Annotated in this window: 52 protein-coding genes (1 of these 52 running past the window's edge); 25 read left to right on the plus strand and 27 right to left on the minus strand. The window is 63.8% G+C overall.

Features of this window, described 5'->3' with window-relative positions; genetic code table 11:
• The first annotated feature begins 332 nt into the window (after nt 1-332).
• Nucleotides 333-1,595: an IPT/TIG domain-containing protein gene (locus ACX4ZE_RS14700; RefSeq protein ID WP_480273977.1), complete on the plus strand. Its 1,263-nt coding sequence runs from the start codon at nt 333-335 to the stop codon at nt 1,593-1,595.
• Between the two features lie 371 nt (nt 1,596-1,966).
• Here the strand turns inward: ACX4ZE_RS14700 and thiD are convergent, their stop codons facing one another.
• The 8 genes from thiD to ACX4ZE_RS14740 form a co-directional block, all read right to left on the minus strand.
• Nucleotides 1,967-2,812, minus strand: a complete 846-nt coding sequence (gene thiD / locus ACX4ZE_RS14705; protein ID WP_480273978.1) for a bifunctional hydroxymethylpyrimidine kinase/phosphomethylpyrimidine kinase — start codon at nt 2,810-2,812, stop codon at nt 1,967-1,969.
• A gap of 380 nt (nt 2,813-3,192) precedes the next feature.
• Nucleotides 3,193-3,984, minus strand: a complete 792-nt coding sequence (locus tag ACX4ZE_RS14710) for a thioesterase family protein (protein ID WP_480273979.1) — start codon at nt 3,982-3,984, stop codon at nt 3,193-3,195.
• 209 nt (nt 3,985-4,193) lie between these two features.
• Complete coding sequence (thiC, locus tag ACX4ZE_RS14715) at nt 4,194-5,846, minus strand: phosphomethylpyrimidine synthase ThiC (RefSeq protein ID WP_480273980.1); 1,653 nt, start codon at nt 5,844-5,846, stop codon at nt 4,194-4,196.
• A gap of 208 nt (nt 5,847-6,054) precedes the next feature.
• Nucleotides 6,055-7,233 carry a fumarylacetoacetase gene (gene fahA, locus ACX4ZE_RS14720; protein ID WP_480273981.1) on the minus strand — a complete coding sequence of 393 codons (1,179 nt, stop codon included), beginning with the start codon at nt 7,231-7,233 and terminating at the stop codon, nt 6,055-6,057.
• Nucleotides 7,230-8,426, minus strand: coding sequence for a homogentisate 1,2-dioxygenase domain-containing protein (locus ACX4ZE_RS14725; protein ID WP_480273982.1), 1,197 nt, complete (start codon nt 8,424-8,426; stop codon nt 7,230-7,232). Before ACX4ZE_RS14725 ends, fahA begins: the two co-directional genes overlap by 4 nt.
• 191 nt (nt 8,427-8,617) lie before the next feature.
• Nucleotides 8,618-9,442 (minus strand): exodeoxyribonuclease III, encoded by an 825-nt coding sequence (locus tag ACX4ZE_RS14730; protein WP_480273983.1) that lies wholly within the window; start codon nt 9,440-9,442, stop codon nt 8,618-8,620.
• A gap of 36 nt (nt 9,443-9,478) precedes the next feature.
• Nucleotides 9,479-10,483, minus strand: a complete 1,005-nt coding sequence (locus ACX4ZE_RS14735; protein WP_480273984.1) for an N-acetylglutamate synthase, CG3035 family — start codon at nt 10,481-10,483, stop codon at nt 9,479-9,481.
• The gene (locus tag ACX4ZE_RS14740; protein ID WP_480273985.1) at nt 10,476-11,063 is read right to left on the minus strand and encodes a peptide deformylase; all 588 of its coding nucleotides are present in this window, start codon (nt 11,061-11,063) and stop codon (nt 10,476-10,478) included. Before ACX4ZE_RS14740 ends, ACX4ZE_RS14735 begins: the two co-directional genes overlap by 8 nt.
• Before the next feature lie 228 nt (nt 11,064-11,291).
• On the opposite strand from ACX4ZE_RS14740, the gene ACX4ZE_RS14745 reads away from it, so the two are divergent.
• The 5 genes from ACX4ZE_RS14745 (at nt 11,292) to ACX4ZE_RS14765 (ending at nt 15,654) form a co-directional block, all read left to right on the plus strand.
• On the plus strand, nt 11,292-11,639 hold the full coding sequence (locus ACX4ZE_RS14745; protein WP_480273986.1) for a DUF3263 domain-containing protein: 348 nt from the start codon (nt 11,292-11,294) through the stop codon (nt 11,637-11,639).
• Nucleotides 11,640-11,686: 47 nt separating this feature from the next.
• Nucleotides 11,687-12,238: a LytR C-terminal domain-containing protein gene (locus ACX4ZE_RS14750; protein ID WP_480273987.1), complete on the plus strand. Its 552-nt coding sequence runs from the start codon at nt 11,687-11,689 to the stop codon at nt 12,236-12,238.
• Nucleotides 12,239-12,384: 146 nt separating this feature from the next.
• A complete protein-coding gene (gene sodC / locus ACX4ZE_RS14755; RefSeq protein WP_480273988.1) occupies nt 12,385-13,068 on the plus strand; it encodes a superoxide dismutase[Cu-Zn] in 684 nt (227 codons plus the stop codon).
• 12 nt (nt 13,069-13,080) lie between these two features.
• Nucleotides 13,081-14,226: a glutamate--cysteine ligase gene (locus ACX4ZE_RS14760; RefSeq protein ID WP_480273989.1), complete on the plus strand. Its 1,146-nt coding sequence runs from the start codon at nt 13,081-13,083 to the stop codon at nt 14,224-14,226.
• Between the two features lie 63 nt (nt 14,227-14,289).
• Nucleotides 14,290-15,654 (plus strand): DUF5933 domain-containing protein, encoded by a 1,365-nt coding sequence (locus ACX4ZE_RS14765; RefSeq protein ID WP_480274047.1) that lies wholly within the window; start codon nt 14,290-14,292, stop codon nt 15,652-15,654.
• Here the strand turns inward: ACX4ZE_RS14765 and ACX4ZE_RS14770 are convergent.
• Both ACX4ZE_RS14770 and ACX4ZE_RS14775 read right to left on the minus strand, forming a co-directional pair.
• Nucleotides 15,645-16,940: a hypothetical protein gene (locus tag ACX4ZE_RS14770; protein ID WP_480273990.1), complete on the minus strand. Its 1,296-nt coding sequence runs from the start codon at nt 16,938-16,940 to the stop codon at nt 15,645-15,647. The two genes, ACX4ZE_RS14765 and ACX4ZE_RS14770, sit on opposite strands and share 10 nt — an antisense overlap.
• A gap of 124 nt (nt 16,941-17,064) precedes the next feature.
• Nucleotides 17,065-19,416: an AAA family ATPase gene (locus tag ACX4ZE_RS14775; protein ID WP_480273991.1), complete on the minus strand. Its 2,352-nt coding sequence runs from the start codon at nt 19,414-19,416 to the stop codon at nt 17,065-17,067.
• Nucleotides 19,417-19,807: 391 nt separating this feature from the next.
• On the opposite strand from ACX4ZE_RS14775, the gene ACX4ZE_RS14780 reads away from it, so the two are divergent.
• Nucleotides 19,808-20,317 (plus strand): hypothetical protein, encoded by a 510-nt coding sequence (locus ACX4ZE_RS14780; RefSeq protein ID WP_480273992.1) that lies wholly within the window; start codon nt 19,808-19,810, stop codon nt 20,315-20,317.
• Between the two features lie 116 nt (nt 20,318-20,433).
• Here the strand turns inward: ACX4ZE_RS14780 and ACX4ZE_RS14785 are convergent, their stop codons facing one another.
• Nucleotides 20,434-20,826, minus strand: coding sequence for a hypothetical protein (locus ACX4ZE_RS14785; protein ID WP_480273993.1), 393 nt, complete (start codon nt 20,824-20,826; stop codon nt 20,434-20,436).
• A 66-nt stretch (nt 20,827-20,892) separates the two neighbouring features.
• Between ACX4ZE_RS14785 and ACX4ZE_RS14790 the strand changes: the two genes are divergently transcribed.
• Both ACX4ZE_RS14790 and ACX4ZE_RS14795 read left to right on the plus strand, forming a co-directional pair.
• The gene (locus ACX4ZE_RS14790; protein ID WP_480273994.1) at nt 20,893-21,138 is read left to right on the plus strand and encodes a hypothetical protein; all 246 of its coding nucleotides are present in this window, start codon (nt 20,893-20,895) and stop codon (nt 21,136-21,138) included.
• 471 nt (nt 21,139-21,609) lie between these two features.
• Complete coding sequence (locus ACX4ZE_RS14795; protein WP_480273995.1) at nt 21,610-22,065, plus strand: SRPBCC family protein; 456 nt, start codon at nt 21,610-21,612, stop codon at nt 22,063-22,065.
• Between the two features lie 130 nt (nt 22,066-22,195).
• Here the strand turns inward: ACX4ZE_RS14795 and ACX4ZE_RS14800 are convergent, their stop codons facing one another.
• Entirely contained in the window at nt 22,196-23,224 is a 1,029-nt protein-coding gene (locus tag ACX4ZE_RS14800; RefSeq protein WP_480273996.1) for a beta-ketoacyl-ACP synthase III, read from the minus strand.
• 221 nt (nt 23,225-23,445) lie between these two features.
• On the opposite strand from ACX4ZE_RS14800, the gene ACX4ZE_RS14805 reads away from it, so the two are divergent.
• From ACX4ZE_RS14805 to ACX4ZE_RS14825, 5 genes are all read left to right on the plus strand, one after another.
• A complete protein-coding gene (locus ACX4ZE_RS14805) occupies nt 23,446-23,718 on the plus strand; it encodes a GlsB/YeaQ/YmgE family stress response membrane protein (RefSeq protein WP_480273997.1) in 273 nt (90 codons plus the stop codon).
• Nucleotides 23,719-23,820: 102 nt separating this feature from the next.
• Nucleotides 23,821-24,549, plus strand: coding sequence for a phosphatidylserine decarboxylase (locus tag ACX4ZE_RS14810; protein WP_480273998.1), 729 nt, complete (start codon nt 23,821-23,823; stop codon nt 24,547-24,549).
• A complete protein-coding gene (locus ACX4ZE_RS14815) occupies nt 24,549-25,427 on the plus strand; it encodes a CDP-alcohol phosphatidyltransferase family protein (RefSeq protein ID WP_480274048.1) in 879 nt (292 codons plus the stop codon). Before ACX4ZE_RS14810 ends, ACX4ZE_RS14815 begins: the two co-directional genes overlap by 1 nt.
• Nucleotides 25,428-25,553: 126 nt before the next feature.
• The gene (locus ACX4ZE_RS14820) at nt 25,554-26,483 is read left to right on the plus strand and encodes an RNA polymerase sigma-70 factor (RefSeq protein WP_480273999.1); all 930 of its coding nucleotides are present in this window, start codon (nt 25,554-25,556) and stop codon (nt 26,481-26,483) included.
• An 81-nt stretch (nt 26,484-26,564) separates the two neighbouring features.
• Nucleotides 26,565-27,647, plus strand: a complete 1,083-nt coding sequence (locus tag ACX4ZE_RS14825; protein ID WP_480274000.1) for an NAD(P)/FAD-dependent oxidoreductase — start codon at nt 26,565-26,567, stop codon at nt 27,645-27,647.
• A 122-nt stretch (nt 27,648-27,769) separates the two neighbouring features.
• Here ACX4ZE_RS14825 and ACX4ZE_RS14830 read toward each other — a convergent pair whose 3' ends face one another.
• Entirely contained in the window at nt 27,770-29,866 is a 2,097-nt protein-coding gene (locus tag ACX4ZE_RS14830) for an NAD(+) synthase (protein ID WP_480274049.1), read from the minus strand.
• 168 nt (nt 29,867-30,034) lie between these two features.
• Here ACX4ZE_RS14830 and ACX4ZE_RS14835 point away from each other — a divergent pair, with 168 nt between their 5' ends.
• From ACX4ZE_RS14835 to ACX4ZE_RS14850, 4 genes are all read left to right on the plus strand, one after another.
• Complete coding sequence (locus ACX4ZE_RS14835; protein WP_480274001.1) at nt 30,035-30,328, plus strand: hypothetical protein; 294 nt, start codon at nt 30,035-30,037, stop codon at nt 30,326-30,328.
• 226 nt (nt 30,329-30,554) lie between these two features.
• Nucleotides 30,555-32,180 carry a chaperonin GroEL gene (gene groL / locus ACX4ZE_RS14840; protein WP_480274002.1) on the plus strand — a complete coding sequence of 542 codons (1,626 nt, stop codon included), beginning with the start codon at nt 30,555-30,557 and terminating at the stop codon, nt 32,178-32,180.
• Nucleotides 32,181-32,966: 786 nt separating this feature from the next.
• Entirely contained in the window at nt 32,967-33,599 is a 633-nt protein-coding gene (locus tag ACX4ZE_RS14845; protein WP_480274003.1) for a TetR/AcrR family transcriptional regulator, read from the plus strand.
• 39 nt (nt 33,600-33,638) lie between these two features.
• On the plus strand, nt 33,639-34,496 hold the full coding sequence (locus tag ACX4ZE_RS14850; RefSeq protein ID WP_480274004.1) for an alpha/beta hydrolase family protein: 858 nt from the start codon (nt 33,639-33,641) through the stop codon (nt 34,494-34,496).
• 20 nt (nt 34,497-34,516) lie between these two features.
• Here ACX4ZE_RS14850 and ACX4ZE_RS14855 read toward each other — a convergent pair whose 3' ends face one another.
• Complete coding sequence (locus ACX4ZE_RS14855) at nt 34,517-36,604, minus strand: prolyl oligopeptidase family serine peptidase (RefSeq protein WP_480274005.1); 2,088 nt, start codon at nt 36,602-36,604, stop codon at nt 34,517-34,519.
• A gap of 33 nt (nt 36,605-36,637) precedes the next feature.
• Nucleotides 36,638-37,225, minus strand: a complete 588-nt coding sequence (locus tag ACX4ZE_RS14860) for an AMIN-like domain-containing (lipo)protein (protein ID WP_480274006.1) — start codon at nt 37,223-37,225, stop codon at nt 36,638-36,640.
• 176 nt (nt 37,226-37,401) lie between these two features.
• Here ACX4ZE_RS14860 and ACX4ZE_RS14865 point away from each other — a divergent pair, with 176 nt between their 5' ends.
• From ACX4ZE_RS14865 to ACX4ZE_RS14875, 3 genes are all read left to right on the plus strand, one after another.
• Nucleotides 37,402-38,376, plus strand: coding sequence for a dipeptidase (locus ACX4ZE_RS14865; RefSeq protein ID WP_480274007.1), 975 nt, complete (start codon nt 37,402-37,404; stop codon nt 38,374-38,376).
• 72 nt (nt 38,377-38,448) lie between these two features.
• Nucleotides 38,449-39,849, plus strand: a complete 1,401-nt coding sequence (gene lpdA, locus ACX4ZE_RS14870) for a dihydrolipoyl dehydrogenase (RefSeq protein ID WP_480274008.1) — start codon at nt 38,449-38,451, stop codon at nt 39,847-39,849.
• Nucleotides 39,850-39,970: 121 nt separating this feature from the next.
• Complete coding sequence (locus ACX4ZE_RS14875; RefSeq protein WP_480274009.1) at nt 39,971-40,675, plus strand: polysaccharide deacetylase family protein; 705 nt, start codon at nt 39,971-39,973, stop codon at nt 40,673-40,675.
• A gap of 46 nt (nt 40,676-40,721) precedes the next feature.
• Here the strand turns inward: ACX4ZE_RS14875 and ACX4ZE_RS14880 are convergent, their stop codons facing one another.
• Complete coding sequence (locus ACX4ZE_RS14880) at nt 40,722-41,150, minus strand: PPOX class F420-dependent oxidoreductase (RefSeq protein WP_480274010.1); 429 nt, start codon at nt 41,148-41,150, stop codon at nt 40,722-40,724.
• A 226-nt stretch (nt 41,151-41,376) separates the two neighbouring features.
• Nucleotides 41,377-41,754, minus strand: a complete 378-nt coding sequence (locus ACX4ZE_RS14885) for a VOC family protein (RefSeq protein ID WP_480274011.1) — start codon at nt 41,752-41,754, stop codon at nt 41,377-41,379.
• A 145-nt stretch (nt 41,755-41,899) separates the two neighbouring features.
• On the opposite strand from ACX4ZE_RS14885, the gene ACX4ZE_RS14890 reads away from it, so the two are divergent.
• A complete protein-coding gene (locus ACX4ZE_RS14890) occupies nt 41,900-42,685 on the plus strand; it encodes a TetR/AcrR family transcriptional regulator (protein WP_480274012.1) in 786 nt (261 codons plus the stop codon).
• 130 nt (nt 42,686-42,815) lie between these two features.
• Here ACX4ZE_RS14890 and ACX4ZE_RS14895 read toward each other — a convergent pair whose 3' ends face one another.
• The gene (locus ACX4ZE_RS14895) at nt 42,816-43,220 is read right to left on the minus strand and encodes a VOC family protein (protein ID WP_480274013.1); all 405 of its coding nucleotides are present in this window, start codon (nt 43,218-43,220) and stop codon (nt 42,816-42,818) included.
• Between the two features lie 140 nt (nt 43,221-43,360).
• Complete coding sequence (locus tag ACX4ZE_RS14900) at nt 43,361-43,906, minus strand: carboxymuconolactone decarboxylase family protein (RefSeq protein WP_480274014.1); 546 nt, start codon at nt 43,904-43,906, stop codon at nt 43,361-43,363.
• Between the two features lie 215 nt (nt 43,907-44,121).
• Between ACX4ZE_RS14900 and ACX4ZE_RS14905 the strand changes: the two genes are divergently transcribed.
• Nucleotides 44,122-45,003, plus strand: coding sequence for an NERD domain-containing protein (locus ACX4ZE_RS14905; RefSeq protein WP_480274015.1), 882 nt, complete (start codon nt 44,122-44,124; stop codon nt 45,001-45,003).
• 3 nt (nt 45,004-45,006) lie between these two features.
• Here ACX4ZE_RS14905 and ACX4ZE_RS14910 read toward each other — a convergent pair whose 3' ends face one another.
• From ACX4ZE_RS14910 to urtA, 6 genes are all read right to left on the minus strand, one after another.
• The gene (locus tag ACX4ZE_RS14910) at nt 45,007-45,714 is read right to left on the minus strand and encodes a GntR family transcriptional regulator (RefSeq protein WP_480274016.1); all 708 of its coding nucleotides are present in this window, start codon (nt 45,712-45,714) and stop codon (nt 45,007-45,009) included.
• Between the two features lie 8 nt (nt 45,715-45,722).
• Nucleotides 45,723-46,415: an urea ABC transporter ATP-binding subunit UrtE gene (gene urtE, locus ACX4ZE_RS14915; protein ID WP_480274017.1), complete on the minus strand. Its 693-nt coding sequence runs from the start codon at nt 46,413-46,415 to the stop codon at nt 45,723-45,725.
• A 1-nt stretch (nt 46,416) separates the two neighbouring features.
• Nucleotides 46,417-47,229, minus strand: coding sequence for an urea ABC transporter ATP-binding protein UrtD (gene urtD, locus ACX4ZE_RS14920; protein WP_480274018.1), 813 nt, complete (start codon nt 47,227-47,229; stop codon nt 46,417-46,419).
• Complete coding sequence (gene urtC, locus ACX4ZE_RS14925) at nt 47,226-48,365, minus strand: urea ABC transporter permease subunit UrtC (RefSeq protein WP_480274019.1); 1,140 nt, start codon at nt 48,363-48,365, stop codon at nt 47,226-47,228. Before urtC ends, urtD begins: the two co-directional genes overlap by 4 nt.
• The gene (gene urtB, locus ACX4ZE_RS14930; RefSeq protein ID WP_480274020.1) at nt 48,365-49,249 is read right to left on the minus strand and encodes an urea ABC transporter permease subunit UrtB; all 885 of its coding nucleotides are present in this window, start codon (nt 49,247-49,249) and stop codon (nt 48,365-48,367) included. Before urtB ends, urtC begins: the two co-directional genes overlap by 1 nt.
• Nucleotides 49,250-49,481: 232 nt before the next feature.
• Nucleotides 49,482-50,720 (minus strand): urea ABC transporter substrate-binding protein, encoded by a 1,239-nt coding sequence (gene urtA, locus ACX4ZE_RS14935; protein WP_480274050.1) that lies wholly within the window; start codon nt 50,718-50,720, stop codon nt 49,482-49,484.
• Nucleotides 50,721-51,301: 581 nt separating this feature from the next.
• Here urtA and ACX4ZE_RS14940 point away from each other — a divergent pair.
• Complete coding sequence (locus tag ACX4ZE_RS14940; protein ID WP_480274021.1) at nt 51,302-52,567, plus strand: IPT/TIG domain-containing protein; 1,266 nt, start codon at nt 51,302-51,304, stop codon at nt 52,565-52,567.
• Nucleotides 52,568-53,280: 713 nt separating this feature from the next.
• On the plus strand, nt 53,281-54,552 hold the full coding sequence (locus ACX4ZE_RS14945) for an IPT/TIG domain-containing protein (RefSeq protein WP_480274022.1): 1,272 nt from the start codon (nt 53,281-53,283) through the stop codon (nt 54,550-54,552).
• Nucleotides 54,553-54,591: 39 nt separating this feature from the next.
• Here ACX4ZE_RS14945 and ramB read toward each other — a convergent pair whose 3' ends face one another.
• Entirely contained in the window at nt 54,592-55,998 is a 1,407-nt protein-coding gene (gene ramB, locus ACX4ZE_RS14950) for an acetate metabolism transcriptional regulator RamB (RefSeq protein WP_480274023.1), read from the minus strand.
• 4 nt (nt 55,999-56,002) lie between these two features.
• On the minus strand, nt 56,003-57,455 hold the 3' portion of the coding sequence (locus ACX4ZE_RS14955) for an MFS transporter (RefSeq protein WP_480274024.1). The gene runs 71 nt beyond the window's last position; the window shows 1,453 of its 1,524 coding nt (coding positions 72-1,524); the start codon falls outside the window, past its right edge; it ends in the stop codon at nt 56,003-56,005.

Raw genomic sequence — 57,455 nt, forward strand, 5'->3', positions numbered from 1 at the left:
GAGCCATCGGTTTCATCGGAAATGAAGTTGGTAGTTTCTGGGTCGCGCTCCTCCAACTGGTCCACAGATCGTCGAATCGATTGAAGCCGTCTACAGGGCCGGAATGCTCAACCGGCCTTGCCTGATCGTGATCGATGACGGTTTCTCCAAGGATGTGGCGGTGTGGATGCGATGTCCAGTGGAGCAGCGGAGAACCGGACCGGGGATTGTTGCGAAACTGCCACCAGGGATGCGTTGCGAAACCGCCACCGTCAGTGGGTTACTGGGTAAAAGAGACGAAACTAGCTCTACAAATGTTGCAGTACAACGACTTTCAATCTTAGAGGTCTCTGATGGCGCCTGTTCTCACCTCGCTCAACCCCAGTTCCGGTCCCACCTCTGGCGGTAACACGGTACAGATATTCGGCAGCGGATTCGCTGGCGCAGGCCCGTTGGCCGTGCGGTTCGGGGCGACGGCAACTACCTTCACCATTATTTCCGACACCCAGATCGATGCCATCGCCCCACCAGGTGCTGGCACCGTCGAGGTCACCGTTGCCGCTCTACTGAACGGCACGAGCAATCCGCTGCCCTACACCTACGACGGCGCAGGCCTGCTGTTCTTCACCGACGGCGGCACCGATGTGTATTCGGTGCCGCAGACCGGGGGCACACCAACCTTGCTGGCGACCGGCCTGGTTGCTTGCCAAGGTCTCGTCCGGGTCGGCAACCTCCTCTATATCTGCGAGCGAGGGGCCAACCGGGTATCGACGGTGCCGACCACCGGCGGCACACCGGCCCCCTTGGTGACTGGTCTGTTGATCCCCGAGGATCTCACCGTCTCCGGTAGTACCCTGTTCATCACCAATGCGGGTGCTGGTCAGGTGGTGTCGGCGCCGATCACCGGCACTGCCACCCCCACCGTAGTCGCCACCAGCCCCACCAGCGTCTTCGGGATCACCGACGGAATACCCACCCAATCCGGGCTCGCCCCGATCGCGGCGGCTCTCCTGGCTCCGCCCGTGCTCACCGCGCTCAACCCGATTTCCGGTCCCGAATCCGGTGGCAACACGGTGGAGATCTTCGGTAGCGGGTTCACCGGCCCGTTGACTGTGCGGTTCGGGGCGACGGCGACTACGTTCACCATCGTCTCCGACACCCAGATCAATGCCATCGCCCCACCCGGCACCGGTACGGTCGGTGTCACCGTCACTTCCGTGGACGGCACCAGCAACTCGCTGCCCTACACCTACGGCGGTCTGCTGTTCTTCACCGATGCCGCCACCAGTGCGTATTCGGTTCCGCAGGCCGGGGGCACTCCGACCCTGCTGACGGCCGGTCTGAGCGGCGGCACATTCCTCGTCCGGGTCGGCAACCTCCTCTACATCGGCGAGGGCATAGGGAGCAATCAGGTGGTGACGTTGCCGGTGACCGGTGGTGTGCCGACCCCCCTGGTGACCGGTCTATCGCTCCCCGTGGGCATCACCGCCTCCGGCAGCACCTTGTTCATCGCGAACCGGGGTACCGGTCAGGTGGTGTCGGCACCGATCACCGGTACCGCGACCCCCACCGTGGTCGCTACCAGCCCCACCAGCGTCTTCGGGATTACGATTTGAGCATCGGCCTCGACCGCTGGACTGTGTGGCACGGCCGATATCCCCTCGGACCGTCGCCGCACAGCCTGGCGGGGCCACACAGTCGATACAACGGGCGGGCAGCCCCGGGTGTGGTCGCGGGGGTGGACACGGTCGCCTGAGGCACCACGCATGCGCCGAGATCGCACTGGCGGTACGGACCCAGCTCTCGAACTCCATCGCACTCCTCGAGCTGGGCGTTGCGACGGCCGCTGGAACTCGAGCGGTGTAGGCGGACCGCTGCGTCTGAGGTCGATACGGGCGGCTATCGGGTCTGTCTGTACCGCAACGCTATTGGCTCGCGCGAAATCACCGTCGGCCAGCACTTCGAGTCATAAACCCCAGTCAGAGAGTCAGTATCGATGCAACCGCCACAGCGGGGACACCGGTCCGTGGCCCGCACCGAGATCGTAGGACGCGGCAAGGCAACGGCGGGTCCACTCCTTGGCGAATTCCATCGCCTCGGGAACCGAATGACCGTGCGCCAGCGCACAGGCGATCGCGGCGGCCAGCGTGTCGCCTCCGCCGTGATCGTTGCCCGTGGTGATGCGCGGCGCGGTGAACTCGAGGAACTGCTCGCCGTCGAACAGCAGGTCGGTGCTGTATTCCGAGGAGTGCAGGTGCCCGCCCTTGACGATCGCCCAGCGCGGCCCGAGCTTGTGCAGCGCCTGCGCCGCGCGTCGTGCGGAAACCTCGTCTTCGACGCCGATACCCGTGAGCAGTTTGACCTCGTCCAGATTCGGTGTCACCACGGTCGCGAGCGGAATCAGGGTGTTGCGGACCGCGTCCAATGCCTCGGCGTGCAGCAGCGCATCACCGTGCATCGAGGCCGCGACCGGATCGACGACCAAGGGGATCGAGCCATCGCGGCCGATGCCGATCTCCTGGCACACTGCGGCGACCGCCTCGATGATGGCGGTGGAGGCCAGCATGCCGGTCTTGGCGGCATCCACGCCGATATCTCCGGCGACAGCACGCACCTGATCGGCCACGATCCGCGGCGGAATCTCGTGGAAACCGCTGACTCCCACTGTGTTCTGCACGGTCACCGCAGCTACCGCCACCAACGCGTGCACCCCGCACAATGCCATGGTGCGGGTATCGGCTTGGATTCCGGCGCATCCGCCGGAGTCGGTGCCAGCAATGGTGAGCGCCCGGACGGGAGTCTGCCCCTCAGCGGGCAATGGCAGCAGTTTCACCTCATCAACCCTACGGACGCCTGGAGCAGGCACCACGGGTAACCGGACCCTGCTGCTGTCCGCCGCGTGCGGAACGTAGCGGACGGCAGCATACGGTAGTCCATCTGATTTGCCCGATAGCCATTGGCGGCGGTGATGACTCGCTGAAAGTGCGGCCGCCGAGTAGACGCAGGACAGAGCCCGGTGGATCAGGGGTATGCACTTTCAGACCCCTGCGGAACCGGTGATGACGGCAGGGCGAGGAAAATTCGTGAAGTGCTGGAGGTTTATGGCTAATCTTCGCTGCCGGATCGAGCGCGCGGAAAGGCGGTTCGCTGAATCCACGTGCCGATAAATCTGGTCGCGCCGTTCTCTCGCTCCCGCCAGTGAACCTGTCTCGGCTATCGGCCGCTGAGGAACAAGGTTTGCGTACTGCGGCCCAAAGGGCCCTTTTCGTCGTAGAGCGCTGATTCGGTCAGGCCTATGCCGTGCGGCTGGGGATGGGTGACGGCATCGAGGCAGACCCATTCACCCTCCGGTTGACGGTGCAGGTTAACCGTCAGATCGGTGTTGATGAACAGGTAGCTCGACCAGTCCAGTACCGAGCTGACACCATTGCCGGAATCGGCGGCCGCGAGGGTGCGTTCCAGTGGGCTCGGTTCGGTGCCCGCGACGATGGGGTGTTTGAGTCTGATCCAGCAGAGTGCGGGGCCGGGGTCGGTGAAAGAGCCGGTGACGAAGCGGTATTCGATGGCGGTATGGAAGCCGACCGGCTGGTCGGAGGGGAATCGCACGGATGTCGTTTGTTCGGGGAACGGGCGTACTCCAGTGGGGAGAAGGTGTTCCGGTAGGGACAATTCCGGATCGGCGCGTTTGAATCGCCAGGCATTCGCCCGCATTACCGGTCCGCGCTCGGTGGACAGTGTGGCTTCGATCAGTTCCACGCTGCGGCCGGGGCGGGCGACCCGTGCTGCCGCTGTCAATGGTGCCAGCGGTACCGGGCCCAGGATCTCTACGGCGACGCGCCCGACCTGGAACCCTGGCCGTGGCTCGCATCGTTCGATCACGTGACCGAGCAATGCCGAGGGCGGACCCGCGTGCTGGGCGTCCGGCGACCAGGGGCCACGGGTGAGTTCGGTGGAGAGGAACCGATCCGGGCGCTCCGGATCGGGCAGGTAGAAGGCATCGATCACGTTGTTGCCGTCCTTCGGGCCGGTCGGTCGGTCATGTACTGACCGTAACCGGCGTTCCGATCGGGACGGTGGCCGGATCCGGGGGCGACCTTGTGACTCCTGGTCTGAGGTCCGGCGGGTGTTGCACATGGCCCGGTGCTGCCGGAGATTGTTCTGATCGTGCCAGCGGAGCCGCCGCCCGCCGGAACGTGGCGGGCGGCGGATGTCCGTTACGAGACGACAGGCAGGTAGACCGCATTGCCGTTGTCGGCGAACTCGGCGGATTTCTCCGCCATGCCCGCCGTTAGTGCTTCGGCTTCGGTCAGTCCCTGCTTGGCGGCGTATTCGCGCACGTCGGCGGAGATCCGCATGGAGCAGAACTTCGGGCCGCACATGGAGCAGAAGTGCGCGGTCTTGGCCGGTTCGGCGGGCAGCGTCTCGTCATGGTACTCGCGTGCGGTGTCCGGGTCCAGTGCGAGGGCGAACTGGTCGCGCCAGCGGAATTCGAAACGCGCTGTGGATAGGGCATTGTCGCGGTTCTGTGCGTGCGGATGCCCTTTGGCGAGATCGGCGGCGTGCGCGGCGATCTTGTAGCTGATCACGCCCACTTTCACATCGTCGCGGTTGGGTAGACCGAGATGTTCTTTTGGGGTGACGTAGCAGAGCATGGCGGTGCCCGCTTGCGCGATGATCGCGGCGCCGATGGCCGAGGTGATGTGGTCGTAGGCGGGCGCGATATCGGTGGCGAGCGGACCGAGGGTATAGAACGGCGCCTCCTCGCACAGCTCCTCTTCTATCCGCACGTTCTCCGCGATCTTGTGCATCGGCACGTGGCCTGGGCCCTCGATCATCACCTGCACGCCATGTGATTTCGCGATCGTGGTCAGTTCGCCCAGGGTGCGCAGCTCGGCGAACTGGGCTTCGTCGTTGGCGTCGGCGATGGAGCCGGGGCGTAGACCGTCGCCGAGGGAGAAGGTGACGTCATAGCGCGCGAGGATCTCGCACAGCTCTTCGAAATTCGTGTACAGGAAAGATTCCTGGTGATGGGCCAGGCACCACGCCGCCATGATCGACCCGCCGCGGGAGACGATCCCGGTCACCCGCTTGGCGGTCAGCGGGACGTAACGCAGCAGCACGCCCGCATGCACGGTCATGTAATCCACGCCCTGCTCGCACTGCTCGATCACCGTATCGCGGTAGATCTCCCAGGTGAGCGCGGTCGGATCGCCGTTGACCTTCTCCAGCGCCTGATAGATCGGCACGGTGCCGACCGGGACGGGGGAGTTGCGCAGAATCCACTCGCGTGTTTCGTGGATGTTCTTGCCGGTGGACAGGTCCATGATGGTGTCCGAGCCCCAGCGGGTTGCCCAGACCATCTTCTCCACTTCCTCGGCGATGGACGAGGAGACTGCCGAGTTGCCGATATTCGCGTTGATCTTGACCAGGAATTTCTTGCCGATGACGGCCGGCTCCAGTTCCGGATGCTTGTGGTTGGCCGGGATCACCGCGCGGCCCGCTGCCACTTCGTCCCGCACCAGCTCCGGCGAAACTCCTTCGCGGGCGGCGATGAACCGCATCTCCGGTGTGATGATGCCCTGGCGGGCCCAGGCCAGCTGGGTGTGCGGACCCTCTACCTGGGGTTTAGTCCAGGTGTCGCGTAGTTTCGGTAGACCGGCTTCCAGATCGATGACCGCCGTGTCATCGGTGTACGGACCCGAGGTGTCGTAGACGTCGAAGTGCTCACCATTGGTCAAGTTGATCCGGCGCACCGGAATGCGCAGCTCATCGACCTCGAGATAGTGCTTGACGCTGCCCTCGATGGGGCCGGTGGTGACGCTGTCGACAGGCGCGTTTCGGCCGTCGGACGCAGTGACGGATGCCATTCTTCCTCCCTACGCCGGCATTACCCGGTCAGGTTCATACGGTCGACGACCCTGGCGCCTCTCGGCTAGCCGTCCTCTCAGCCCGCTGGTGCGAGCACCCGCTGGTCTCGTGAAATCTTCTCCCGACCATACCTGGGCGATGACATGTGCGTTCGGCGTGTCGGCGGATAGCGGTGGATTCTTCGGCGAAGCCTGTGATTTCGGGGCATCAGCGCAGCTGGGCGGATCGGATACGGCCGGTGACTTCGCCCAGTCCGATTCGTGCCGAACCTGGGCCAGGAGCCGACGCGGTGATGGTGACCTCGTCGCCGTCTTCCAAGAAGGTACGCTCCTGTTCATTCACTCGAACAGGTTCGCTGCCGCCCCAGGTTAATTCGATGAATGAGCCACGTTCGTGCGCGGCGGCACCGGAGATGGTGCCTGAGGCGTACAGGTCGCCGGCACGGATGGACGCGCCGTTCGCGGTGAGGTGGGCCAGCATCTGTGCTGGTGACCAGTACATCTGGGCATAGGGCGGATATGCGACCGGTTGGCCGTTCCACGTCACGGCGAGATCGATGTCCAGGCCCCAATGCTGCGTTCCGCGCAAGTAGGGCAGCGGAGTGGGGGATTGTTCCGGCAGCGGTATCCGGGCGGCCTGGAGGGCGGCCAGCGGGGTGATCCACGGCGACATCGAGGTCGCGAAGGATTTGCCGAGGAACGGGCCGAGCGGTTGGTATTCCCATGCCTGGATATCGCGGGCGGACCAGTCGTTGATGAGCGCGACACCGAAGACCCGGTCTGCGAACTCATCGATATCGACCGGTACGCCGAGCTCCGAGCCGAGCCCGATCACGAAACCGAGCTCGGCCTCGATGTCCAGCCGCAGCGAGGGGCCGAAATCGGTTGCGCCCGAAGTGGTTCTGCGCTGACCGCAGGGACGTACCACCTCGGTGCCAGAGACCACCACAGTTCCCGCTCTGCCGTGGTAGCCGACTGGCAGGTGGCGCCAATTGGGCAGGAGCGGATCACCGTCTGGGCGAAACATCCTGCCCAGATTCGTCGCATGCTCGATGCTCGCGTAGAAGTCCACATAATCGCCGATCCGCACCGGCAGCCGCAGCGCCACATCGGCAACTGGATGCACTGCGGCCGCGTCGATCTCGCCGTCCACGAGTTCGCGCACCCGTTCGCGCACTTCGCGCCAGCGTGTCGGGCCCTGGGCCAGGAAGCCGTTCAGTTCCGGCGCCGCGAAAACCGGAGCGTCGAGAGTCGCGGCCAGATCGATGACCTGATCGCCGTACCGCACGCCTACCCGGAAATCCTTTCCGGCCGGGGCAAACACCCCATAGGGCAGATTGTCCGGACCGAATCGGGATTCGGTGGGCACCTCGACCCGGATCCTCATGCGGGCCCCCGTCCGGACCAGGTCCATGGGTAGCCGGGGTCTTCGCAGGCAAGCGCGCCTTCACCCAGTTCGAGCGGCCGGAAAGTGTCGACCATGACGGCCAGTTCGTCGAAGTACTCGACGCCGATACTGTTTTCGTAGGCGCCTGGCTGCGGTCCGTGGGCGTAGCCGCCGGGGTGCACCGATACCGAGCCCTGCGTGATGCCGGATCCTTTACGAGCCGCGTAGTCCCCGCCACAGTAGAACATGATCTCGTCGGAGTCGACGTTGGAGTGGTAATACGGTACCGGGATCGACAGCGGGTGATAGTCCACCTTGCGCGGTACGAAATTACAGATGACGAAGTTGTTGCCCGCGAAAGCCTGGTGGACGGGCGGCGGTTGATGGACGCGGCCGGTGATCGGTTCGAAGTCGTCGATATTGAAGGTGAACGGATACAGACAGCCGTCCCAGCCGACCACGTCGAACGGGTGCGTGGCGTAGACCATGCGGGTGCCGACGATCTGTCCAGCCGGGCGGTGCTTGACCAGGACCTCCACGTCGGTGCCTGTCGCGGCGCCCGGCTCGGTCGGGCCGTGTAGATCGCGCTCGCAATACGGGGCATGCTCGAGCAGTTGACCGAACCTGGACAGATACCGCTTGGGCGGTGTGATGTGACCGGTGCCCTCGATAACATACGCGCGCAATGGCTCCGGTCCCTCGGGCAGCCAACGGTGGGTTGTGGCGCGCGGGATGAGCACCTGATCGCCCTGCCGCGCGGGCAGCGGACCGAATACGGTTTCGACCAGCGCGGCGCCGGATTCCACGTACACCAACTCGTCGCCGATGGCGTTGCGGTACAGCGGCGACTCGCGCTCGGCGACCACGTAGGAGATGCGCACGTCCGCGTTGGCTAATAGCAGCCGCCGTCCGGTGACCGCGTCGGTCTCGGCTGGAGTGCTATCGGGGAACAGGGCGTGCAGGCGTAGATGTCGATGGCGCAGCGGGTGGTTCGGTGTGGTTGATTGATCGGGTAACTCCCAGACCGTCGAATCGACGAGAGCAGGTGGCAGTCCACGGTGATAGAGCAGGGCGGAGTCGCCGGAAAAGCCCTCCTCGCCCATCAACTCTTCGTAGTAGAGCCGACCTTGCTCATCGCGAAGCTGAGTGTGCCGTTTCGGTGGTATCACACCCACGTGCCGATAGAACGTCATGCTCGTATTTCTCCGCGGGACGATGGTCGGATAGTCGATCACCATCGTAGTGATGGGAGCTGGTAGCAGAAGTGGAATCAGAAGCTGTGTGCATTAATTTCACCGCTTCCACCGCTGTTCACCTGGCGAACTATCGGCTGATGGCCGGGTATGTCGGATAAATTGCCGTTCGGGCATTATGCTGAGTGTGCTTATCCGTCGTTCGCGGCGAATTCGGCGACCACCGGAGCGTGATCGCTGGCACCTTTGCCTTTGCGTTCCTCGCGGTCGACCGCCGCTTCGGTCACGCCCGCGGACAGCGTCGGGGAGGCGAGGATGAAATCGATGCGCATTCCTTCTTTACGCGGGAAGCGCAGCTGGGTGTAGTCCCAGTAGGTATAGACACCGGGACCTGGCGCGAACGGCCGCATGATATCGGCGTACCCGGCATCGATCACGGCGTGGAAAGCATCGCGTTCGGGTTGGGAGATATGCGTTTTGTCGGCGAAGTACTCCACCGACCACACGTCATCGTCGGTCGGTGCGATATTCCAGTCGCCCACCAGCGCGATCTTCGCCTGTGGGTCCGCAGCCAGCCAGCGGGCCGCATTGTCCCGGAGCGCGGCGAGCCATGCCAATTTGTAGGCATAGTGCGGATCATCCAGTGCGCGACCGTTGGGCACATACAGGCTCCACACCCGCAGGTCACCGCAGGTGGCCCCGATCGCGCGAGCCTCGACCACCGGATTGTCGAGCAGCGATTCCCCGGCGGTCTTGTCGAACCCCGGTTGATCCGGAAAGGCGTACTCGATATCGGTGAGGCCGACTCGGGAGACAATCGCGACTCCATTCCACTGGTTGAGGCCGAGATGGGCCACCTCGTAGCCGAGCGAGTCGAAGCGTTCGAACGGGAACTGGTCATCCCGGCACTTGGTCTCTTGGATGGCCAGCACATCGATGTCCTGCCGGTCGAGCCAATCGGCGACCCGGTCGATTCGGGAGCGGATCGAGTTGACGTTCCAGGTGGCGAGACGCACAGTGATCTTTCCTTCGTGAGCGGGGACGGATCTGTTCTATCTCAGGCTGCCCGGTTCAGTGAAAGGTGCGGGTGCCGCGTAGCGGTAGGCGTGATGTTCGAGGAAGCCGAGCCGGCGATACATCGCGCATGCGGCTGTGTTCGTAGCCGCCACCTGCAGGTAGGCATGTGTAGCACCGCGACAACTACCCCAGCGCACCAGTTCGGCGCAGATCAGCGCGCCGAGGCCGTGCCTACGGTGTGCGGCGGCAACGGCTACGCAGGCGAGGCCGACCCAGCGTTTGCCGTCCGGTGCGGTGGTGAGCGCGCCGCGGCCGATCGCGAGGGGGCGGGGCAGGCCGAGTGCGGCGAAGCCGAGTTCGCCGTCGTGGATCGCGGTAAGCACGTCGGTATCTGGTGTGGGGGCCGAAACTACCTGCCCGGCGGGATCCTCGCCGCTGTAGCGGTGTAAGCCCAGCCAGTTGTCGTCCGGCTCGGGAGCGATGCGCACCATCGAAGGCCCTTGCGGCAGGACGAAATTGTCGATATCGATGGCCAGCACGAGCGTCTCTCCCTCGCTGTGCCAGCCGTGCGGGACCATCGCTAGCCGATCGGGCAGTGCGAGTTGCAGGGGCAGGCCGTGCGCGGTGTACCACGCGCCGATCCGATGCAGTGTCTGCGCGGACATGGCGGCAGGCTGCGCGGAGCTACCTAGTGGCACAGCGGAATTCGCGCGCCGAGTGTAGCCGTGGCCCGCGCGCGCCAGCCAGCCGTCGATCCAGGTGTGTGCGGTGCCGGGCCAGGCCGAGGCAGCGGCAGCTTCCAGCGCGCGGATCTCGGCCGTGCGGATCGGTCGGGGTCCGATAGCCTTCAACGCGACTACTTGATCGAATGTCACCGAGACGACCCGACCGTCGGCGCCACGCACAGTCGGCGGATCCAGGCAGAGGAGTTCGCCGATCACATCGGTCAGCGGCTGGGGATAACCCGCAGGAAGCCGGTAGCGCAGCACTACACGGCGGCCGATCGGGATATCGGGCAGGTGGGCACCGGGATCAGTCATCGTGCCCGAACGGGTCGGGGTCGGTGCCGGGCAGCCAGTTCAGACCCGGTGTGCCCCAGCCGTTGCGTTTGATCGCTTTTTTCGCCGCTCGTGCGTTTCGGCCGATCAGCACATCCACATAGAGATACCCGTCGAGATGGCCGACTTCGTGCTGGAGCATGCGGGCGAAGAAACCTTTGCCCTCCACTTCGACAGGTGCGCCGTGTTCATCGGTCCCGGTTACCTTGGCCCATTCGGCGCGGCCGGTGGGGAACTGCTCGCCGGGCACCGAAAGACAACCCTCTTCGTTGTCGGGATCGGGCATGGTCTCCGGGATATCCGAGGTCTCGAGCACCGGGTTGATCACCGCTCCGCGGCGGTGGGTCGCAGTACCGTCCGCGGCGACTTCAGGGCAATCGTAGACGAACAAGCGCAGCCCGATCCCGACTTGGTTGGCCGCGAGCCCGACGCCGTGTGCCGCGTCGAGAGTGTCGTACATATCCGCGATGAGCGGAGCCAATTCCTCCGGTGATTGGGTGACTCGAGTGGTCGGGGTGTGCAGAACCGGGTCGCCGACGATCACGATCGGGAGGATTGCCATGGGCCAATTATGGCCGTGGGTTCCCAGTCTGAGCATTCCGGGTGTTCAGAGGGTGACACGCTCTATTCGCAGGTAGTGAACACGCCGTGACGTGAGCCGTGGCATCCGTGGCAGGCGTGGTTGAATGATCCGGAACGCACACGACCAGGATGTGCGTGGTCGGGCACGTGCATGATCCGGAATAAAAGCGACAGATTTCGTCTGGTGGATACTCGGCGAGGGAGCGAGATGGACGGCGCAGTGGCACGGAATCCTTCCGTGGTCGAGGGCGGTTCTTCCGTGAGCGAAGATGTCACGGTGACGACCGGCCTCGTCGGGAACGTCGACGGTCTGAGTCGTCGTGAACTCGATATCTTGGCCTTCGAGCGGCAATGGTGGAAGTACGCCGGCGCAAAGGAAGAAGCCATTCGCGAGCTGTTCGGCATGTCGCCCACTCGGTACTATCAGGTGCTCAATACCGTGGTCGACCGACCAGAGGCGTTGGCTGCCGATCCGATGCTGGTGAAGCGGCTGCGTAGGCTGCGCGCGAGCAGGCAGAAAGCGCGAGCGGCGCGACGACTCGGTTTACGGGTCTGACCGGTGATGCGGACCCGGATTCGCCCGGCAGGACTAGGCTCACCAGGGTGAGTTACCCGAACCCCACCCCTGGTGGGCTACCGTTGCGTGCGCTGGCGATGGTGCTGATCGCACTGGCCATCGTCTTCGCGGTCCTCGGCGCGATCTCGCTGTCGAATTCCGACGCTGGTGTCTCCAACGCATCGGGGACCGACGCGCCTTCGGCGACCACTCGACCGGAGACTTCCAGCGTGGTCGCGGCGACCAGCGTTGCGGCGAGTACGTCGACGCCCGAAGTGCCGCCCGCGATCACTCCTCCGGCCCAGGCCGCAGGCCCAGCGGTCCGTTCGGTGCCGGTACGAGTACTCAACAACAGCATGATCACCGGGCTCGCGGCCAAAACGGCCAACCGGCTCGCGGCGAGTGGGTGGACGATCGCGGAGACGGGGAACTTTGCTGGCACGAATATCCCGGAGACCACCGTGTTCTACGGTAATGCGCCCATAGCCGAAGAGGCGGCGCGAGCTATCGCGGCAGAGCTCGGCGCTGTGGTCGCCCCGAATTCCAGTGTGGTCGGAGGCTCGGGGACTGGTGTCACGGTGATCGTCACGGGCAACTGACCCGATATTGCGCACAAGCCCGGTGGCGGCACAGCACACGGCCCTGTCGGGGCGCGACAGGGCGGTCGTGGCATCATCTTGTCCGGTAGCGAACCTGTCCACTCAGCTTTACTCGTAAACTCGGTACTCGTAAAGGAGTTCCCCGAATGGTCTCGTCCACAACTCGTCGCCTGTCTTGGCGGACTGTGACCCCGATGCTCGCGGTCGCGGTCTTCGGCCTCGCAGCCTGCTCGAACAGTCAGGAATCGAGCGACGTCAAGGGAACGACCCCGCCGGTATGGACCTCTTCCCCCGCTCCGGCGGGCGAGTCGGGGACCGGGCACGGCGCGCAGGGCAGCGGTGGCCAGCTGACGGCGGAGTTGAAGGACCCCGAGGGTGCTTCGGTCGGTACCGCGAGTTTCGCCCAGGAAGGCGGCCATCTCCAGGTCACCGTCAAAGCGCATGGGCTGCGTCCTGGTTTCCACGGTTTGCATATACATCAGGTGGGCAAATGCGAACCGGATTCGGTCGCGCCGACCGGCGGCCCGGCGGGCGATTTTCTTTCCGCCGGTGGACATCTGCAGGTCGGCAGCGCCAACGCGCATCCGGCCAGTGGTGATCTGACCTCGCTCGAAGTGCGTTCCGACGGTATGGCCGAGTTGGTCACCACCACAGACTCCGTCACCCTGGACGACATCAAAGGCAAGTCCCTGATCGTCCACGCCGGCGCTGACAACTTTGGCAATATCCCCGGCCGTTACGGACGTGCGGGCGGCGCGACGGGCCCGGACGAGACGACCCTGGCCACGGGTGACGCGGGTGGCCGCGTCGCATGCGGCGTCATCGAGTAGAACTGGTGGCATATGACCGGGGCAGGAATCGAACACGTTCCATTCCCAGGCTCGCCCCGGCCCACCATCGGGGTCGAGTGGGAGATCGCCCTGGTGGACAAGACAACCCGTGATTTGTCGAATACCGCTGCGACAGTTTTCGACTCAGTCGGTGACCTGCGCGCACACGACGGCACACCTCAGGTCACCAAGGAGTTGCTGCGCAACACCGTGGAAATCGTCACCGGCGTACACGATACGGTCGGCGCAGCGGTCGAGGATCTGACCAGCACTATGAACACGGTGCGGCGGGTGGCCGACTCGTTCGGTGTCGATTTGTTCTGCGCGGGCACTCACCCGTTCGCGCAGTGGTCGGCTCAGCAGCTGACCCGCTCGGAGCACTACGACGAGCTGATCGAGCGCACGCAGTGGTGGGGTCGTCAGATGATGATCTGGGGTGTGCATGTGCATGTCGGGATTTCCCACCGAGACAAGGTCTTTCCGATCCTGAATTCACTGCTGCTGTCCTACCCGCATCTGCTTGCGTTGTCCGCCTCTTCACCGATGTGGTCTGGAGCGGACACTGGTTACGCCAGCAATCGGACATTGATGTTCCAGCAGTTGCCGACCGCGGGCCTGCCGTTCCAGTTCGAGAACTGGACGCAATTCGAGCATTTCGTATACGACCAGCTCAAGACTGGCGTATTCACCCAGCTCGGCGGCATGCACTGGGACATTCGCCCGGCACCGAAGTGGGGCACCATCGAGGTACGTGTATGCGATGGGATATCCACGCGCACTGAGCTGGCCGCGATGGCCGCGCTCATCCACTGTCTGATCGTCGATCTGGATCATCGTGTGGAGAATGGCGAGACCCTGCCCGCTCTTCCGCCGTGGCATGTGCAGGAGAACAAGTGGCGGGCTGCCCGCTATGGTTTGGACGCGATCATCATCACCGACGCCGACAGCAACGAGCGACTGGTCACCGATGACCTCGACGACCTGTTGAACAGATTGGAGCCGACAGCCGCACGGCTCGGCTGTGCGGCGGAGCTCGCGCTGGTCGCCGAGATTCCGAAGCGGGGCGCCTCCTATCAGCGGCAGCGCCGGGTTGCCGCAGCGGCTCAGGGCGATTTGATCGCGGTGGTGGATGCGTTGGTCGGGGAGCTGAATCAGTAGCATTGTGGGATAGCTCATTGTTGTTCAGCTGGCTAAAGGGGCGGTGTTCACCCTCCATTTACTATTAGCGACGTGCTTGTCGAAGACCCGGGTGCCGGAGTGGGAGCAGCAGCGCCGAGCAGTCGAAGACGGCGGACCGGCTCTTGGGTCGCGGTGATAGCAGCGACCGTACCTGCCCTGCTGATCGCGTTGCAGGTGGTCGCGGCTCGACAGGGATTCGAAGGTCCTTTGGCGAGTCTGTGGCGAGATTACCTGGGCACGCCGAAATCCATGTCGGTGCCGTGGGCCGGGTTGTTTCTCGCACTGGTGGGCATTTCGGTCCGGCGCCGGCTGGTCGCGGTAGGCCCTGCGGTGGTCATCGATGTGGTGTGGGCGGGTTTCCGGCTATTGACCGGGGCGCCGTTTGCGATCGGCAACGGCCCGACTCTCGTACTCACCGCGCTGGGACTGCTGGCCTGGCTACGCTGGACAGGCGTCGAACGCCGCGACGCCCTGCGTTCGGTCGCGCTCGGAGCGCTGCTCATTCTGGCTACCAAGGTCGGCGACGTGTGGTTGCACATCACCGTGCTCAGCCGCCCTGCGGTATTCGACGAGTATGTGCTCTTGGCCGACCGCGCATTGGGCGATCCGGCCTGGGTCTTCGGCCGCGTGGTCGATGCGCTCGGGCCAGTGGGCTATGCGGTACTGCATTGGGTTTATATCGAGCTGCCGGTAGCGGCGATCGTCGTGGCCGTCTGGCAGCTGCGCCGCGTGGTGCCGACGCGGCAGTGGCCATCGCACTATCTGGTGCGTACCTTCCTCGCGCTCGGGCTCATCGGACCCCTGATCTACGTGCTGTTCCCCGTTGTCGGCCCGATATTCGCGTTCGGTCCGGAGGGCAGCGGAATGCAGGTGGGCGATTACTGGCCTGCTGTGGTGCCGCCGATCGATCGGAATCCGGCGCCGCTGCTATTCGACGCGCAGACTCCACGTAACTGTATGCCGTCCATGCACACAGCGTGGGCATTGTCGCTGTTCCTGCATACCAGGCGAGACATCGACGGCAGTCCCGCTCCGCGCTGGCTGCGCTGGGGCGGGACATTCTGGTTGGTGGCCACCTTGGCGGCTACCTTGGGTTTCGGCTATCACTACGGTGTCGATTTGGTCGCGGGTGCAGTGTTGTGCCTTACCATCGAGTCGGCGTTACGTGCTCCAGAGCGTGGCTGGGGATGGTTCCGGGTCCGGCTGGTCGCCGGTGGTGCGGTGGTACTGGCCGCGCTGTTGTTGTCCTATCGGTATCTCGCGGTGGTCATGGCCGAGTACCCGATGCTCGCGGGCACTGTTGTGCTCGGGCTGCTGGCCGGATCGATCGCAGCGTTCCACATGACCTGGTTCGCGAGCGCGCGAGTGCCGCGGCAGACCGCCCTGAGTTCGGAGTGCTATCGATAATGATCCGCTTCTGAGCCGCCCTCGGAATGCGCTGTGTCAAGTGGCCGGAGTTTGTACAGTAAGATCAGTCCGATCGCGCTACCTATGACGATGGCGAGCGCGGCACGTCCTGGTAGGGCACCGTGTATCTGCGTATCGTGGCGCCAGTCCGAGTTCGCGTTCGGCAGCGCCGAGATCACGGTAGGGAGATAGAGTGCGGTGATCGCGAGAACCCCGCTGGGCGCGTAGCGCGGCCGTGCCGTGCCGCAGCAATAGCCTGCGGTCACCGCGATGACGGCGCTGACCACGGCGAACGCTGCGGGGCTTGTGACCGTCGGGGTGATTATGGCGGAGATCGAGAGGCTCGTAATGAGCAGAATGGCGAGAGTGGCCGAGGGCAGCCGACACCCGACCGCGACACCGATGGCCGTCAGTGCGAGCAGTACTACTCCGCCCCAGCTGGGCTGTGTCGTATAACCTACCGCACCCACTACCGAGGTGAAACTCACGGCCAAGTACACGCCAGTGCCGTCGCGGCCGGGCAACAGCATGGCCGCGGCTGTCGCGCTGACAATCGTCGCGGCCACGATGACCCCGATCTCCACCGTATGGCTCGCTGTGGGCAGCTTGTCGTACTGGTGGCTGAGCCATGCGGTGCCCGCTAGGGTGGTCAGGGCGAGCACCATCGCAGCGAGGATCGGCGCCACCGGCAACGTGATCGCCATCTGCGGTTCTTCCAGCTTCTCGGTGCGTTCCCAGTTGCGTGCGATACTGAGCACTAGCAGAGCCAGAGCTATTTCGACCATCCAGTGTGGTGGGGTCTCCAGCATCGCGTACGGATTCCGTTCGATACCCATGAATTCCGCGAGGTCGCCGAAGCTGAAGAATCCGACGCCGCCTACCGCGAACGCCGCGCCGGTCAGTGGTCGGCGGAGCACTGCGGCGCCCAGCCCACCGAGCACCACCGCGGCGCACATCGAGTCGATGTAGTTCTCTGTGGTGAGCATCTCGGCTGACGGAGATCGCCCGCCCGCGATATGGTTGAGCAACTGCACCAGCAGGGCGACCGCTGCCGCGATCCAGCCGGCCAGCGGCTGGGCGGTCATGGTGACCAGCACAGCCGTCGTGACCGCGAAGACCACCGCCAGCGCCGAGCTGCGCGGCGCGCTGTCGAGCAAACTGATGATCTGATACGGCGTCGCCTCGCCGTAGGTATCGATGGCGTCCGGCAGAAACAGCGTGATCCCCGCGACCGCGGCTGCTGTGCAGGCCGTCGTCGCGTCGACCACCTCGCCGACTCTGCGCACGACTGTCGAAGATACCCGCGATGCCCCTGGTATCCGACGATTATCGCGGACTTACCGGTGCATGTCTCGTGGTTGAAGGATTCGTCAGAATCTGTTGCCGGGTTTTCCGCGAAGTTCGGCTCGGCTAGAGATAGCGGCTTTCACTTCCCGCTACGTGCTCGCGATTGCGCGCGTAGCGGCGCAGCGCATCGAGCTGAAGCGGGTCGAGTGAGGGGCGTACGACTGCCTTACCTGCCAGGATGTCGGTCGCGGAAACGTCAGCGGCATCCACATTCCGGCGCATCGCTGCGAGCGCTGCCTCGCGCAGTAGGGCGGTGCAGTCGGCGGCAGAGTATCCGTCCAGCTCTTGGGCCAGTGCGTCGAGGTCGACATCGCCGGCCAATGGGACCGTCCTACTCACGGTACGCAAGATCTCTCGCCGGGCCGCGGTGTCGGGTGGCGGTACGAAGACCAATCGTTCCAGCCTGCCCGGACGCAGTAGTGCCGGATCTATCAGTTCCGGCCGGTTGGTCGCGCCGAGCACCACCACATCGCGAAGTGGCTCTACACCGTCGAGTTCGGTGAGTAGTGCCGCTACCACCCGGTCGCCGACACCGGCGTCGGCGCTTCGACCGCGGCGCGGTGCCAGCGCGTCCACCTCGTCCAGGAAGATCAGCGAAGGTGCGGAATCACGTGCGCGCTGGAACAATTCTCGCACCGCGCGCTCCGATGAGCCGACCCACCGATCCATCAGTTCGGCCCCCTTGACCGCGTGCACGCTGAGCTGGCCGCTGCCAGCCAACGCACGGACCAAAAAGGTCTTGCCACAACCGGGCGGGCCGTAGAGCAATACGCCGCGCGGTGGATCGATGCCGAGGCGAGCGAACGAATCCGGGTGGCGCAGCGGCCACAGCACTGCCTCGGTCAATGCTTGTTTGGTCTCTGCCATATCGCCGACGTCATCGAGACTCAGGCTACCGATGGCGAGCGCTTCCATCCCCGACCGCGACAGTGGCCGGATCACCGCGAGCGCCCCGAGCAGGTCCGGCTGGGTGAGCTGCGGTTCGCCGTGCTCCTTGGCTCGGGAAGCCGCGCGCAGCGCCGCCTCCCGGCACAGCGCTGCCAGATCGGAAACTACAAAACCAGGGGTGCGTGCTGTGATCTCCTCCAGTCTCAAGGCCGATGTCGGTACTTGGCGTAGCAGCTGCTCCAGCAGGGCTTTGCGCACCGCTGCGGTCGGCAATGGCAGCGCGAGCTCGCGGTCACACAGGTCTGGCGCTCGCAGCCGCTGATCGATCCTGGCCGGATGCGCGGTGGTCGCCAAGAACGCGACGCACGGTTCGGCGATCGCGGCACGCAGTTGGTCGAGGATGAGTGTGGCGACCGGTTCGGCGTCCACCGGCAGTAGAGCGTCGATATCAGTGATGAGCAGGACACCCCCTTGACCGGAGCCGATCTCGGCCACCGCCTGGGCCACCTCGCGCAGCCGGGTACCGCTCTCGGCCGCACCGATGACCGGACCGTCCAGCTCCACTATCCGCCGCGGCGAGGTAGCCGCGCGTGCCAGTGTGGTCTTGCCCACCCCGGCAGGGCCGGTGATCAGCACACCGAGATGTGGTCGTGCCCCGAGTGTCCGTAATAGTTCCGGCTCGTCCAAGGCGAGGCTGAGCCATTCGGTGAGCTTCGCGGCTTGGCCACGCACGCCGACCAGGTCCTCGAACGATACGCGTGGTGTGGTGTTCTTGGCCGCCGTGGTCCGGCCCGTCGTGGCGGCGTTGGTGCCTGCTGCCGTGCAGAAAACAACGGCCTCGGTGGCTCCGCGCGAGGCCTCGCCGACCGGAATCGGCGTTCCGGCTGATGCCAGATCGGCGGCGTCCCGCGCGGCGACCACCCCGGCCCCCCAGACAACCGCGGTGTTCGGTTGGATGCTCACCGGTCCACGTGGGTCGGTGGCGGTAACTGTGAGCAGTTCTGTGGTCCACGCGATACCGAAGGTGCGGGAAAGTGCCTGGGTGGCTGCCGTGGAGCTGGTGTCGGGGCCTAGATCGCGGGGCAGAAGGGAAACCGCGTCGCCCACTGTGACCACCTTGCCGAGCAGCGCCTGGCGCAGCGTCGTGGCTGGAATCGCGCGGGTGGCATGCACTGAGCCGCTGACCGAGACCTGTCGCGCGCCGTGCACTGCCGCGGGGGTGACGATTACTGTCGCGTTCTCGCGCAGCCCGGCGTTGGACAATGTGACATCGTCGAGCAGCGCGATCCCGGCGGGTGTTCCTCGGCGCGCGAAGCCTGCCACCGCTGCCGTGCGCCGCACGCCGACCAGCGCGATCCCATCCCATTCCCGCAGTCCGAGCGCGGTCAGTACTTCCGGATGCAGCCGGACTACCCCGCGCCGAGTATCGGCGGCGGAAGGGTTCAGTCGGGCGGTGAGCGCCAGTTCTGCCACGGTGTCATTCTGCCGTGGATTCCCGCCGTAGGTCACGATCCGAGTTCCCGCCATAGTGGGCTGAATACTGGTGCGCTTCGGTTCGAGCGGGAGCCGTAGCGATGCTTCGAATTGTTAATGTTGTCACAGAACTGGGTGCGCTGACTATTTACGGCACATGCGGTGGTGCCAGTCGGCTCGCTGTTTTTGTGCTGCCGAGACGGTCTTCCGTAAATAGGGCATGCCACAGTGGCAATCGAAACCCTTCCCAGGTCCACCTGGTCAACGGTAGCGAATTCTCCTGCGATCACCCGATTCGGCTATATTCCGGCAAATCGGTAGCCGGAGTGCGGATGAGGGCTCCGGAGACCGGAAAGTACTGTCTGCCAATAGTTTGACGCGTGTTGTACATTCTTCGGGCGGCCGGTCCATAGGGGACGGCCTGTTCTTGGAGGGGAATCCTGGAATGAAGTTGCGTAAATTCAGTACTGCCATCGTGCTTCCCATCGCCGCTGTCGGTATCGCCGCGGGCACCGCGCAGGCCCAGCCGTCGGCTGTCGACCAGCACATCGCGGTGGTCGCCGGGGCATCAGGGGCGACCACTGTGCCCGCGGCCGTCGCACCCGATGCGGATCAGGCGTTCCAGGCCGCTGCTGCGTTCCAGCCGGCTCCCGCTGCCGCGGCCCCGGTGACCGCCACGCAGGTCGAGCCCGTCGCTGCCAGTGTGCCTGCCGATATCGCGACCGACCCGAACGCGCAGAACTCCGATCCAGTCGCCAATGGCGCCGCGGCGGGCGCGGGGATCGGTGCGGCGTTCGGTGCCATAACCGGTGCGGTCGCCGGACTGCCGCTCTACATCGTCGGCGCCGTGCCACTCGCCGCTATCGGCGCGGTCAACGGTGCGATCAATGGGGCCATTATCGGCGCCCTCATCGGTCTGATCGCTCCGCAGGCTGTGCCGCAGGTGTTGCCCTGATAACCGCTGCACACGGGTAGCAACCAGAAAGGCGGGCAGTAGGTCCGCTGTGGATCGAGTCGAATCCGGCCGCGCTCGACGGGACAGCACCATGTCCCCTCGGGTGCGGCCGGACGTCAATTCGGCACGATCCCGGCGGCGACTGCGACCGGTATGTCGGTCACACTGGGCGACAGGCACACCAGCTTGGCGGTGCCGAGCGCCACGTTCGGACTTCCTTCGAGCGGGTTACCTGGATTCTCCGCCAGGATCTGTTCGATCAACGATCTCTCGACATCGGTGTCCAGCTTTTTGAATCCCCCGCACGTGGTGTCGGACGCGGTGCTGCGCGAGGGGCTGTTCCCCTTCGGCCTGTTCGCCGGTACCTCTATACCGGAGGCCGAGGTACCGGTATCGGCCGAGCTTACGCGCGGTCCGGTCGCACCGGCGGACTCCTCTGCTCCCCCGCAGCCGACCAGCAGGAAACCTGCCGTCCCGATGACCGAGACGATGACGAAAGTTCGCTTCATACTCTGCTTTCCCGCGCATCGTATTGCCGGGACATCCGGCACGTCCGGTGCAGCGTACCGGTCCGTGTGGAAGCGGACGCCGCGATACTCGGCACTGTCGGCGGTGAGTACTTCGGTAGTGGTGCGCACCTCGATGTACGGGATCTGTGTGATCTGCTGGATCAGATCAGAGCAGCTGATTGCGGACCAGGAATTCGTGGTTCCGCGACGAGTGTGGTGATCAGCGGTTGCCGAAATACGATCCTGGTCACGTTCGGGTCGTCATCGACATTCAGGATGGCCGGTTTCGTAGCAGCTGGTGAAGTCACCTGACGAATACGGCGCCTCTCGACATAATTCGGGACAGATGCTCACCGAGGGCTCAGAGCCGGTGGTGCTGGAAGAGATCGAGCTCGGTTGGGGTGAGTAGTCGTTCCAGGCGTTCTTCCTTCGCGGCTGTTTCGGAGCCACGCGATGACATCGATGTGTCGTGGGCCTGTCGCCCATCCTCGGATTCAGTAGCAGGTAGTAACGGAACCTGATTTGCAGGTCGACGATGCAGCAGGGAGCGCAGTTTCACGGCCGATCACCTCACGTTGGGACGTCGAAACTCGGAGGCAGTGTCTGATGCTTCATCTATCTGTCATTGTGCGCCGCCTATTACACCGGCTGTTGTTCGAGCGGTAAAAATGTGACGCAACTGTCTTCTCAACTAAAATGTGCTCTAGAAGTCAGAAATCGTCCGGGCAGATCTTCGTCCGGACAGGCCTTCATCGGCTCGTCGTATGTATCTCGGAGGCAGTCTTGCCGAACAATCTCGAAGTCGCCATCGACATCTCCGCGCCGCCGGAACAGGTGTGGGAGGTGGTCTCAGACTTGAAGCGAATGCCGGAGTTCAGCCCACAGTGTGTGCGTATGGTGATGCTCGGCTCGATCAAAGCGGGCACTTGGATGCTCAACCTCAACCATGACGGCATGAAGTACTGGCCGACCACTGCCCGCATTGTGCGATACGAGCCGAACCAGGCATTTGCCTTTCGGATCAACGAGAACCGCACCGTATGGAGCTACACCCTGGAGCCGACCGAGAACGGTACTCGGTTGATCGAACGCCGGGATGTGCCCAATGGCACCACATGGTTCTCGCGTACGGCGATCAAAGCGGTGCTCGGCGGTGAACTGTCGTTCGAGGACGCACTGGTCCGTGGTATGAACCAGACTCTGGACAAGATCAAGCTCGCGGTCGAGGCACACGCCTGATCATGGAATGTGGCGGGACCGGCTTCGGATGATCACGGAGCCGATCCCGACCTTCCTGGCGCAGGGTATTCGCCGAGGCGGTGTCCCGGTATGCCGATACAGTGCCGGTGCTCGGGCGCGGCGCTGAGCCTTACCGCCAATTGGGCAGGTGCACGACCTGAGCCGCGTAGGACAAGCCCGCGCCGAACGCGATGAGCAGCGCCGCGTCTCCCGGCTTCGACTTGCCTGTGCGCAGCAGCGACTCCATGGCCAGCGGGACCGACGCAGCTGAGGTGTTGCCCGCCTCCTCGATGTCGGTGGCGATCGCGCAGTGTTCGGGCAGTTTCAGCACCCGGGCCATGATCTCGATGATCCGGCCGTTGGCCTGATGTGGGATCATCGCGTCCAGATCATCGGGGGACAAGCCGGCGCGGTCGATCGCGTCGAGGCACACCTTCTCCAAAGAGTGTGCCGCCCATCGGAATACCGCGGTACCTTCCATGGCCATGTAGGGCCTTACCGCGTCCAGACCCTTCTCATCGATTTCCGCGAAGAACTCCATCCAGTCCTTGTCCTGCCGGATGGCATGGTGCTGTGTACCGTCCGAGCCCCAGACCGTAGGACCGATGCCCTGTTTGTCGGAGGGGCCGACGATCACCGCGCCCGCACCGTCTGCGAAGAGGAAGGCGGTGGCGCGATCGGTGGGGTTGACGGTGTTGGTCAGCTTCTCCACGCCGATCACCAGGATATGTCCGGCGGTGCCTGCTCGGACCAAGTCCGATGCGAGGGCAAGCGCGTGGCAGAAGCCGGCACAGCCGGCCGAGATATCGAAAGCGGCGGCACCATTCATACCGAGTTCGGTGGCGATGGGCGGGGCCGCGGCCGGTGTCAGCAGTAGATGTGTCGATGTGGCGACGATGAGGCAATCGATTTGGTCGACCGCGACACCCGAAGATTCCAACGCGTCGCGGGCAGCCGCGACACTCATGCTCTGAATCGTTTCCGATTTGTCGGCGAACCTTCGGGTCTTGATGCCCGATCTGGTCCGGATCCACTCATCGCTCGAATTGATCGGTCCTGCGACCTCGTCGTTGGTGACCACCCGAGCGGGGCGGTAAACGCCGAGCCCGAGAATCGCCGTATGCTCTGCCCCGGTGGTCTGGGCTATGCGAGCAGCCATCTGCGTCTCCTATATACCCTGCGGTGGCGCCGTCAGATTTCCCGAAGCATCGAAATCCGTGACTCTCCGGCCTCTGCCTGTGCGACGATGGATATGAGGCACCCTCATATTAGCCCGAGAACTGTCCACATGGCGTGCGTATTTCGACAATCATCTGGGTATCTCCTCGACGTATGCCGCTGTTGCTCGCGGTGTGGTCCAACTAGTGATGCGAGGACACCATGCTAGGTCTCGGGATTGTCGGATGGATCATTATCGGCGGTCTTGCCGGATGGATCGCCAGTAAGATCATGAAGACGGATGCTCAGCAGGGCATCCTCCTCAATATCGTGGTCGGGGTGGTCGGTGGTCTACTCGGTGGGTTCCTACTGAGAATGTTCGGGGTCGATGTCGAAGGCGGCGGGCTCTGGTTCAGTTTCTTCACCTGCCTTGGCGGCGCGGTCATCTTGTTGTATCTGGTGAAGCTGGTCACGGGCCGTACAGCCAGGTCCTGACGTCGCATGCCACAGGCTCTTTTCCCGTAAGGTGTGAACGCTTGCGCCGACCATATCGTCCAGGGGCGCAACCTGTCTGCATCGAGCACGAAAGAGGAGCCTGTGGCCCGCCGTCCCACCCCGCCCGGCACGCCTGAACGTACCGCGGTCGGTCACATCGCCGACCTGGTCGGTCATGCGATTCCCCCATTGCATCCCGCCGGGCTCCCATTCGTCGCGGCGCCGGTCGCGATCGCCGTTCTCGGCGGCAAGCGCCGCTGGGTACGGCGAGCCGGACTTCTCGTCGCGGCGGCCTGCGCGGCGTTCTTCCGTCATCCGCGCCGAGTGCCGCCGGATCGGCCTGGGGTCGTGGTCGCTCCCGCCGATGGTGAGATCGCTGTTGTCGATACCGCCACCCCCCCTGCCGAATCTGACCTCGGTGAGCAGCCGTTGCCCAGGGTCAGCATCTTCTTGTCCGTGCTGGACGTACACGTACAGCGCATGCCGGTCTCCGGCATCGTGCGTACGGTGTCGCACCGGCCTGGACAATTCCGTTCCGCCGACCTGCCCGAGGCCAGCTCGGTGAACGAGCGCACCAGTATGGTGCTGGAAACGCCGGATGGGCGACAGGTCGTCGTCGTGCAGATCGCCGGGCTGCTCGCTCGCCGGATCGTTTGCGACGCGCAGGTCGGTGATGTGTTCGCCACCGGCGACACCTATGGCCTGATTCGCTTCGGCTCGCGGGTCGACATCTACTTCCCGCCCGGCACCGAGCTGCTGGTGCGGCCCGGTCAGCGTACTGTCGGCGGCGAGACCGCGCTCGCCGCGTTCGGCTCGATCATCGACGCGTGATGGAAGTGGCGATATCCACCCGCCGCCATCGGCGAACCGTCCGGCCACTGCCGAGCATTGTCACCATCCTGGCATTGTGTGCCGGGCTGTCGGCGGTGAAATTCGGATTCGACGGCAAACTCAACATCGCGTTGGCGATGGTCGGCGCGGCAGCCGTACTGGACACTCTGGACGGCAGATTGGCCAGGATGCTCGCCGCCACTACGAAGATGGGCGCCGAGCTGGACTCGTTGTCGGATGCTATCGCCTTCGGTGTAGCCCCCGCGTTGGTGCTCTATGTGAGCTTGCTCGACAGCAACAGTGCGGGATGGATTGTCGCCCTGTTGTTCGCGGTCAGTATCGTGCTGCGGTTGGCCCGGTTCAACACCTCGATGGACGATGACACTCAGCCGGACTGGGCGCGCGACTACTTCGTGGGTGTGCCCGCTCCGGCGGGCGCGCTCATCGCGATGGTGCCGGTGGCGTTGCTGGTGCAGTTCGGTGACGGCTGGTGGGTCGGCTTCTACGAGGTCGCGGCCTGGACAGTGTTCGCGGCCGCGTTATCGGTCAGCACGATACCCACGCTGGCCATGAAGTCGGTGTCGGTAGCCCCGCAGGCGGCGGCCGGGCTGCTGGTGCTGGTCGCGCTCGCCGCGGCAGCGCTGGTCACCTATCCGATCGTGCTGTTGCTGGTGCTGGTCGCGCTGTATTTGGGACACATTCCTTTCGCCTGGTATTCGAAGCGCTGGGTGGCCGCGCGCCCGGAGACCTGGCAGCACAAGCCTGCCGAGCGGCGTGCTCAGCGTCGTGCGGACCGGCGACGGCCCGAACTCCGGCGTCCGGTGATCCGAGGCTCGTCGGCGCGGCTCCGGTTACGTCGGCCGGGCGGTAGACGTTAGGACGAGAATTCGCCTCCGGGCGCGCGACAGCCCGCGTCGGCATGCGGTCGCGTCGGCATTGCGTGACACTTCGCTCATGCTCGGCAGGTACGGTCGTATCCGGCGAATACGGGAGAAGGTGGCTTTGTGGAGCCGGACGGTCTGCGGGAATTCCAGGAGCAGCGACCGCGATTGTTCGCACTGGCCTACCGCATGCTCGGCTCGGCGAGTGCGGCCGAAGACGCTGTGCAGGAGACCTATCTGCGCTGGGAGGGCGCTGACCGCGACCGGATCCGCTCTGCCGAAGCGTGGTTGACCACGGCGCTGGTCAATCTTTGCCGCACGTGGTTGGTTTCGGCGCGGGCAAGGCGAGAGAGCTATATCGGACCGTGGTTGCCCGAACCGGTGTCGACCGCGCACGGCGAACTGGGTCCATTGGAGCGTGCCGAGCAGCGCGAGCTGGTTTCGCTCGCATTGCTGACCACTCTGGAACGGTTGACTCCGGCCGAGCGTGCCGTTTTCGTGCTGCGTGAGGCGTTCGGGTACGCACATCGCGAGATCGCCGCCATGCTCGACCTGACCGAGGCCAATTCACAGCAGATATTCCGGCGCGCTGGGCTACGGGTGCGCGAAGGACAGGCTCGTTTCGGTGTTTCGGCCGAACACGCCCGCGAGCTCGTCGAGCGGTTTCTGCGGGCGGCGCGTGAGGGCGATATCGGGTCGTTGGAGCAGATGCTTACCGCTGATGTGATCGCGACAGCCGACGGTGGCGGTCTGGTCAGCGCGGCTCGGCGTCCAGTGGTCGGCGCCAACCGTGTAGCACGGTATATCGCGGGTCTGCTGCGTTGGGAGGTGCCGGGGATGCGCTTGCTCATCGAGGAGATCAACGGCGCGCCCGCTGTGGTCGCGCGGGCGAACGACATGCCGCTGCTTGTGATAGGGGTCGATATGACCGACCAGGAGATCACCGCGTTGTGGTTGATCGTCAATCCGGAGAAGCTGGCTCACTTCGCCGGTCTTGGTGGTATCGACCGGTCGGTGGGTACGGTGTTGCCCCGGAAACGCCGTTCGCTGTGATCTGTTTCATAGTGCTGGTCTGTCAGGATTCGCGTGGCTGTGCGGTCTAGAGGATGTCGGCCTATGGAAGGGAGCCACATCATGACCGGACAGCATCGGATCGTCATCCTCGGCGCCGGGTACGCGGGGTTGGCGGCAGCTCGCAGGCTCGTGCGCACGGCGCGGGACGCGCAGATCACCGTGGTGGATGCCCAGGCGAAGTTCATTGAGCGAGTGCGATTGCACCAGCGGGCTGCCGGACAGGTGATTCCCGAGTGGGATTTGCGGGAAATGCTGGAGAATAAGAATATTCGTTTCGTGCGTGCGATGGCTACTGATATCGATACGGCCAGGAAGCGAGTGGTGCTCGCCGCGGCACCAGCCCTCGATTACGACACCCTGATCTACGCCCTCGGAAGTATCGCCGATGCCGAGGGTGTGCCCGGCGTGGCCGAGCACGCCTATTCCATTGCGACACCATCGGATCAGTTGGCTGTGCCATCCGGATCGGTGGCGATCGTCGGGGCCGGGCCGACCGGGATCGAACTCGCGGCCGAACTGGCCGAATCGTTTCCGGAACTCCGCGTGTCGCTGCTCGGTGCCCAGGAGCCGGGCGCTTGGTTGTCATCGCGTGCGCAAGAACACATCCAGCGGGTATTGGCGCGTCTGGGGGTCGAGATCCACTCAGGCGTGAAGGTGATCGAAGTGACGACTCAGGGCGTGCGCTTGGCCGATGGATCGTTGGTCGAGGCCGAAGCGACAGTGTGGACCACGGGTTTCGGCGTGCCCGAGCTCGCCACGCGCGCAGGCCTTGCGGTGGATCCGGCAGGCCGGGTGCTGACCGACACCACTCTGTGTTCGGTATCGCATCCGGATATCTATGCGGCGGGTGATGCCGCTGTCATCGCGGGTCCTGGTGAACGTGAGTTGCGAATGTCCTGCGCGACAGCATTACCGACTGGTAGGTATGTGGCCAATGCGGTCACCGCGCGAATGCGCGGCCGCACACCAGGGCAGTTGCGATTCCGGTATGTGTTCCAGTGTCTGAGCCTCGGTAGGAGAGACGGGCTGATCCAGTTCGTCCATGCCGACGACGCACCGAGTCGGACGATATTGACCGGGCGAAAAGCCGCATGGATGAAGGAACGGGTAGTGCGCGGTGCTGCCTGGGCGGCTCGCCTCTGATCACTGGTCAGCTGATCGCCGATGAGTGCGAGGGCGAAGCGGGATCGGTTTCGGCGGGAAGGCCGGGCACGCTCGCGCGCCATCGGCCGATCGGACCGTCGCTCGGGCTCCGTCAGCTCAGGTCAGGAGTCCGGTACATTACGGGCGAGCTCCGCTAGCCAGGCCGCCGCCGAGGCATCGCTCGGCGCGCGCCAGTCGCCACGTGGCGAGAGCGATCCACCGGAGCCGACTTTCGGCGCGTTCGGCAGCGTCGAGCGTTTGAACTGGCTGGTCTGCACAAAGCGACGTAGGAATTCGGCCAGCCAATGCTTGATCGTGCCGAGATCATAGGCATTGCGTTGGTCGGCGGGTACGAGGTCGGGCCAGTGGCCTGTGGTGGGATCGGACCAGGTGTGCCAAGCCAGATAGGCGATGCGGCTGGGGCGGTAGCCGAAGCGCAGCAGGTAGTACAGATGGAAGTCCTGCAATTCGTAGGGCCCGACCATGGCTTCCGAACTCTGCTTCGGCTGTGCGGACGACGCCGAATCGGCGTGCGGGACCAACTCGGGGGAGATCTCGGTGCGCAGAATCGATGACAACGCCTCGTTCGCGTCGGGACCGAACTGTTCGGTGTCCACCGCCCAGGAGATCAGGTACTTGATCAATGTCTTGGGCACCGAGGCGTTGACATTGTAATGTGCCATATGGTCCCCGACTCCGAACGTGCACCAGCCGAGCGCCAGTTCGCTGAGGTCGCCGGTGCCGACCACGAGTGCATGGTACTGGTTGGCCAGCCGGAACAGATGCGAGGTCCGATCGCCTGCTTGCACGTTCTCGTAGGTGATGTCGTACTGGGTAGCCCCAGTGGCGGCCGGGTGGCCCAGGTCGCGCAGCATCTGGGTGGCCGAGGGACGAATGTCGATCTCGTGTGACGTAACGCCGAGCGCGGACATCAGGCGGTGCGCGTCGGTTCTGGTTCTAGTGCTGGTCGCGAACCCGGGCATGGTGTAGGCCAATACGTTCGTCCGCGGCAGGCCGAGCCGGTCCATTGTCTTGGCTGCCACGATCAGTGCTTGGGTGGAGTCCAGTCCTCCGGACACTCCGATCACCACTCGCTGGATCCCGGTGGCGCGCAGTCGCGTACTCAGGCCCTCCACTTGGATGTGCTGTACTTCGGCACAACGTTCGTTGCGCACTGCGGGGTCGGCGGGAACGTAGGGGAAGCGCTCGATGTCCCGGCGCAACGCGACCGGGCCATCGGGGATCGGCAGCCGCACTTCGATACGGCGCATCGCGGTCAGCCGATCCCGGTGATCGTGCACATTGTCGGCGAAGCTGGTGGTGCGTAATCGGTCCGAGGCAAGGCGGCGCAGATCGATATCGGCGGTGATCAGCTGGGGATCGTCGCAGAATCGCTCGCCTTCGGCGAGCAGGTCGCCGTTCTCACAGATCAGCGCCTGCCCGTCCCAGGCGAGGTCGGTGGTCGACTCACCGTGGCCCGCAGCGGAATACAGATAGGCCGCGAGGTAGCGCGCCGAGTGCGAGGTGCACAGCGCTCGCCGGTAATCGGCTTTCCCGATCACGATATTGCTCGCGGACAGGTTGACCAGGACCGTCGCACCGGCCAGTGCGGCGAAACCACTCGGTGGTAGCGGAACCCACCCATCCTCGCAGATTTCGACATGAAAGGTGAAGTCGTCCAGATTACTCGCCCGGAAGAGGAGGTCGGAGCCGAATGGCACCCGCTGTCCGGCGATCGTTATGTGGTCTTCCATGCTCTCCCGCGCTGCGGCGAACTGTCGTTTTTCGTAGAACTCTCGATAGTTGGGCAGATAGCTCTTCGGCGCGACGCCGAGCACGACGCCGCGGCAGATCGTGATCGCGCAATTGAACAGCCTGCCCTGTGCTCGTACCGGGGCGCCGACCACGAACACGGTGTCGATGTCGGTGCTCGCCGCGACGGCCCGAGCGAGCGCCGTTTCGACCGCGGTATGCAATGCTTCTTGATGGAACAGGTCGTCCGCAGTGTAGGAGGATACACCCAGCTCGGGGAACACCGTCAGCACCGCCCCGGCCGCTGCCGCCTGTCGGGCCCGCTCCAGAGTCTGCTCTACGTTGTGTGCGGGATCGGCCACCTCGACCAGGGGTACCGCTACCGCGACTCGGGCGAACCCGTGCCGATACAGTGAATCGAACGGCAGGTCGGACACTGCGGCCCCTTTCGGGATGAGCCTGATCATGATCCCCTGGAATCTACGCCGCATCCATGTCGCCTCGGCGGTCCTGGTGCGGTCCAGCGTGGCCGATGATCCTTTGATAGGCGCAGTGAACTGCGTCTTTTTTCAGCCGGGTCAGGTGGGTGAATCGCCCGGTACTAACCGAGAATCAGTGGCGGCTAAGCTATAGCAATGGCGGATGAAACAGATTCCGACCTAATAGCGGGGGAGCGGCGCGTAGATCTTCTGCGCGCGCTTTCGTATGTGTCCACCGAACCCCAGCCCGATGGCAGCTATGTGGTGAACGGCGACTTGCCGCCGGATGTGGCGCCGCCGTTCATTCGCGCCATCATGCGGGTAGAAGCCGAACTGTTGCTGCACGACGCCGAACTCGTCACGGTCGAGGAGGGCGAGCCGCGCACGCCGGAGGAACGTCGCACCGACGCGTTCGTCGCCCTGGTCCTGCGAGTCGACGATCGTCCTTGAGCCGGCGCGGTAGCGCTGTCGGACCTTGCACTCGGCATCCTAGAGTGCTAAAAAGGCTCTTGGCACTCTCGACCTGTGAGTGCCAGGTCGGGACGGTGAGACCGGGTTCCATCGACACCCTCGGTCGTCCGTCGCGGGCACCGCACCTGGCCAGCGTAATTGGGGCGACCCAAACCTGTGGTCGTCCTGTGTGTCAGCCATACACATGGAGGATCTCAACAACGCCATGGCCAAGACAATTGCGTATGACGAAGAGGCCCGCCGGGGTCTCGAGCGGGGACTGAACAGCCTCGCCGACGCGGTCAAGGTGACGCTGGGCCCCAAGGGGCGCAACGTTGTCCTGGAGAAGAAGTGGGGCGCCCCCACGATCACCAACGATGGCGTGTCCATCGCCAAGGAGATCGAGCTGGAGGACCCGTACGAGAAGATCGGCGCCGAGCTGGTCAAGGAAGTCGCCAAGAAGACTGACGATGTCGCGGGCGACGGTACCACCACTGCGACCGTGCTCGCCCAGGCGCTGGTGCGCGAGGGCCTGCGTAACGTCGCGGCCGGCGCGAACCCGCTGGGCCTGAAGCGAGGCATCGAGAAGGCGGTCGAGGCTGTCACCGCCAAGCTGCTCGACACCGCCAAGGAGGTCGAGACCAAGGAGCAGATCGCCGCTACCGCCGGTATTTCGGCCGGCGACGCGTCCATCGGTGAGCTGATCGCCGAGGCCATGGACAAGGTCGGCAAAGAAGGCGTCATCACTGTCGAGGAGAGCAACACCTTCGGCCTCCAGCTGGAGCTGACCGAGGGCATGCGCTTCGACAAGGGCTACATCTCGGGCTACTTCGTCACCGACCCGGAGCGTCAGGAAGCGGTCCTGGAGGACCCGTACCTGCTGCTGGTCGGCTCGAAGATCTCCACGGTCAAGGACCTGCTGCCGCTGCTGGAGAAGGTCATCCAGGCGGGCAAGCCGCTGCTGATCATCGCCGAGGACGTCGAGGGCGAGGCCCTGTCCACTCTGGTGGTCAACAAGATCCGCGGTACCTTCAAGTCCGTCGCGGTCAAGGCGCCCGGCTTCGGCGACCGTCGTAAGGCGCAGCTGGCCGATATCGCGATTCTGACCGGTGGCGAGGTCATCAGCGAAGAGGTCGGCCTTTCGCTGGAGACCGCGGGTATCGAGCTGCTCGGCCAGGCGCGCAAGGTCGTCGTCACCAAGGACGAGACCACCATCGTCGAGGGCGCGGGCGACGCGGAGGCGATCAAGGGCCGGGTCGCGCAGATCCGCACCGAGATCGAGAACTCCGACTCGGACTACGACCGGGAGAAGCTGCAGGAGCGGCTGGCCAAGCTGGCCGGCGGTGTCGCGGTGATCAAGGCGGGCGCGGCCACCGAGGTGGAGCTCAAGGAGCGCAAGCACCGCATCGAGGACGCCGTCCGCAACGCGAAGGCCGCTGTCGAGGAGGGCATCGTCGCCGGTGGCGGCGTCGCCCTGCTGCAGGCGGCCCCTGCGCTGGACGCGCTGAACCTGGCCGGTGATGAGGCCACTGGTGCGAACATCGTGAAGGTCGCGCTGTCGGCTCCGCTGAAGCAGATCGCCTTCAACGCCGGTCTCGAGCCCGGCGTGGTCGCCGAGAAGGTCGCCAACCTGCCCGCGGGCAACGGCCTGAACGCCGACTCCGGCGAGTACGAGGACCTGCTGACCGCGGGCGTCGCCGACCCGGTCAAGGTCACCCGCTCTGCGCTGCAGAACGCGGCCTCCATCGCGGCCTTGTTCCTGACCACCGAGGCCGTTGTCGCAGACAAGCCGGAGAAGGCCGCCGCTCCCGCGGCTGACCCGACCGGCGGCATGGGCGGTATGGACTTCTGAGTCCAGCTACCAGGCACCGTATGCCGAACCGGAAGCCGGGCCACCTTCGGGTGGGCCGGCTTCCGGCGTTTGTAGTCGGATCACGCCGATAGCGCTGACCGCGAACCCTGCCTACGTGGTGCGCTGAACGCTTGGATTCGTTCTACTCGGATTCATTCCACTCGGCCTTGACCGCCCGCTGTGACCGGATCCGGCCGTCTTCCGAGTATCGAGGCAACGGGAAATCCTGTGGTCGTGGACATTCCGAACTCTCCGCAGCCCTCGCAGGGTGCCCGCGTGACATCGGAATTCACGCATCCGACACTGTGCTGGGTTACGGAGTCGACGATGGGCGGTGTGTCTGTTATCGCCATGTGCGGCGGGTGTGCCTGGGCGCCTGCCGACGAATCGCGCCTGACACGGGTGTGTATCCGCCAGAACTGAAGGCAGTGGAAACCATGCGAATCAATGTGGTGGGCAAGTCGACCGCACACCCGATCACCTCATCGACTCAGTGGCCGAGCTACCAGCTTTGCCCTCCGAATCAGACATAGATGGCTAATCTATCGCAACCAACGTGGCGCGCAGGGTGGAAGTGGCAGTCTGGTCTGTGGGAATTGCCTTTAACCGCATAGGGTTCAGGCCGAGCTTGGTTGAAAACAGTTTAATCCGGATAACGTTTCGGTGTGTGCTCCTGAGCTTTTCGCAGTGTGGACAACTTTTGGCTAACGTTTCTGGCATCGACGGATGCCGCGAAGGGCCGGAACCGTGTCACCGCGATCGGGCCTTTCTGTATTGTCTGCCCCAATGTCACAGGATGCGAATACAGGTCGGATGTATGCCGGGCAACCCGTGGAGGACCGGCAGAGGCAGCGGCGTGCGCGTTTTCTGGAGTCGGCCCTGACGGTCTTTGCGCGGGACGGCTACGCCAGTAGTTCGGTCGGTGCTATCTGCAAGGACGCCGGACTCTCTTCACGACAGTTCTACGAGGAGTTCACCGGCCGCGAGTCCTTGCTCCTAGAGCTATACGAACAGATCGATCGGGAGTCACGGGACGCCGTGAAGAAAGCATTGGGTTCGAAATCCGGTGCGAGCACACTGGAGGACATAGACGCCGCCGTGCGCGCCTATGTCGAAACCATCGGGTCCGATCCGCGTAAGGCGCGAGTCGCTTTGGTCGAGGTGGTCGGTACGGGGCCGAAGGTGGAGAAGTTCCGGCTCCAAGCACGCCGGGAGTGGGGCTCACTATTGGCCGGTGTCGCCGAGGACGCGGCCTTGCACGGTGAGATCCCTACCGGGGACTACGAGATGCGGGTGCTCGCGATCATCGGCGCTGTCAACTATGTGGTGGATGCGTGGAGCGGCTCAGATCCTCGCCCACCACTCGATGACGTAATTCGAGTGCTGAGCAGGATGATCGTCGGCGCGGTCGGTGCGTAGCCCCGTAGTGAGGCGGTAGTGGCACGGTAACGTGCGTACATGCGGACAGTCCCGATCCAGATGCCGGACGGCACCATGGTTCCGGTCCGGTTGATCCCGGCTGAAGGCGTGCACCGGCACCCGGTCACGCCGGATACCCCGCGTCCGGTCCTGGTGATCATGCCAGGGCTCGGCGTTCCGGCCGGTTACTACGAACCATTCGCTTCCAGTTTGGCGGCGCGTGGGTTCGACATGGCGATCGGTGAATTGCGCGGCAATGGCGACAGCAGGCCGAAGCCGAGTTCTGCCAGTACTTACGGTTACCACGAGCTGGTCTCGGTCGACTTCCCCGCGATCTTCGAAGTAGTGCGTGAACAGTTTCCGGACAGCACTCCTTATCTGCTCGGCCACAGTCTGGGGGGACAGCTCGGCGTCATGTATGCCTCGCGCATAAGGGGCAGGTTGGGCGGACTTGTTCTGATCGCTTCCGGTACCCCGTATTACCGGGGCTACCAGGGGCTTTCGCGACCGGGCATGCTGGTCGGCACTGCGGCGATCTCGCTGACCGCGAATCTGGCGGGTTTCTGGCCAGGGGATCGGCTCTCCGGTGGGTTCGGCCGCCAGTCCAAGGTGCTGATCTCGGACTGGGCCAGACTGGCCCGCACCGGTCGATTCATTCCGGTGGGTGCGGATATCGACTATGAGGAACGGATTGCGCGATTGACCCTTCCCGTGCTGTCGATCACGATGACCGACGATGATCTCACCCCACTCAGCTCTGCGGAGCACCTGCTGGAAAAGTTGCCGAACGCCGAGGTAACGTGCTGGCGGCAGCCGGAAGAACTGGGCCACAACGGGTGGATCCTCCAGCACGTCAGCACTGTCGATCGAATCGAGAAGTGGTTGCGCGACCGGTAGCGACCCGGCGCTGCTGGAGTTCAGGTGGTCGTCGGGATCGGCTCGTTCGGCCGTACCGGTTCACGTTCGATGAGCATCCGAGTGAAGAACTCGTAGATCAGCGCGGCTTGGAAGGCGGATTGCCTGTTGTCGGCGGCGCCGCCGTGGCCACCCTCGATGTTTTCGTGATACCAGCACTGGTGGCCTCGGGCTTCTAATAACGCGGTCATCTTGCGAGCGTGTCCGGGGTGTACCCGGTCGTCTCTGGTCGAGGTGGTGAGCAGGATCGGCGGATAGTCGAGGTCGGCACGCACGTTCTGGTAGGGCGAGTACTTGCTGATGTACTCCCATTCTTCCGGTCTATCAGGGTCGCCGTATTCCGCTATCCATGAGGCGCCCGCGAGCAGAAGGTGGTAGCGCCGCATGTCCAGCAATGGCACCTGGCAGACGATCGCGCCGAAAAGCTCGGGATAGCGGGTCAGCATCACACCCATAAGCAGTCCGCCGTTGCTGCCGCCGACCGCGCCGAGCTGGTCGGGAGTGGTGATGCCGCGTGCGACGAGATCGGTGGCGATCGCGGCGAAGTCCTCGTATACCTTGTACCGGTTGGCTTTCTGTACTGTGGTGTGCCATTGTGGCCCGTACTCGCCGCCGCCTCGGATATTGGTCGTCACCCAGGTGCCGCCGCGCGCCAGCCAGCCCATGCCGACCCCGCCGCTGTAGGTCGGGGTGCGGGACACTTCGAAGCCGCCGTAACCGGACATCACCGTCGGGCCGGGAGAATCCTTGCGGTCACGGTGCCGGATCACGAAGTACGGCACTCGGGTGCCATCGTCGGACACGGCGAAGAACTGTTCGGTCTCGATTCCATTGGAGTCGAAGAAACCGGGCTCTTGCTCGAGTTGTTGAGTAGACCCGCCGACACTACTGGTCAGTAGAGTAGTCGGGGTGGTGAAACCACTGGTTGCCAGCATGAATTCGTCGCCGCTTTCCAATGGGTCGAGGTTCAGCAGCCTGGTGGTCGCCATGGGTGGGGTATCGGCCAGCGGTTCGCGCCGCCATCCCGCCGCGCTCGGTGTGAGCACGAAGAGCTTGGTCTGCACATTCTCTAGTGTGACCAGTAGCAGATGGTTCTCGGTCCAGCTGTAGCCGTGCAGTGAGGTATGAGCGTCTGGGGTGAATATTACCTCGAATTCCCTTGCACCAGAAAGAAATTTCTCGAAGTCTGTGGCCAGCAGCGCGCCGGCCGGATAGTCGACGCCGCCGACTTCCCATGGCGACTTCAGCCGGATCAACAGCCAGTCCTTGTACCAGGATTCGGCAGCATCGCTGGGGATATCGAGATGTCGCATGGTGCCGTTGTCTTCGAGTAGGTAAACCTCTTCGTTGAAGAAATCGGTGGCGCGACCGACGAAGTGCCGTTCGTAGCCCGGCGTCCGGTCATAACCAGCCGAGACCGCGACATCACTCGGCTCGCCTTCGAAAACCGTTGTCGCTTCGGTCAGTGTGGTGCCGCGGCGCCACAGCTTCGCGATTCGTGGATACCCGGAATCGGTCAATGAGCCGGGGCCGAAATCGGTGCCTACATACACCGAGTCATGGTCGATCCAACGGATATCCGACTTCGCTTCGGGCAGGAAATAGCCATTGTCCGCAGGATCGATGAACACTCGTCGTTCGATATCGAACTCGCGTACCACCTTCGCATCCGCCCCGCCACGAGATAGCCTGATCAGCGCGCGAGATTGTGTGGGACGCAGCACCGCCGCCGTACCCCACACCCAGTTCTCGTTCTCGGCGGCGGCGAGGGCATCCAAGTCGATCAGCACGTCCCACTCCGGCGCGTCCTTGGTGTATTCGGCGAAGGTGGTGCGCCGCCAGAGACCGCGTGGATGCTCATCGTCGCGCCAGAAATTGTAGAGCCAGCGGCCGCGGCGGACGGGATAGGCGATCTTGGTATCCGTGTCGAGCATATCGAGGACGCGGTGCTCCAGTTCCCGGAAACGAGCCGAGTCGGCGAATCGCTCGACGACTGTGTTGCGCGCGCGGACCCAGTCAAGGGCCTCCTCGCTGTTCACTTCTTCGAGCCAGAGGTAAGAGTCCGTCATATTCTGCTCAACACCGCTCATATTGTCATTCTCGTCGAGCGGTACGCGAAGAGTTCACCAGGAGTGCGCTACATCGACGACAATGCGCGCACCCGTGCCAGGTCCTGGGAGAGTGAACACCCGGAACGGCAACCTGGCGCGCACGCCGAGCCCGATTGTGGTCTGTCCCTCGAAGGTGCCCGCCCAGGCCACCTGGCGGAAGGTGTGGTAGTCGCGTACGTCGGCGAGTTCGGTTCGGTCAGCGGGTATGTAGGTAGGGTTGCTCGTGTTGTCGAGGGCGGGGGCGTTGACGATGATATTCAGCGACGCCCCGCCGCGCAGCGGGACGAGCGCGCCGGATCCGTCCAGGACGACGCGCTCGACATAGCCGACGTGATATCCGGTGACCGAGCCGGCGAGGTCGAACACCAGGCGGTCGAAGCATGTGTGCCGACCAGTCCTTATCCCGGTGAGCGACGAGATCGACCAGGTTGAGTTCGTTTTGTGCAGCGAACCCCAGACCGATTCACAATCCGGGCTTGCGGCTGCCGGGCCGGGCGTGAGCCAGAGGCCGGTGAGGGAGAGGAAAAGGAGAAGCAAGCGACGCATAGCCGCACCGCCTTCGAAGCGCAGGGCCGACTCACCGGACGAATCATTCTCCATGTTACGCGCTCGGAAATGTCCGGCTGAACGGAAGATTGGGCCAGGTAGGTTTCGTGATCAGTACTGTTACTATCTATCTGCTTGCTATATGTTCGCTGTTCGCTGGGCAATGTCGCTCGGCTATCGTGGTTCATCGAGTTCTGGTGCGATAGTCGATTCCGTAAGGAGGTTCGCGATTGCCACCGTTTCTCTGGGAGCAGCACTGTGCTCTGCCGTTGTCGTCTGCGGCGTGTCTCGGCGACCTCGCGCGCTATCCGGCCGGGACTTTCGTGTCGGTGAACGTCGGCTATTCCCGGCAGTCGACGGCCGATTCCCTTGCCCTGCTACAGCAGTTTCGGGCAGAAGCTCTGGTGGACAATCGCTTTCATCTCGTGCGCACGGTCGGTGACATCGGGGGCGTCGCGACCATCGCGCTGGCATTCGACCTGGAAGATGCTGGGCCGATCGGCAGTGATCTGGACAATGTCGCACGATTCTATGACCTCGGCGTGCGGTCGCTGCAGCTCGTCTATAACTATGCCAACGCCGCGGGCTGCGGTTGTCTGGACCGCGAGGACACCGGACTCACCGGATACGGACGCGACTTGGTCGCTAGGCTCAACGAAGTAGGAATGTTCGCCGATGGGTCGCATTGCTCCCGGCGGACTGGGCTGGAGCTGGCGGAACGAAGTAGGGCGCCGATGATCTACAGCCACTCCAACTTCGCCGCACTCTGGGACCACCCGCGCAACATCACCGACGAGCAGGCGAGGTCCTGTGCCGCGACGGGTGGCGTGATCGGGATCAATGGTGTGGGAATTTTCTTGGGGTACAACGCGCTCGACGAGCGCGCGGAGCGGATCGCGGCGATGGCCCGACATATCGAGTACGGCGCCGAATTGGTGGGGATCGAGCACATCGGGATCGGAACGGATTATTCCTTCGATGCGGCAGACTTCAATGCCGAGCTGCAACAGAATCCGGGTGCTTTTTCCGAGGCGTACACCAAGTGGGGGCCGTTGTGCTGGGTTCCGCCGGAAGACCTGCTCGGTGCCACGGAAGTGCCCGGCTTGGACGAGGTGCTCGCCGGGCGTGGGTTCAGTGCGGCGGATCGGGCCGCGGTGTTCGGTGCGAATTTCCAGCGGGTCGCTCAGCAGGTGTGGCATGGCTGAGGGCCCAGCCCATGCCTAGACGTCGCGGGGGAGGGTGGGAGGACTTCTGCCGACGGAGTTAGGCTCGAACCCGTGACTTCCCATTACGATGTTGTCGTTCTCGGTGCCGGTCCAGGCGGTTATGTCGCCGCCATTCGTGCGGCACAGTTAGGTCTCCGTACCGCGATCGTCGAGCAGAAGTATTGGGGTGGGGTGTGCCTCAATGTCGGCTGCATCCCGTCCAAGGCGCTGCTGCGGAATGCGGAGCTGGCTCACCTCTTCACCAAGGAAGCGAAGACCTTCGGTATCTCCGGCGACGTGAACTTCGATTTCGGCGTCGCTTTCGACCGTAGCCGTAAAGTCGCCGACGGCCGGGTCAAGGGCGTGCACTTCCTGATGAAGAAGAACAAGATCGACGAGTTCGACGGCAAGGGTACCTTCACCGGCCCGAACTCGATGTCGATCGAGCTCGGCAAAGGCGGTACCGAGACGATCACGTTCGACAACGCGATCATCGCGTCGGGTACCGTTACCAAGCTGCTTCCCGGCACCCAGCTGAGCGCGAACGTGGTTACCTATGAGGAACAGATCCTCACCAGGGATCTCCCCGATTCGATTCTCATCGTCGGCGCGGGCGCGATCGGCATGGAGTTCGGCTATGTCTTGAAGAACTACGGTGTCGATGTGCGCATCGTCGAGTTCCTCGATCGAGCCCTGCCGAACGAGGACGCGGATATCTCCAAGGAGATCACCAAGCAGTACAAGAAGCTCGGCATCACCATTACCACCGGTGCTGCGGTGCAGTCCATCGAGGACGACGGCGCCAAGGTCACCGTTTCGATCAAGGACAACAAGACCGGGACGCTCGAGACTGTCACTGTCGGCAAGGTGTTGCAGGCGGTGGGCTTCGCGCCGCGCGTCGAGGGCTACGGTCTGGAGAGCACTGGGGTGCAGATCGACCGCGGTGCCATCGCGATCGACGATTACATGCGCACCAGCGTGCCGAATATCTATGCTATCGGCGACGTCACCGGGAAACTGCAACTCGCGCATGTCGCCGAGGCACAGGGGGTGGTCGCGGCCGAGACCATCGCGGGCGCGCAGACTGTTCCGCTCGGCGACTACCGGATGATGCCGCGTGCCACTTTCTGCCAGCCGCAGGTCGCCAGCTTCGGCTTGACCGAGCAGCAGGCCAGGGACGAGGGCTACAAGGTGCAGGTCGCGTCCTTCCCGTTCACCGCTAATGGCAAGGCGCACGGTCTCGGCGATCCGACCGGTTTCGTCAAGCTGATCGCCGATGCCGAATACGGTGAGCTGCTCGGTGGCCACCTCATCGGCCCGGACGTCTCGGAACTGCTGCCCGAACTCACACTCGCGCAGAAGTGGGACTTGACGGTCAACGAGCTGACCCGCAATGTGCACACCCATCCGACGCTGAGCGAGGCACTGCAGGAGGCCTTCCACGGTCTGGCCGGCCACATGATCAACTTCTGATCTGGTGACAGGGGCGTGCGGCCGACGATCGCGCGCCCCTGTTACGTGCCGGCAACTCTTTCCATGTCGGTGGCTGCGTTCGAACTCGTCGGTGGCGCGACCATCCTGTTGGATAGCACACATGCGCCGCAAGTGGTTGATCGGAACTGTGCCCGCGCTCGTCATCGTATTGCTGCTGGCTATGGGCACCTACTACGTGATGAACGCTCGCACATTCCAGCTCGCCGGTCGGGTAGTGCATCGAGTGGATACCGAGGCAAAGGTGGTCGCGCTCACTTTGGATGATGGACCGTCCGATCGCACGCCCGAAGCGCTACGGATTCTTTCCGATGCTCAGGTTCCGGCCACCTTCTATCTGAACGGCCGTGATCTCGCCGCACACCCCGAGTACGGGAAGTCGATCGCAGCAGCGGGCCATGAGATCGGCAACCACACCTACTCGCACCGCCGGATGATCTTCGTCACTCCAAGCACTGTCCGCGAGGAAGTGGAAGGTACCGACGCCGAGATAAGGCGAACCGGTTACGTAGGTCCGATCACCTTCCGCCCGCCCTATGGCAAGAAACTATGGACGTTGCCACGCTATCTCGCCGAACACGACCGCGTCACCGTGACATGGGACGTCGAGCCGGATTCCGGGCAACCGGAGGCCACTGCGGATGACATCGTGACCGAGACGGTGGGTGCGGTCCGGCCTGGCTCGATCATCCTGCTACACGTTATGTTCGGGTCCGACCGCGCACTGGCCGCCGTACCACGAATCATCGCCGAATTACGCTCCACGGGATACCGGTTCGTCACGGTATCCGATCTGCTGTCCCGCTGAGCGGGCGGTCCGGCGTACCCGGATGTTTTCCGGCTGTCATCGACCGCTATCCAGCGGATCGGAGCATGCCGTAAGCGTAAGTCGGTGCCAGCAGGACCAGGGCACGGCGTTCGGTAACCATCGTGGTGCGGTACTCCCTCCAGTCTGGGTGTTCACCGACGGCGGCGCGATAGTAGTCGACAAGCGCTTCGGCCGTGGGGTCGTCGGGGGCCGTGGCAACAGGGGTGAGTTCCGTCGTGCCTTCGACAACGGCATAGGCGAAGAAGTCGTCGCTGGTCACGTGCAGTGCCGCCCATGGATCGCGGACCAGGTTGTGATACTTCGCGCGGTCGGCGGTGACGGAGATCCGGATGCGGTCGTCGGCGCCGACGACGTGCAGTACGTTGGATAGTTGCGGACGTCCGTTGCGACGGATCGTGGCGAGCACGGACTGGTGGCGACCACGTGCGAAGTCGATTGCTGCGGGAAGCTCCATACCTATGGAACCCAGGGCTGATGCCGTTCTCTTCCCGGCGCACCATGCTGCCACGCCCGCGCTGCTACGGGGTTTGCGACAGCACACGCTGGCGTACGCCGTCGGCGCGTCGGCGCATGGCATTGAATCAGTGTGGCCCGCGTGCGGCGCGACCAGGGCGGACGCCCCAGCGACCGCTTGCGCCGAGCGGTGCGACTCCTAGCGAAGCCGCACAGCCCGTTTGTGCTCACACCCACTGCAGCAGTTGGATGATTATTCCGTTCGGGTCGCTCAGCTGGAAGTACCGCTCACCCCATTCCTCGGTTTCGATCGGCGTCACGATCGGCACCCCCTCACCGCGCAGCCGGTCGTACTCGTCGTCGACATTGTCGACGACGAAGGCGACGAGCAGGCCTTCCCCCGCGCTTCCGGCCGCTGTCTTCGGTTTGAAGCTCTCCAGCCCGGTGCGCAGATAGACGATATCCAGCCCGGAGTCGGGCCGCTCCAGTGCGACGAACCCGTCGGCCGACATCTTCTCCGAGAATCCGAGGTGGTCGATCAAGAACTTTGCCGAGGCATCCGGATCGGGGACATTGAGCGAGATAGTGGAAGCGGTGATGTTCATTGGTCCTCCCTTGATATCAACAGCGGATTTTATTACGTACTTAGTACGATGTACTTTGTACAGAAATATTCCACCGGCTGCATTGTGAGCTGTATCACGTCGATATCATCGGAGTTCGATCAGGTGAGGAGGCGGTGGTGCGACAGTGAGACAGCCTAAGGAGCGCAGCAGTGCGGGTGATCCGGTGCGCACAGTGGAGCTGCTCTGGCGGCTGCCGGTGGCTTCGGGCACCATGCGGGGCCCGAAACAGCGCAGCAGCGTCGAGGCGGTCGTCTCTGCGGCGATCCAGATCGCCGATGTCGAAGGTATCGGCGCTCTCACAATGCGTGCGGTCGCCGCCCGGCTCGGTTTGACTCCGATGGCCACCTACACATACGTGCCGGGGAAAGCCGAATTGATCGATCTCATGCTCGACACGGTGTACGCGCGCATGGAGCGCGCCGACTTGACCGGCTTGTCCTGGCGCGAACGGGTCACCCGCGTCGCTGCCGAGAATCGCGCCATGTTGGCGCGTCATCCGTGGGTGGCTTATCTGCCGACCACCCGCCCGCCGCTCGGCCCAGGTCTCGCCGCGAAATACGACCATGAGCTGCGGGCGTTCGATGGCCTCGGGCTCGACGATGTCGCTATGGACGCCGCGCTGACGTTTGTGCTCGGCTTTGTCACGTCCGTCGCTCGCATCGCTATCGACACCGAGCGTGCGGCGGCTGACAGTGCCATGTCCGACCACCAGTGGTGGGAGCGGGTCGCGCCGGTGTTGGCGCAGGTCTTCGATGAGCAGCGCTACCCGTTCGCCGCGCAAGTCGGCGCGGCTGCCGGTCAGGCGCACGACAGCGCCTACAGCGCCGACCACGCCTACGAATTCGGTCTGGCTCTGGTCTTGGATGGGTTGGCGCGCCGCATCGAGGAGGCGCCGACCGAGGATCGCTAGATAGGTGGCGGCGGGCTGCGCTCGTAATGCTCGTGTCGACGATCACCACGGCGCTCGGCGCTGCCCGCACCGCCACGGCCACCGGCGCTATCACGGTGCGCGGTGATTCCCCCTACAGCACCCGCCTCGGTTACGGGGCGGCGGTCGGGAGATCGGCGTACAGGTCGACGCTATTGCCGTCCGGGTCTTGCACTATCGCGTAGCGCTGTCCCCAGAAAGCATCCCACGGCTTCTTTTCACCGTAGTACCCGGCGGCTACGAGCTCGGCGTACATTGTGTCTACCGCAGCGGGGTCGGCACAGCGGAAAGCGATTCCGAGGCGTCCTCGGCCGGTCGGTGGCGTCCACTCGGAGTGGAAGGACTCGACGAGTGCTTCGGTGTCGAGCGCGAGCCGCAGACCGTTGGGCAGGGTGGCCTCGATATGTTCCTGCTGATCGGAATCGGCGGGGAAGTCGAGTCCCAGACGACGGTAGAAGGCCACCGAGGCGGCCATGTCGGTAACGATCATGCCGATGAAGTCGAGTTGTGGGGTCATGTCGGCAGCCTAGCCCGAACCACCGACATGATCTGTTGACATGAGTGTGCGAAAATAGCGAAAGTCCTTGAAGGAAGTGATATTCCGAGGGAGTCGCAGCCACTGTCTCCGCGCCGGGCAGCAGTAGCGGCGTCTGGACGCTAGAGGGCGTCGCGCTGGATACGCAAGGCGGTGATCGTGGTGGCCAGTCCGTCGTATTGGTTGATCAGCAGGACGATTTCGATCAGACTGCGTTCATCGTAGTGTTTCGCCAGTTCCGCCCAGGTGTCGTCGTCGAGATCGCGGGTCTGCACCAGGCGATCCACGGCGGTCAGCAGCGCGCGGTGTTTGTCCGACCAGCCGACCGCGGTCGGCCCTGTGCGCAGTCGATCGAGAATCTCGGCGGTTACACCGGCACGCCTGCCGATCCGGATGTGATGGTCCATCTCATAGGCACAGCCGCGCAGCTGCGCGATGCGAATGATGACCAGCTCGGATTCGTGGCGGAGTAGCCGCCCGCCTGGCATGAGCTTGCCCGCGTAATGCAGCCAGCCACGGAACAGCCCGCGGGTGCGACCCAGTGTGCTGAAAAGGTGGGCATCCCTTGTGCCTATAGCGCGCGAGATCACCTGCCAGAAAAACCAGTTCACCGGACCGAGTTCCCGGAGCCGCCCTGGTGAGATGCGTGGTTGTGATGCTGAAACCATGCTGGTTGTCACCTTTTCGTGGAATGTGCGGACGGAGCCGACGCTGACCGAATTGTGAGCTTACCGGTCGGCATCTCATGGCTCGCGGCAGCGCTCTTTTCTTTCCAGTGGTTTTCGGCGGGGCGCACCGTCATCATCAGTATAGGTGCGGGCCATTGTGGTTGCAGGGAGTTCGCGGCCCCTCAGGGGTAGACAACAGGTCGGCAGGGGAACAGATGTTGGTGAGAATCAGGCCCGGAGCAGAGCTTTCCGGAGCTGAGCGGGAATTCGTCGCGTGTTTGCGGTCGTATCCGACGACCGGCTTCGCCGCGGTCGACCTCGAGGCGGACAAGCGGAGAGTCGACGCGGTGGTCTGGACGCCGCGCGGGCTGACCGTGCTGGGCGTGCACGGGTTCCTGCGTAGGCAGAGCGGCCTGTTGAGTGCGCAGGCGGGCGAACCGTGGCAGATCGGTGATGCGCCGGTGGAGCTGACTCCGGATTCCGGAAGTCCCGCCGACCGAGTGGAGCACGGTATCTACGCCGTCAAACGGATGCTGGAGCGGGCACTACGGGATCCGGGGCACATCAGTGGCGCCGTTGTGCTCGTTCCATTCCGTGGCGCTGTGGTCCGTCCGGCGCGCACCGTACTGCGTCCTGGTCTGGATATCGTCGTCGGCAATATGGTCGCCGCGACCGAGCTGCGCGGCTACTTGGAAGGTTTCTCCACCGGCCCGCGCAACTGGACCGCAGACCGGGTACTCAGCGCGTGTGATGCGCTGAGTCTCGGGCAGTTCGCCCCATCCCACGCCGAACTGCTCGACGCGGGATTCGAGGAGCGCGCGCCGGAGCCGACGAGCGCAATCGCGCGCAGGCCCGAGCTACGCAACGAGCCGACGCCGGGCACCGCTACGAAGGGCCAGGTCTATACGAGCTGGTCCGTCGTGGTGATCGCAGTGATCGGACTGTTGTCCGTGTTCGCTGTGATTGTCACCGCGCTGGTGCGTGACTCGGGGCAGCAGGACCCGGAAATCGGCACGGCGACCCCGAGCCCGGTACCGGCGTCGAGTCCGCCGCCGTACCAGCCTGTCGAATGCTGGCCGTTCCAGTCGAACTGCTGATTCTCAGTCCCGCACGGCTCTGGCTAGTTCGGTCAGTAACAGCGCCTGCTGTGCGCGGGCCCGCATATGTGCGCGTGAGGTATCGATATGAGCGATGAGGGTAGCCGACGCGGCGTCTATCGCACCCGAGAGCAGGAGTTCGGCGATGGTGATGTGTTCGGTGGACATGGTGGCGATCCGTTCCGGGGTCGGCACGTCCGAGGCGCGTACTGGTCGTACCCGGACGTGTACCGCGCTGAGCGCGTCGGCGAGCGCGGCATTGCCCGCGGCGGCAAGCAAGGTGGTGTGGAACTTCTCGTCGGCAGCGACCAGTGCGGGGCCTGGTTCGGGCGGGTTGTCGCGTAACGCGCGCCACGTATCGAGTTCTACCCGTATGAGGTTCAGGTCGTGCGCGGACGCGTGTGCCCACCCGTGGGGACGTATCCGCTGCATTCCCCTTGCCTCTAGCACGATCCGTAACTCGTAGAGGTGATCGAGCTCATCGAGCCTGGGCCGATACGGGTACAGGCCATCCGGCTGCCGCTCGACCAGCCCGTCGGCCTGCAATCGAACCAGAGCTTCGCGCACCGGGGTGCGCGAGACGCCGTAATTTTCGGCGAGGCGTTCTTCACCGAGTCGCTGGTTCGGCGCGATGGCTCCGGTAGCCAGATCCCGTCGCAACGACTCGTACACCAGCTCGCGCAACGGGGTCCGCCCCCTGTCACGGGTCACGACAGAACTCAGATCGCCATCGCCGCGCGGACTGTGTTCTCGGCCGCAGCGCCGCCCTCTCCTGTAGCGGTCACCCGGCCGGACTCCAGCACGTAGTAGCGCTGCGCCGCCTGCAACGCGAAACCTATGTGCTGTTCGACCAGCAGTACACTCAATCCTCCTCGCTGGGTGAGGTCGATAATGGTGCGCTCGATCTCGGCGACGACAGATGGCTGAATGCCTTCGGTCGGTTCGTCGAGAATGAGCAGCTTCGGCTCGGTGATCAGCGCCCGTGCGATGGCCAGTTGCTGGCGCTGGCCACCGGACAGCAGACCCGCCTTCCGGCTGAGCAGCTCGCGCAGTGCGGGGAACAGATCGAGTGATTCGTCGATCAGTGCCTTTCCCCGCTTGCGTCCGTCCGCGACGACCTGCAAATTCTCCGCAGTGGTCAGTTGCGGGAAACTCTGCTGCCCTTGCGGCACGTACGCGATCCCGCACCGTACTCGTCGCGAGGAAGACAAGGAGGTGATGGTCTTGCCGTCGAACTCGATCCGTCCTGACTTGGTGCCGATCAGGCCGACAGCGGTGCGCAGCAGAGTGGTTTTCCCTGCGCCGTTATGGCCCATGATGGCGACCACACTGTCTTCAGAAACGGTCACCGAGACACCATGGATCACCTCGGTGCGGCCGTAGCCGGAGTGGATATCGATGAGTTCGAGCATCCTATTCCCTTTCACCTTCCCGCTGTGGCATTGCGATCGCCGCGGCACCGAGATAGACCTCCTGGACCTTCGGATCTGCCTGTACCTGTTCCACAGTGCCCTCGCTGAGCACCGTTCCGCCCGCGAGGACAGTTACCGAACTGGCGAAATTGCGCATGAAGTCCATATCGTGTTCGACCACGACCACTACCCGTTCGGCACCGATGCGATGCAGCAGAGCGCCGGTCTGCTCGCGCTCCTCCGCGCTCATCCCGGCGACTGGCTCATCCAGTAGCAGCACCGAGGCGTTCTGCACCAGCAGCATGCCGATCTCGAGCCACTGCTTCTGCCCGTGCGCCAGCACGCCCGCGGGTTTGTCGCGAAGATGCGCCAGACCGGTGGTCTCCAGCGCATCCTCGATACTCGGCAGCACCGAGGTGCGACGGCGCAACATGGTCAGCATCGAGCGGCCTGCGCCCGCCGCGATGTCGAGGTTCTGCAGCACGCTGAGTTCTTCGAACACGCTCGCGGTCTGGAATGTTCGTCCGACACCGAGCCTGGCGATCTGATGCACCTTTTTGCCGAGCAGCTCGACGCCGGTTTTCTGTGCCGATCCGGTCGCAGGAACCAGGCCGGTGATCGCGTCGATGAGCGTGGTCTTGCCCGCGCCATTGGGGCCGATGAGGAAGCGTACGTCGCCTTGCAACACTGTCAGGTCGACCTCGGTGACGGCCTTGAAGCCGTCGAAGCTCACGGACAAACCTCGAATTTCGAGGTACTCACTGGACATTCCGGCGTTGCCGCCGAGCTTGGGTGGGGGCGTGGTCTTGGTCATTGGGATTCTGCTTTCTGCGTCGCGAGTTCCACCGGTGTTTCTGCCGCCGCGGCGGAGGCGGGCGGACGCCGGAAGCGGTCGTTCAATAAGCCCTTTGCCATCAGCCATAATCCGGCGAGTCCGGCCGGGACGAAACCGACCACCACGATGAACAGCACGCCTTGCAGATAGGTCCACCCGGATGGGAACTGCTCGGAGAAGGAGGTCTGTGCCCATGCCACGCCGATCGCGCCGAGTACCGGCCCGAGCAATGTGGTCCGGCCGCCGATCGCCACGCCGATGAGGAACGCGATCGACGGTACGACGCCGATGTCGGCAGGAGAGATGATGCCGACGATCGGAGTGAACAGCGCACCGGCGATGCCGGCGAAGAATGCGGCGACCACGTAGGCGACGATCTTCACATTCGCCGGGTCATAGCCCAGGAAACGTACGCGCTCCTCTTGATCGCGCACCGCGACGAGCAGTTCACCGTACCTGCTGTGCATAAGCTGTCGAACCAGCGCCACTACAACCAACAGCGTGCCCGCGGCGAGGAAGAACAGCATGCGGCGGTTGACCGGGTCGGTCAACCGGAAGCCGAAGAATGCGCGGAAATCCGATAGGCCAGTGAACCCGCCGATGGCCTGCTGGCCGGTCAGCAGGATGGCCAGCGCGGCGGCCAGCGCCTGGCTGAGAATAGCGAAGTAAGCGCCTTTCACCCGGCGTTTGAATACGCCGTAGCCTAATGTTGCGGCGACCAGCCCCGGCAGGAGCAGAATACCGAGCAGCGCCACCGGGGCCGAGCCGAACGGCCGCCAGAACGAAGGCAATTCGCGAATACCCGCGATCTCCATGAATTCCGGCACGTCGTTGCCGAGTCGGGCGGCATCCGCCATTTGCAGATGCATAGCCATGATGTAGGCGCCGATGCCGAAGAATACTCCTTGCCCGAGCGTGAGCATACCGCCACGGCCCCAAGCCAATCCGATGCCTGCCGCGACGATCGCGAAACACAGGAATTTCGCGAGCAGGTTGAGCCGGAAATCGCTGAGCGCGACAGGAGCGACCGCGAACAGCAGGATCGCGGCGATCGCGAATCCGGCCGACGGGGTGAGCCAGGAGCGTGTGCGCCACCATTGTACGAGCGTGGTCATCAGGCCAAACTCCTTGTCCGGACGGTGAATAGGCCCTGCGGTCGGACCTGTAGGAAGATCACGATGACGACGAAGACGATGACCTTCGCGATGGACGCGGTGGTCGAGTATTCGATATAGGAGTTGAGTAGGCCGAGCGCGAATGCCGCGATCACCGTGCCCTTGATCTGCCCGAGCCCGCCGATGACCACCACGAGGAACGCGTCGATCAAATAGCTCTGGCCGATGGTCGGACTGGTAGAGCCGATCAGCGTGAGCGCGACGCCTGCCACGCCTGCCAGTCCCGAGCCGATGAAGAAAGTGCTGATATCAGTGAAACGACTGGAGATGCCGGAAGTTTCGGCCAAGCCGCGATTCTGCACCACGGCGCGAATCCGCCGCCCTAGCGGTGTTGTCTTGAGTGCCGTTGCCAGCGCGACCACCGCGATGACCGCGAGAGCGAGGATGAAGATACGCGACTTCGGCACTACCGCACCCAGGATTGTGACGCCGCCGCTGAGCCATTCCGGCGCGACGACATTCTTGGCCGGCGCGCCGAAGATATCGCGGGCCAGCTGTTGTAACACCAGTCCGACACCGAAGGTGACCAGCAGGGTATCCAGCGGCCGGTTGTACATCCAGCGGATCAGGCCCATCTCCAATGCAGCGCCGAGTAGGCCGCCGACGAGGAAACCGGCCAGCAGCGAGAGGACGAGCGATACCCCTGTTGAGGAGACCACCTTCTGCACAACGTAGGTGGTATAGCAACCGGCCATGATGAACTCACCGTGCGCCATATTGATCACTCCCATCTGACCGAAGGTCAGGGAGAGCCCGAGCGCGGCGAGCAAGAGAATCGATCCCAGGCTCAGCCCGGTGAAGAGCTGGCCGATAATAATGTCCATGGGAGGAGACTCCTGTTGATTGTGTGATAGCGCCTTCGGCGCCGCGAACGGGTGCTGTTCGATCGCGCTTCGCTCGAAAGCGGCGTGGAGCCGATATGCCGCAGCGGAATATCACTGCGGCGCTGCGTATCCGCGGCTTCCCCGCAGTAGTCGTATTCGAGTGACCACCAACGGTGGCATCGCGCGGATACGGCGGTCACTCGAACACGATTCGGGCCACGGGGACAGCGGTTTACCTCAGGCCCTCGGCCCAGTCGTAGGACTCCAGGTACGGGTCCGGAGTGATCGGCCCGTTCGACTCCCACACGGTGTAGATCAGTCCATCTGGGCGGATTTCCCCAATGCGGGCGGTTTTGGTGATGTGGTGGTTGGAGCCGTCAATGGTGACCAGGCCTTCGGGCGCTTCGAAGCTGACGCCGTCAGCGGCGGCCTGAATGTCTTCCACCTTGAACGATTCGGCCTTCTCGACGGTGTTCTTCCACAGGTAGACCGACGTGTAGGCGGCTTCCATCGGGTCTGAGGTCGGCTTGTCCGCGCCGAACGCGGCCTGGTAGTCGGCAACGAACTTCTTGTTCACCGGGTTGTCGATGGTCTGGTAGTAGTTCCATGAGGTGAGCTGACCGGCGATATTCTGCACACCAATTCCCGCGATCTCTTCCTCGGCGATGGACACCGAGATCACCGGCATCTCCGCGGCTGTGAGGCCCGCATTGGCGTATTCGCGGAAGAACGCGACATTGGAATCACCGTTGAGGGTGTTGAATACCGCGCCTGCCTTCGCGGTGCGGATCTTGTTCACGATAGTGGAGAAATCGGTGGAGCCGAGCGGGGTGTAGTCCTCGCCCTTGATCTCGATGCCGTTGGCCTCGGCATAGGCCTTGATCTCGCGGTTGGCGGTCTGCGGGAAGACATAGTCGCTACCCACCAGGTAGAGCGAGGTGATGCCCTTCTGTTTCAGATAATCCAGCGCCGGAACGATCTGCTGGTTGGTGGTCGCGCCGGTGTAGAAGATGTTCTTGCTGGCCTCCAGGCCCTCGTATTGCACCGGGTAGTAGAGCAGTGAGTTCAGGCTCTCGAATTTCGTCTTCATAGCCTTGCGGCTAGAGGAAGTCCAGCCGCCGAACACCGCCGCGACACAATCGGAGCTGATCAGCTTCTCCGCCTTCTCCGCGAAGGTCTTCGGGTCAGAGGCGCCATCTTCCAACACCAGTTCGATCTGCTTGCCGAGCACGCCGCCCGCGGCATTGATCTGGTCGACGGCCAGTTTGGTCGAGTTGGCGACGGTGACCTCGGAGATGGCCATCGTGCCGGACAGCGAGTGCAGCGAACCGACCTTGATCGTGTCCTGCGAAGTATCGACGCAGGATTCGGCGTTCGAGCCGGAAGCAGAAGCGTCGTCCTTGGCGCCGCAGGCGGTCAGCAACAGACTGGCGAGCGCGACTGCGGTCGGTACCGCCATCGTCTTGGCCATGCGCCGAGAGCGAGGGATGGTACGAGAATCTGACATGGGGGGACCCTTCTCCTCATCAGGTGGTGCGGCGACGCTGGTTTGCGCCGTGGCGAACACTTCCATCGCCATCCCGGTCACGGCTGTAGACCGAGCTGTATACAACGGCTGTATCCGTGATGCGAACGGTAGACAGGAGTTGTTGCGCCGACATATCTGTTAGTGACGAGTCCGTTTCCACTGTTTCATCCGTGTGAAGCTTTGCAGCTAACGGTTGGCGAATGAATGTGAGATTCAGTCGGATTGGCTGGATGAGGCGTTGTGACGATGTCGGTACAGCAATTCTCGGTGTCTGGCTTCTGGTCACATGCCATCCAGCCTCCGATACCTACTGCCGGGCAGGCGTTGTCGCTCTACGAGACCTACGAGACCGGCCGGTCGCAGATCCAGGTCCGGGATGGAAACCGGACTCGGGATTGTTGTGGAACCGCCATCAAGGACTCATTGCGGAACCGCCACTGTCGGTGGCTTACTGGATGCAGCGATGGTGTAACAACAACGTTAACCATTGCAGGACAACAATTTTCCTTCTTGGGAGGCCCTCGATGGCACCTGTGCTCACCTCGCTCAATCCCAGCTCCGGCCCCACCTCTGGTGGCAACACAGTACAGATCTTCGGCAGCGGATTCGCCGGTGTAGGCCCGCTGACGGTGCGGTTCGGGGCGACCGCGACCACCTTCACCATCGTCTCCGACACCCAGATCGACGCCATCGCCCCTCCCGGCACCGGCACTGTCGAGGTCACCGTCGCCGCTCTGCTCAACGGCACCAGCAATCCGCTGCCCTACACCTACAACGGCGCGGGCCTGCTGTTCTTCACCGATGCCGTCAACCCCGGCAATGTCTATTCGGTGCCGCAGACCGGCGGCGCTCCGACCCTGCTGGCTTCCGGCCTGAGCACTCCCACAGGTCTCGTCCGGGTCGATAACCTCCTCTACATCTGCGAGTTCGGTGCCGCTCGGGTGTCGACGGTGCCGACAACCGGCGGCACGCCGACCCCCCTGGTGACTGGTCTGGCGGCCCCTATAGATATCACCGTCTCCGGCAGCACCCTGTTCATCTCTAACCAGGGCACCGCCCAGGTGGTGTCGTCGCCGATCACCGGTACTGCCACCCCCACCGTGGTCGCCACCAGCCCCACCAGCATTTTCGGCATTACCGACGGGGTGCCGACCCAGTCGGGGTTCGCGCCGATCGCGGCGGCTCTGCTGGCTCCGCCCGTGCTCACCGGGCTCAACCCTATTTCCGGTCCCGAATCAGGTGGCAATACGGTGGAGATCTTCGGTAGCGGGTTCACTGGTCCGTTGACCGTACGGTTCGGGGCGACGGCGACCTCCTTCACCATTGTCTCCGCCACCCAGATCAATGCCATTGCCCCACCCGGCACCGGCACGGTCGGTGTCACCGTCACCTCCGTGGACGGTACCAGCAACGCGCTGCCCTACACCTACGGCGGCCTGCTGTTCTTCACCGATAGCGGCACCGATGTGTATTCAGTTCCGCAGGCCGGCGGCACTCCGACCCTGCTTTCCTCCGGCCTGAGTGTTTCCGCAGGCCTCGTCCGGGTCGGTAACCTGCTCTACATCTGCGAAATCGATGGCAATCGGGTATCGACGGTGCCGGTCACCGGCGGCACCCCGACCTCCCTGGTAACCGGTCTGGTGGACCCTGTGGGTATCGTCGCCTCCGGCAGCACCCTGTTCATCACCGACCAGAACACCAATCAGGTGTTGTCGTCGCCGATCACCGGCACCGCCACTCCCACCGTGATCGCCACCAGCCCCACCAGCACATTCGGTATCACGATTTGAGCGTCGGCCCAGAACGCTGAACTGTGCGGCACGACCGACATCCCTCGGACCGTCGCCGCACAGCTCGGCGGGGCCACAACCGATACAATAGGACGAGCGGCCCAGCATGGTCGTAGCGGCGGGTATGGTCCGGATTTCGGCGACGGTGCAGTCGAGTCGCCGCATCGAAGGTCGTTATCGGACCTTTCTCATACAGTCCGCGACATATTCACGCCGACAAGAGTTCTCGACATCCCTGAACAGCTCATCCGCTACGGCAACGTCTTCGACCCGATCGGTGGAGGCGGCGCGCTCATCGGCTACCGAGGTTATCCGGCCCGCGATCAGGCTATTTCGGTACATACGGTGCCACCGGACTGCGTTGTTCACTGATGTCGAGCGCTCTGCCCGGTCTTGTGCCCGAACTTTCCGCACATTGCATCAGGTTGGCCGACTTCGGAAACTGTTCCGGTGCAGCAACTCTCGATGTATAGCATCTGATCACAGGTCATCCAGAATTCGATATCCGCTGCCGGGCAACCACTGTCACCTCGCAGGACTGGTCGTTCACGGAACGTGGGCCAGGAAGAAGGCCGGATTCGGGATTGTTGCGGAACTGCCACCAGGGATGCATTGTGAAACCGCCGCTGCGGGTGGGTTACTGGATACAGCGGTGGTGCGATTACCTCGATATCCATTGCAGAACAACCACTTCCATCGTTCGGAGGCCCTCGATGGCGCCTGTGCTCACCTCGCTCGACCCTAGTTTCGGCCCCGAAGCCGGCGGCAACACGGTGCAGATCTTCGGCAGCGGGTTCGCCGGTGCCGGTCCGTTGACGGTGCGGTTCGGAGCGACGGCGACTACGTTCACCATCATCTCCGATACTCGGATCGACGCTATCGCCCCGCCTGGTACCGGCACCGTCGAGGTCACCGTCGCCGCCTTGCTGGGCGGCACCAGCAACCCACTGCCCTACACTTACAACGGCGCAGGGCTGCTGTTCTTCACCGATAACGAGATATTCGGCAATGTGTATTCGGTGCCGCAGACCGGAGGCACTCCGACCCCGCTGGCGACCAGCCTGATCGGTCCTGCGGGTCTCGTCCGAGTCGGTGGTCTCCTCTACATCTGCGAGCAAGCGGACGCCAGGGTGGTGACGGTGCCGACAACCGGTGGCACGCCGACTTCTTTGGTGACCGGTCTGGTGCTCCCTACGGATATCACCGTCTCTGATAGCACCCTGTTCATCACCGACCGAAATACCGGCCAGGTGGTGTCGTCGCCGATCACAGGCACCGCCACCCCCACCGTGGTGGCTACCAGCCCCACCAGTGTTTTCGGGATCACCGATGGGGTGCCGACCCAGTCGGTGTTCGCGCCGATCGCGGCAGCTCTGCTGGCCCCACCCGTGCTCACCGCGCTCAACCCGATTTCCGGTCCCGAATCCGGCGGCAATACAGTGGAGATCTTCGGTAGCGGGTTCACTGGCCCGTTGACCGTGCGGTTCGGGGCGACGGCGACTACGTTCACCATCGTCTCCGACACCCAGATCAACGCCATCGCCCCGCCCGGCACCGGCACCGTCGACGTCACCGTCACTTCCGTGGACGGCATCAGTAACGCCCTGCCCTACACTTACGGTGGCTTACTGTTCTTCACCGACGCTGTCAACCCCGGCAATGTGTATTCGGTGCCGCGGATCGGGGGCACCCCGACTCTGCTGGCCTCCGGCTTGATCAATGCCGCGGGTCTCGTCCGGGTCGGTGGTCTCCTCTACGTCTGTGAGAGCGGGGCTGGTCGGGTGGTGACGATTCCGGTCACCGGTGGCACACCGGTCCCTCTGGTGACCGGTCTGTTCGGCCCTACGGATATCACCGTTTCCGGCAGCACCCTGTTCATCACCAACCCGGGAGCAGGCCAGGTGGTGTCGGCGCCGATCACCGGCACCGCGACCCCCACCGTGATCGCCACCAGCCCCACCGACGTATTCGGCATCACGACTTGAGCAGTGTAGTCACGGTGGCCATTCCGGCCCGTGCCTGAACTATTTCAGTACGTACGGCGACACCGAACTGCGGTGCTCACTGATGTCGAGCACTCTGCCCAGTGGGGGGAACGCGCGTTGCGGGCAGTTGGCCCGCTCGCAGACCCGGCAGCCCGCGCCGATCGGCGTCGCCTGTACTTCGTCGAGATCTATGCCATCGGCGTAGATCACCCGGCCCGCATGCCGCAACTCGCAGCCGAGGCCGATAGCGAAGGTCTTGCTCGGTTGACCGTAGCGTGTGGCACGGCGTTCCACAGTGCGGGCCACCCATAGGTATTTGCGGCCGTCTGGCATCTGGGCGATCTGCGTCATGATCTTGCCGGGATAGGCGAAGGTCTCGTAGACATTCCACAAGGGGCAGGTTCCGCCGCTGGCGGAGAAATGGAAACCGGTGGCGGATTGGCGCTTGGACATATTTCCTGCCCGGTCGACTCGTACGAATGAGAACGGAACACCGCGCAGCGATGGCCGTTGCAGGGTAGAGAGTCGATGGCAAATGGTCTCGTAGCTCTGGGCGAATAATGCGGAAAGCCGTTCGATATCGTAGCGAAAATCCTCGGCGATCTCGTGAAAGTGCGTGTATGGCAGTACGGTTGCTGCGGCGAAGTAGTTGGCCAGGCCCAGCATAGCGAGCTTGCGAGCATCCTCGGAGGCGAAATTCCCTTCTTCGACCAGCTTTTCCAGTAGTGGTCCGCATTCGAAATAGGCCAGCTCGGCAGCGAGTTTGAAGGTGCGTTGCCCGCCGGAGATGTGCGGGGCGATCTCCAGGTTTCTGGTCTGCGGGTCGTAGCGGTGCAGCACTCCTTCACCGAGATCGATGCGCTCGGTAATCCGCACGTCGTGTGCGCGCAGCATCTTGGCGATCTCGTTGTGCACATCGCCGCCATGGAAGCGGATGCGCGCGGTGAGATCTTCTGCGGCCGTATCCAACGCGTGAATGTAGTTCTGTCGCTGATAGAAGTAGTCGCGTACTTCCTCATGCGGTTTGCTGATCGCTCCACTGCCTGCGCTATCGGCGAACCGGTCCTCGGTCGCGGCAGCCAGCTGTGCGGAGGTATTGCGATAGCGGTTGTGCATGTTGACCAGTGCGCGGGCCATGCTCGGGTGTGCGGAAGCCATATCCGCGATCTCCTGGGCGTCTGCTTCGATGCCCAGTTCCTGGTCCATCACAACCTCATGGAGCTCGGCGATGAGCCGGGTGCCGTCCTGGGTGGAGAAGAAGGTCGCATCGACGCCGAACACATCGTTGATCTTCAGAAGTACCGAGGCCGTGAGCGGGCGCACGTCATGTTCGAGCTGATTGAGGTAGCTCGCCGAGATCTCAAGCTTCTGGGCGAGTGAGACCTGGCTCAGCCCGCGTTCGGTCCGGAGCTGTCGTAGCCGGGCGCCGCCGTAAGTCTTGACCATGCGTTCAGCTTATGGGTGTTTTCGTATCCGGTATTCCGCTCGGTTTTCGGTGTGGGGAGTGTGGGGTCGGGGCGCCGTTATGCGAGATCGCTGTGGCGTTCCCGCGAGTTATGGGCGATCCATTTCGGCGTGAGGGGTTGAAACCCCGTACGCGATTACCGAGAACTGGGCGAGCCGATCGAGCGCCGTCCTCATGGTTTCGGTACGCATGTGAGCGCCGCCCATTGCCGAGCCGCTGGCCGGTACCCGGTCGGCTGCGTCCTGCTTCCGTTGTCGCCGCATCCACTGAGCCGACGCCGCGGCGAGCTGGAGTCGCCCGCCACAGTGGGGACGACAGCAGCACCAGCCCTGGCGTCACCAGTCCAGCGATGCCGACCACGAGGCTGCCACGCACACCGAGCGCGCCGGCCGCGATCCCGCCGAGGAGGGCGCCCAGCGGTGCGACGAGCGCTGAGAACCACCGCATGGACGCGTTGACTCGCGCCAGCGCTTCCGGTTCCGACATCGTTTGGCGGAGGGTGCGTTGCACGACGTTGTAGCCGACCAACGCGGTCATCACCATGAGCAGGCCGACCGTGACAGCGGTAACCCGCCAAGCTTCCGGCAACGGCAGGATTGCCAACGCGTAGCCCGGTGCATAGGCGAGGGAAAAACAGAGCAGGGTTCGTCCGTCGCCGAGCCGCCGCGTCAACCAAAGCGTCACCGGTCCACCCAAGAGGCCCCCCAGCGCCCCGATCGCTCCCACCAGCCCGATCAGCCTCGGGTCCCAGCCCAGCTCATGCGAGAGGAATACCAGCCACAAAGCGGCGATGAAAGCCAGGAAGCAGTTCATGCACAGGTTTGCGAACGCGATCCACCGTAGACAGCCGTCGGTGACAACATAGCGTAAGCCTTCTATGACCAGCTGCGTGACGGTTGCGCGACGAACTCGCTGCGATGGTGCTTCCGGCACTCGAATAATCACCAGCACGACGGTGAGGAGACCGACCAGGCCAATGGCGGCGGCTAGGGAGGTGCTACCGCCGACGACCGCGAACAACCAGCCTCCTGCCAGCGGGCCGACGAATTGTGACATAGACTCCGAGACACCGAATTTCGCATTGGCCGACCTGAGCTCAGTATCGGGCACCATCAGCGGCGTCACACTCTGAAAGGCGACAATATTCACCATCCGTGCCGATTCAGTGAGGAAGGCCACCACAAGCAGTAGTGGCAGTGTCGCTCCATAGCCTATGTAGATGATGAGAGCGGCCAACAATACCGCCAGCTCGAAACCATTGGCAAAGACCATCGATCGCCAGCGCCCAAGCTTTTCGACGCAGGCTCCCGCATGCAGGGTGACAAACACCCTCGGCAGCAGAACCGCGACGGCCAGTGCGGACATGTCAGCCGCATCCGCACCCAATTCGGCCATTGCGAACAACCCGGCGCCGAACCGCAGATATGCGCTTCCCACA

It is taken from the genome of Nocardia sp. TBRC8007 (assembly GCF_056629435.1).

Bases quoted from the DNA above. Each gene is read 5' to 3' on its own strand.
- ACX4ZE_RS14700 (WP_480273977.1), top strand. From the start codon at position 333: ATGGCGCCTGTTCTCACCTCGCTCAACCCCAGTTCCGGTCCCACCTCT.
- thiC (WP_480273980.1), bottom strand. From the start codon at position 5,846: ATGGCATCCGTCACTGCGTCCGACGGCCGAAACGCGCCTGTCGACAGC.
- fahA (WP_480273981.1), bottom strand. From the start codon at position 7,233: ATGAGGATCCGGGTCGAGGTGCCCACCGAATCCCGATTCGGTCCGGAC.
- ACX4ZE_RS14725 (WP_480273982.1), bottom strand. From the start codon at position 8,426: ATGACGTTCTATCGGCACGTGGGTGTGATACCACCGAAACGGCACACT.
- ACX4ZE_RS14735 (WP_480273984.1), bottom strand. From the start codon at position 10,483: ATGACTGATCCCGGTGCCCACCTGCCCGATATCCCGATCGGCCGCCGT.
- ACX4ZE_RS14740 (WP_480273985.1), bottom strand. From the start codon at position 11,063: ATGGCAATCCTCCCGATCGTGATCGTCGGCGACCCGGTTCTGCACACC.
- ACX4ZE_RS14745 (WP_480273986.1), top strand. From the start codon at position 11,292: ATGGACGGCGCAGTGGCACGGAATCCTTCCGTGGTCGAGGGCGGTTCT.
- sodC (WP_480273988.1), top strand. From the start codon at position 12,385: ATGGTCTCGTCCACAACTCGTCGCCTGTCTTGGCGGACTGTGACCCCG.
- ACX4ZE_RS14760 (WP_480273989.1), top strand. From the start codon at position 13,081: ATGACCGGGGCAGGAATCGAACACGTTCCATTCCCAGGCTCGCCCCGG.
- ACX4ZE_RS14775 (WP_480273991.1), bottom strand. From the start codon at position 19,416: ATGGCGGGAACTCGGATCGTGACCTACGGCGGGAATCCACGGCAGAAT.
- ACX4ZE_RS14780 (WP_480273992.1), top strand. From the start codon at position 19,808: ATGAAGTTGCGTAAATTCAGTACTGCCATCGTGCTTCCCATCGCCGCT.
- ACX4ZE_RS14785 (WP_480273993.1), bottom strand. From the start codon at position 20,826: ATGAAGCGAACTTTCGTCATCGTCTCGGTCATCGGGACGGCAGGTTTC.
- ACX4ZE_RS14800 (WP_480273996.1), bottom strand. From the start codon at position 23,224: ATGGCTGCTCGCATAGCCCAGACCACCGGGGCAGAGCATACGGCGATT.
- ACX4ZE_RS14805 (WP_480273997.1), top strand. From the start codon at position 23,446: ATGCTAGGTCTCGGGATTGTCGGATGGATCATTATCGGCGGTCTTGCC.
- ACX4ZE_RS14815 (WP_480274048.1), top strand. From the start codon at position 24,549: ATGGAAGTGGCGATATCCACCCGCCGCCATCGGCGAACCGTCCGGCCA.
- ACX4ZE_RS14825 (WP_480274000.1), top strand. From the start codon at position 26,565: ATGACCGGACAGCATCGGATCGTCATCCTCGGCGCCGGGTACGCGGGG.
- ACX4ZE_RS14830 (WP_480274049.1), bottom strand. From the start codon at position 29,866: ATGATCAGGCTCATCCCGAAAGGGGCCGCAGTGTCCGACCTGCCGTTC.
- ACX4ZE_RS14835 (WP_480274001.1), top strand. From the start codon at position 30,035: ATGGCGGATGAAACAGATTCCGACCTAATAGCGGGGGAGCGGCGCGTA.
- groL (WP_480274002.1), top strand. From the start codon at position 30,555: ATGGCCAAGACAATTGCGTATGACGAAGAGGCCCGCCGGGGTCTCGAG.
- ACX4ZE_RS14845 (WP_480274003.1), top strand. From the start codon at position 32,967: ATGTCACAGGATGCGAATACAGGTCGGATGTATGCCGGGCAACCCGTG.
- ACX4ZE_RS14850 (WP_480274004.1), top strand. From the start codon at position 33,639: ATGCGGACAGTCCCGATCCAGATGCCGGACGGCACCATGGTTCCGGTC.
- ACX4ZE_RS14855 (WP_480274005.1), bottom strand. From the start codon at position 36,604: ATGAGCGGTGTTGAGCAGAATATGACGGACTCTTACCTCTGGCTCGAA.
- ACX4ZE_RS14860 (WP_480274006.1), bottom strand. From the start codon at position 37,225: ATGGAGAATGATTCGTCCGGTGAGTCGGCCCTGCGCTTCGAAGGCGGT.
- ACX4ZE_RS14875 (WP_480274009.1), top strand. From the start codon at position 39,971: ATGCGCCGCAAGTGGTTGATCGGAACTGTGCCCGCGCTCGTCATCGTA.
- ACX4ZE_RS14880 (WP_480274010.1), bottom strand. From the start codon at position 41,150: ATGGAGCTTCCCGCAGCAATCGACTTCGCACGTGGTCGCCACCAGTCC.
- ACX4ZE_RS14885 (WP_480274011.1), bottom strand. From the start codon at position 41,754: ATGAACATCACCGCTTCCACTATCTCGCTCAATGTCCCCGATCCGGAT.
- ACX4ZE_RS14895 (WP_480274013.1), bottom strand. From the start codon at position 43,220: ATGACCCCACAACTCGACTTCATCGGCATGATCGTTACCGACATGGCC.
- ACX4ZE_RS14900 (WP_480274014.1), bottom strand. From the start codon at position 43,906: ATGGTTTCAGCATCACAACCACGCATCTCACCAGGGCGGCTCCGGGAA.
- ACX4ZE_RS14905 (WP_480274015.1), top strand. From the start codon at position 44,122: ATGTTGGTGAGAATCAGGCCCGGAGCAGAGCTTTCCGGAGCTGAGCGG.
- urtE (WP_480274017.1), bottom strand. From the start codon at position 46,415: ATGCTCGAACTCATCGATATCCACTCCGGCTACGGCCGCACCGAGGTG.
- urtD (WP_480274018.1), bottom strand. From the start codon at position 47,229: ATGACCAAGACCACGCCCCCACCCAAGCTCGGCGGCAACGCCGGAATG.
- urtC (WP_480274019.1), bottom strand. From the start codon at position 48,365: ATGACCACGCTCGTACAATGGTGGCGCACACGCTCCTGGCTCACCCCG.
- urtB (WP_480274020.1), bottom strand. From the start codon at position 49,249: ATGGACATTATTATCGGCCAGCTCTTCACCGGGCTGAGCCTGGGATCG.
- urtA (WP_480274050.1), bottom strand. From the start codon at position 50,720: ATGGCCAAGACGATGGCGGTACCGACCGCAGTCGCGCTCGCCAGTCTG.
- ACX4ZE_RS14940 (WP_480274021.1), top strand. From the start codon at position 51,302: ATGGCACCTGTGCTCACCTCGCTCAATCCCAGCTCCGGCCCCACCTCT.
- ACX4ZE_RS14945 (WP_480274022.1), top strand. From the start codon at position 53,281: ATGGCGCCTGTGCTCACCTCGCTCGACCCTAGTTTCGGCCCCGAAGCC.
- ramB (WP_480274023.1), bottom strand. From the start codon at position 55,998: ATGGTCAAGACTTACGGCGGCGCCCGGCTACGACAGCTCCGGACCGAA.